Raw genomic sequence first — 57,671 nt, 5'->3', positions numbered from 1 at the left:
AATATTGTGAGGAGATGGGAAGATGCAGCAAGTTAAAAAGTATATTTTGGAACAAGTAGCTGGACAAAATCTGTCACAAAAAGATGCTAAAAACCTCCTATTAGAAATACACAATTCGGATAACAAGCAAAATAGTGATGTTGCAGTCATTGGAATTGCTTGTAATTTCGCAGATACAGACTCTCCAGAGGCTTACTGGAATCACTTAGAGAACGGGGAGTCCTGCATGGTGGAATACCCGGAAGAACGCAGGAAATATTTTTCTCCTCTAAGTGATAACGCCCATTATGCGGAGTTCCTTGGCCAGAAGCTGATGACAGAGGACGAGAAAAAAGAATCACAGAGTGTTAAAGCTGGCTATATCAAGGATATTGAAATGTTCGATGCGGGATTCTTCAATATTCCTCCACGCGAGGCGCGTTTTATGGACCCTGCGCAGCGGCTGTTCTTGCAAACTGCATGGAGTGCTGTTGAAGACGGAGGGTATGGCGGAGATCGCATTGTTGGCACGAATACGGGTGTCTATGTAGGAAGAGACTGCACCTCTGGAACGTTCTACCGCTTCTTGACAGAACCGGACCCTATGCATTTGACGGGGACATGGGAAGGCATATTGGCTAGCCGGATTAACTATTTGTTCAATCTGCGCGGACCAAGCATGGTGGTCGACACCGCCTGCTCTTCTGGTCTGGTGGCTATTCACACCGCCAGTCAAGCCTTGCGGAATCAGGAGTGCGATATGGCAATTGCCGGCGGAATTTCCGTGGGAACCTCTGCTCAAGGCAATACTGAAGACGGAAGTGATGACGTACTTAGTTCGGTGGCCTCCACGGATAACATCGTTAGAACCTTTGATAAGAAATCTACAGGTACAGTATTTGGTGAGGGTGTTGCAGCACTGCTGCTGAAGCCGCTACAAAAGGCTCTTGCGGATGGAGATCATATATATGCCGTAATTAAAGGCAGTGCAGCGAATAATGATGGTGCTTCCAACGGAATTACTTCTCCTAATCCAATCGCACAGGAGGAAGTAATCACCAAAGCTTGGGAACAGGCTGGAATCAACCCTGAAACCATTGGCTACATTGAAGCACATGGTACGGGAACCTTGCTTGGAGATCCGATTGAGATCAAGGGCCTGAGCAATGCGTTCCGTAAGAAGACGACTAAAAGTCAATTCTGCGGGATCGGTTCAGCCAAGACGAACATGGGACATCTGGTTGGTGCATCTGGTGTTGCCGGGATTCTGAAGGTGATCTTAAGTCTTAAGAACAAAAAGATACCAGCCAGCCTCCATTTCGAGGAGCCGAATCCACACATTCCATTCACGGATTCCCCACTGTATGTTGTAGATCGACTCACAACTTGGGAAAAGGGGGAACATCCTCGCAGAGGTGGTGTGAGCGGGTTCGGATTTAGCGGTACGAACTGCCATATCGTGCTGGAGGAGGCACCGGAAAGAATTGAATCGAGCAAGGAAGCAGCAGATGAGCAGCAAATGCTGACGTTATCCGGTAAAAGCAAAGAAGCGTTGGTGCGTATTGTCGATCGCTACAATAAATACTTAGCAGGTTCACCATCGGCCAGTCTAGCCCAAATCTGCTACACCTCTAATACTGGCCGCGGGCATTTCGATTACAGATTGTCTGTTGTTGCCCGAAACGTAGAGGAGCTTCGCAGCAAAATAGCCTGGGTACACCGTGAAGGCTTAGAATCGATCAAAGATCAGCCGGATATCTATTTTGGCAAACATAAGGTGGTCTCTGATAAGAAGAAGCTGAAGGATGAAGGTGAAATTTCCGAAAGCGAGAGACGGATTCTTACGGAGAAAGGGAAGCAAGCTACCCTATTTCTAACGAAAATCCATACGGAGGCTGAGATGGTTAATCCCTACCACCAGCTAGGAAAGCTCTACGTAGAAGGAGCTATGATCGACTGGTCTATCTTGTATCAAGGTCAGGCGATACAGAAGGTGAGTCTACCAGTATACCCTTTTGAACGCACTCCGTATTGGGGAGAGATTAAGGTCAGTAAGTTGAAGGCAGCAGCGGAACCTGTGAAAGAGGGGAATTATCCTTTGATTGACCGCTGTATTCTCAAGTCCTACAAGCAGGAGATTTATTCCGTCTCTCTAAACACAGAAAAGCACTGGGTGCTGAAGGACCACATGCTATTTGGTACCTGCATCGTACCAGGCACCGCTTACGTGGAAATTGCCAGAGAAATTGGAAAAAGATATTATCCGAACGGCGGTCTGGAATTGAAGGATATCATCTTCCTTTCCCCAGTTTCGGTAAGAGAAGAAGAGAACAAAGAAGTACAGTTTATCGTGCAGAAGGAACGGGATCATCTCCACCTGATCGTAGCGAGTGAAGCGAAGCAGGAGGAAGAAGCTGCTGGAACGTGGACCGCCCATATGGAGGTAGATATTTATCCGATGTCTGATGTCCAAGATGTATTTTATCCTCTGGAGCAATTACAAAATCAGAGCGGACGCCGTGAGTTGATTGTCGATAATGATGCATTAACGAACAAGAGTGGCAGAGTTACCTTCGGTCCAAGATGGCTGAATGTAGTGCAAGTCTACTTAGGAGAAAAGGATGTTGTTGCCGAGCTTAACATTCCTGAAGCCTTCATTTCGGATTTGGAGCAGTATGGATTACATCCCGGCATGCTCGACAATGCCGTTAATGCTGCTACACAAAGCTTCGGTGAGGGTATGTATCTTCCTCTCTCCTATAAGAACTTCAAGTTTTATAGATCAATGCCTGAACGCTTCTATACACATATCCGCAAAATGGAGAAAGAGTCCAAGAACAAAGAAACGATCAAATTTAATATTTCTTTGACAGATATGGACGGCAAAGTATTCGCAGAAATCGAAGAGTACACGATTAAGCGAATTCAAGTGAAACAATTTAAAGAATCGAACCAGCTTCATCATTACTACAAAACATCATGGGTAGCTGCTCCGATCATGGAAGAAGCTCCAGCTTTCGCTTCCCGAGAAAAGGTTCTCATTCTTAAACAAGATTCAGAATTTACGCGGTCACTAATGGCAGAAATGCATAATAAGGGCATGAGCATCGTTGAAGCGCAGTGGGGAGAGGCTTACGAGCAGATCGATGATAACCATATCATCATTGATGGTACGGAGTCTGGATATCGCCGGATGTTCGAAGATCTGGCTGGCAGTGGAACTCTTAAAATCATTCATACCTTGTCATTAGCTGGAGAACAACAAATCAATGAACTCTTTGAACTGAAGCAAGCCGTGAAGCAAGGGGTAGACAGCCTTTACCATTTGAGCCGAGCGTATGTTCAGAGCAAAGTAAAACAGGAATTTGAACTTATCATTCTTACAGATAATGCTCATGAAGTGAATGGGGAAGAACGTGTTATTCATCCGCATAATGCTGCATTGCTAGGCTTATCGAAGGTAGTGGCTCAGGAGTTCCCGGAACTTTCCTGCCGCAGTATCGAAATAGACCCGAACACTTCGGTTGAACGTGTTATTGCTGAGATTGGAACCACAGTTCCAAGCTTTCGGGTAGCTTATCGTGAGAACGAGCGATATACCGAGCAATTGGGCCATGTGGATTGGGATCAAGTCAAGTCGGAGCCGGTGGAGATTACGGCTGATGGTGTCTATGTGATCACTGGAGGTACTGGTGGAATCGGGTTGGCACTGGCACGCCATTTGGCCTCCAAACAGCCGGTTCGTTTAGGCTTAATTAACCGGTCACAGCTGCCAGATAAAGCAGACTGGGCAACTATTATCGAACAAGGCGAGCAACAGTCCCTTGTCGACAAATTATTGAAGATTCAAGAAATTGAGAAGCTGGGATCCGAAGTGCTGTGCTTCAGCGCAGATCTTAGTAACGAAGATGAGGTAATGGAAGCCTTAAGTACCTTGCGCCACAAGTTTGGAAGAATTAGTGGGGTATTTCATGGAGCAGGTGTAGCTGGTGACGGATTCCTAATTCGCAAAGAGAAGGGAAACTTTGATGAAGTTATTCATCCGAAGTTGTATGGAACGTGGCTGCTGGATCATTTGACAAGGGAAGATCACTTGGACTTCTTCATCAGCTTCTCTTCCATCGCTACCTTGTTCGGTTCAAGAGGCCAAGGCGATTACACAGCAGCCAACAGCTATCTGGATGCATTCTCCTCCCAGCGCCGCAGAGTGGCAGGCAAAACAGCCACAGTAAACTGGCCAGCTTGGAGTGAGGTCGGAATGGCAGTAGACTACAACATTTCTGAGGATGTAGTGCTCTTCCGCTCCGTGAATAATGAGCGAGCTTTTGAAGTGATCAGCCAGCTCCTAGAAACGGATCTATCCAATGTGATCCCTGGTGAAATCAATCTTACGCTACTCTCAGCGATCGAGCCGCAATTACCGATGAGTCTGTCTCGCTCTTTACGAAAAATGCTCAGCAAACATCAGCAGCATGCGGGGGCGGCAGGGGGTTCCGCAACACCACAACCTCTTGGAGAAATCACCTTTAGTGGGAAGGGTGAAGATGAATACACCGAGACTGAACGCACCATTGCCTATATCTATGCTCGCGGTCTAAACATGCCTGTGATCGACATCTATGAGAGCTTCAACGCGATGGGTGGTGACTCAATTATGGCCACCGAGCTGTTAAAGTACATCGATCGTGAATACCCGGATCTCGTTGATATTTCTGATATGTTTACCTATTCGAATGTAGCAGAGATGGCGGAATATATCGATACCAAACGAGGGGTAATCCAACCAGCAACCGCGGCTGAGAATAAGGATGCTGCAGAGGAAGAATATCTGGATCAATTACTTGGGCAGTTTGAGACCGGGGATGCAGATATGGCGAGTGTCCTTGAGTTTATCGCCGCAGATTTGGAGTAAGGAGGGGGAGCATGAGTGAGACAGAGGTTATCCATCGCAAAATCCTGGAGCTCCTTCAAAAAGGTGAACTAGATAGAGGTACAGCCTTAACTATGCTGAAAAAGCTGGCTCCAATTAACCGAGACATTGCGATTATCGGTCTGGCTTGTAAACTCCCGGGTGCTGACGATCCACAGCAATTCTGGAGCAACATGGAGAAGGGTATCTCCTCAGTTATTCCTTTCCCGAAAGGCAGAAAGCAGGACATGGATGTCTTCCTTCCAGAGCATCTACGTGGCAGTGATCCTTATTTTAGTGGTGGATATTTAGAGAATCTGGATCAATTTGATGCTGAATTCTTCCGGATTCCTCCGAAGAAAGCAGAGAGCATAGATCCCTATCAAAGACTGTTTCTAGAAACAGCCTATGAAGCGCTCGAAGAGGGGGGATATGGGGGAACAAAGCTCCATGGCAGTAAGACTGGTGTATATGTTGGCAATGATCATACCCATCGCATGTTGTTTTCTTATTTGGATGTCCAAAGAACGAGGGATGCAGATACGCTCTTAGGCTCATGGACAGGAATTCTGGCCAGTCGGATCTCGAATTACTTGAATCTTAACGGTCCTAGTCTAGTTGTGGATACCGGTTGTTCTTCTGGCATGGCAGCCGTACATACGGCTTGCCAAGCCCTTCGGAATAAAGAATGCACAATGGCCATTACGGGTGGAATTAATCTCTTTCTGTATCCTATCGTTCAGAACAGCATGCTAGAGACTAGCAAAGATACTACGCGAGTCTTTGACCGCAGTCCTGGAGGGGTAACCTGGGGAGAAGGAGTAGTAGTTCTCTTATTGAAGCCTCTGCAGAAGGCCGTACAGGATAGGGATCACATTCATGCCATTATAAAGGGTAGTGCACTCAGCAATAATGGAAGCACAAGTAAACTGGCGGAAATGAGCGCAGAGGGAATCCGAAACGCAATTACTGAGGCTTGGGAAGATGCCAAGATAGATCCTGAAACGATTACCTATTTAGAGGCACACGGACTCGCGACAAAGCTTGGCGATTCGATAGAGCTTAGCGGAATCACTTCTGCTTTCAGAACACGGACGGATAAGAAACAGTTCTGCGCGATAGGCTCTACGAAAGGAAACATTGGTCATCTGGTTGCCGGTTCTGGTGTGGCCTCCTTGCTCAAGGTGATCGGTGCACTTAAGCATAAGACGCTGCCTCCAAGCGGCGGCTTTCAAGAGCCAAATCCCTTTATCCCATTTGTTCAGTCTGCCGTTTATGTGAATGATCGAAGGGTAGCTTGGGAGGTTGAAGGCACTCCGAGAAGAGCGGGAATCAATTCCTATGGTTATAGCGGAACGAACTGTCATCTGATTGTGGAGGAAGCTTCCAGCGAGTATGGCACAAAAGAATTTGCGGCTGCCAAGATGAATTTACCAGAGAAGGAACAGCGGCTGGACACGCATATTTTCACACTTTCAGCTACTAACGAGACTTCGCTGATCCGATTGGTGAACGCGTACATCTCGTGGATTGAGGATCACCCTTCAAGTACTTTAGGAGACTTATGCCATACAGCCAATACAGGGAGAGGCCAGCATGAGTATCGTTTGGCTATTCCAGTTACGAGTCTAAAGGAATTGCTTATAAGGCTTCAGGAAATCATCAGCAGTGGCATAGGTCATCTACAGGATAAGAGAATATACACAGCAGGATCATCTGACACTGCGATCACCGAAAGCCAGAGGAGAAAGCAATCTGAGGCAGCAAGCTTGCTTCTCCAAGCAGCATTGCAGAATGAAAAGGCCCCCGAGGAACAGGCAGAAATTGCACGGGAGATCTGCCAATTATTCGTTAGCGGAGCCGTACTGGATTGGAAGCTATGGTATAAGGATTCTAGCTGGAACAAGCTGAGCGTGCCGGTGTATCCCTTTAACCGTACTCGCCACTGGGCTCAATAATCAATTATCTAAGAGGAGTGAGAGTTAATGATATTGGAACTAAATGGCATCGTAAAACGCTACCAGAATAAAGCGGCTGTAAATCAAGTGAGTCTGACGGTAAAAGAAGGCGAAATCTTCGGTCTGCTAGGCCCGAATGGTGCAGGGAAGACAACTTTGATTAGTACTATTTGTGGATTGAGTGAACCAGAGGAAGGTGAGATTCTTCTGTTTGGCAAAACGATGAAATCTGCAGGGACGGAAATCAAAAAGCAAATCGGTGTTGTTCCGCAGGATATTGCCGTAATCCAAGGGCTGACTGCCTACGAGAATGTAACGTTTTTCGGTAAGCTTTATGGATTGAAAGGAAAGCTTCTTAAGGAAAGAGTAGAAGAAGCATTAAATTTCACAGGATTATGGGACCGCAGAAAGGATAAGCCGGGCAAATATTCAGGAGGTATGCAGCGCCGATTAAATATCGCTTGCGCGATCGTACACCAGCCAAAGCTGATTATTATGGATGAACCCACGGTTGGCGTAGATCCCCAGTCCAGAAATCATATTCTCGAATCGATCTGCGAATTAAACCGGAGAGGCTCCACTATCATTTATACCTCCCATTACATGGAGGAGATTGAGGAGATTTGCAGCTCCATTGCCATTATGGATGAAGGTCGTTTAATCGCTTGCGGCACTAGTGAAGAACTAAAAGAACAAATCGCAAATGAGGAGAAGACTTTTATCGAAGTGGCTGCGACGAGTCAAATGTATGCAGACAGTCTGAAGAATATAGAAGGCGTAACAGACTGCTTGGTAGATGAGAACAGAATTACAGTCGTTTCGACAAAAGGCAGCAATAACTTGACCCGTATGATTGAACGGTTAACCAGCGCACACGCCGAGATTATTACCATAGGTGTTGAGCGGCCTAGTCTGGAAAGCGTCTTTCTTACTCTAACCGGAAGGACCCTTCGGGATTAGGTGGTACCTTATGAACATTTTATATATCGCGTATTACACGATCATCACGAACGTTAGGGATTACCGGACGTTTGTCAAAAGATTGTTTATGCCGCTGCTGATCACACTAATTCTAGGAACCGCGCTGCAAGGGGTTTTTGAGCCAACTAAGCTGGAGAAGACCTCCGTCGTATACTACAACGCGGATGCAGGGGATGTCTCCCGTAATTTCGATGAGTTTCTTAAGCTCGATGCGATTACCACATTGCTTAACGTCAAAGAGGTGAAGAGTGAAGAGGAAGGGATGACTAGTGTAAAAGATGGCGATGCTTCCGCATTCATCTATCTGAATCAGGATTACTCGAAGGCGATTATGGATAAGAAAAAGAGCGCTATCTCTATCTATAGCAATAACGTGAAGAACAGCCGGGTAACGATTGTACAGAACATTGTCGACAGCTTTATCATCGGTGCTAATACTACAGAGGCACTTGCTAAGCTGGATTCCAAAATGAATTATGATGCCAAGTCTGGAGGGATAGAAGAGGTTCCCGTTTCTGTTGGTGGTAAGACACCGGGATCTATGGACTATTATGCAGTAACCATGCTCATGCTTACCCTGATGGCAGGGGCATTATACGGTAGTGATGAGATGTCACAGGACTTCACAGGCGCGCTTGGACGTAGGCTTCGCAGTTCGCCGATGAGACCTATGCAGCATTTTGTGGGTAAGATCATCGGTTGTGTCACCCTATTGTTCGTTCAGGCTATGATCGTCTACTTCTTTACTAAAGTAGCATTTGATGCGAACTGGGGAGCAAATCCAGGAATGATTATGCTGGTGGTGCTGACACTAGCCGTGCTTTCAACCGCCTTGGGAGTTATGATCAGCATGCTATCTAAGGATCAGGCACGCTCCACATCTATTCTAAATATGCTAGTGCCGATCATGACTTTTATTGGTGGAGGATATGTCAAGCTAGACCTTGAGCAGCTCATGTATTTATCGCCTAATTATTTAGGGCAGACGATTATTTTCAATAATATTTATGGAGGTACAATAGGTTCGGCCTCATGCTTTATTGCCTTATGGACCATTATTGCGGTAATCTTTATCATTTCCGGATGGGGAGCTAGGAGGAAGTTAGCATGATTATATTCCAAAATAATCTCAAGCGGTTGTTCAAGAAGAAGGGTAAGCTTATCACCATGTTGGTTATACCTATTGTGTTCACAATGATTATTATCGGAGGTTCCGTACAGCAGAGTAAATATAAGGTTGGTATTGCCGACGAGGATAAGACGCCTTACACTCAAATGATTCAAGACAAATTATCGAAGGACAGTCGGTTGATTGTACTGAAGAAAGAGGATATACAGGATCAATTAATTAATAACAAGATTGATTACGCGATTCAAATCGATCAAGGGCTCACGGAAAAATTGATTCAAGGGCAGGACGCCAAGATTAAGACCTTTAGTGTGGAGGAATCCGATGCGACCCTCCCCATCAAAATGGATATTCAAAGTTTTACTAATGCTGCTGCAAATATAGGGAAATCCTCTGGAGGGAGCAGCGAGAGCTTTTATGAGGGATTAAAGCTCTATCAGAACGGAAGCTTCACTTCCGAACTAAAGGTCATCGAAGACAAGGGGCGGGACCTCAGTCAATCGTTGCGAGCCTTGGGATTTCTGGTCATGAGCATGGTGTTCTTGATTACAACTTCTACAACGATGATTATCGAAGATAAGACCTCGGGTGTATACAAGCGTCTCTTGTATTCACCCATGAAACAGAAGAGCTACATGCTTCAGAATATTCTGAGCTTCTTGGGCTTATCGGTCTTCCAGATTCTTATTGTGTTTTATGTCATGATCAAGGGCTTCAAGCTTGATATGGGAGCGCATCTCGTAACACTAATCCTTTTCTTTATGTTGTTCTCGCTAGTATGCATCTCCATGGGTGTACTAGTCAGCAGCTTCTCGTCAACAACCAGGCAGGCCAATGCATTAATCGGTTTGATTAATGTTCCAATCTGTATGCTGGGTGGATGCTTCTGGCCAAGAGAAATGATGCCTTCTGTGCTGAAAGGAATTAGTGAGTTTGTTCCGACGACCTGGATTCTTATTGCAGCGGAGAAAATTCTAAATGGAAAAGGTTTCTCCTCCCTTTATTTGGAGACAGGGGTATTGTTATTGTTCTTCCTGCTGCTCTTCTTGTTAAGCAGTATTCGTAAGCCTAGAATCGTATAAATAAGCTAATTGTATACGCTGGAAAAGGGCCGTGCTCTAACGTGAATGATGTTCACATTAGAGCACGGCCCTAATCTATTTTTTTCTCTATGAATCTATCTTAATGTATAATTCTATCATATTTTGTATATAATGCATGTGTTGCTTATTCAAAATATAATAGACAAGGGTAGGTGAGGAGATTGATCTCGGATAAGAAACAATCCCTGATATTTATTGCCATTGTATGGGCTATGGCGCTTGGCATGCTGCTGCTCCCGGATTCATTACAAGGCTTATACGGGTATACTCCATTTTTTGCGGTGTGTATCATGATGTTTCTCGTTGTAAGAGACGGATACAGTTCAGCAGGCTGGAGAAGGCTGGGCTTAAAATTTATAGGAGGACATGAGTACATATTGGCCTTGCTCATTCCCTTATTTTCACTGGGAGCGGGTTATATAGTCTATTGGAGTGGATGGAAATCAGGCTTGATTTCTCCGGATTCATGGATCGAGACGGGCGTTTACTTGGCTGTGTATATTGTGCTTGGCTCGCTCTCGGCCTTGGGAGAAGAAATCGGCTGGAGAGGCTGGCTCCTCCCACGTTTTCGGTGGATGGGTAGAGTGGGCTCCAGTATAACAATGGGCTTCATTTGGGCATTATGGCATTACCCGGCAATTCTTGGCCCTCGTGCTTATCATTCTTCAGGGAACCGTTATATTGTAGTAGGCTTGTTTACCCTATCTGTTGTTTTTGCAGGAATCGTTATAAATGAATTACGCCTGACCTCAGGCAGTATCTGGCCGGCTGTACTTTTACATGGAACTAATAATGCTGTAGACAGCGTGTTTCGTAATATTTCATCTACTTCGTCACCAATGCTGGAGTATATTGCGGGGGAGAGTGGGATAGTCCCGGTTATCATATACGGCGCTACGGCCATCTGGATACTTAATCACAACCGAAGAAAGAAGCGGCAAGCAGCTACATCCGATCTGATGATTTAACGAGCTTTGGATAGACGTAAAAGAATGGCGGGAGATTGCAATAAGGTTTTCGGTGTGAAGCAGCTGCTTCTATCATATGATAACGGTATAACACTGCTCATTGAAAAGGAAGTGAGTGTATGCCTAGTTTATCGGATGAGGAGGAGCTGGGTGAGTACCAAGGAGATCTGGAGGATCTATCTACCCGGGAATTATTAGTAGGCACCCGCATGAAGATGGTTTACTCGCTAGTATTACAAATGCTGGGGAAATCACTATTTATGAATCGTCAGAGTAATAGTCTCCCACAGGACTACTTGGAGGATCATCCTTCTAAGAAGGATGAGTTGAACGTCAGAGAACCCTAATCCACAGTAAGCGTCATATTTTTCCTAGTCTTCATTATAGGAAAGGTGGCGCTTTTTTTAATATAAGCATTCTTATACTGTGCACTATTATCTTCATGTCGTTTCTTGTATTTTGAAGTATAAGGAATAATATGGTTGAGGGTATATTATTTTCAAAATAATTGTTTTAAAATGGTAAAGTGGTTATTTTCTCAAGGGTGAGGGATCGAATGGAACAACTCAGGGAGAATGTTGAGGCTGAACTACGGGAATTACTCAAAAAATACTTTTTAGTAGGATACCTACATGAGACAGCTGTAGCTTATCTGGAAGTGAAGTTGAAAGAAACCTTATTGTTCAGCAAGTTATGTGTCATTCACTACCGGATGTTTGCTGGTGAACAGACAGATATTTATCGTGCAGCCGCATCCATTGAGTTAATGATACTCGGACTGGACATTATTGATGATTTGCAGGATCAGGATCAACCCTCCATCATATGGTGCCAGACGCCACCTGAGATCTCCTTAAACATAGCGATAGGCTTCCTTACACTGGCACATCAAGGTTTACTCGATTGTGACTTTCCGCAGGACAGGCTAATGAAGGCATCCGAAATTATGAATCGGCAGATGCTTACGGCCATCAATGGTCAGACCCTAGACCTTATGAATGAATCTAAGAACGAAGAAGAATACATAAGCATAATTGAACAAAAGTCTTCGGCACTGCTTATTTCTGCCTGTATGATAGGCGTTATTCTCGCTTGCGGGGATTGGAACGAAAAGGTAGCGGTTTATATCAATGAAGTAGGCATTGCTGCTCAAATGAAGAATGATCTTCGTGATTTGCTAAACTGGGAAGAGAAAAATGACTTTTTGCATCGCAAGAGAACAGTGCCTACCTTATATTTACTGAAAATGGCTGCTAATGAGGAACAGGATTGGTTGATTGATTATTTTAACGGTAAAGGCACAACAGAAGGGATATTAAGCCGTAGGCAGGAGATCGAGCAGATATGTAATGATTCTGGTACGTTGTTGTATTCGTCCGCTCGGATGCGTACACATTATTACAAATTTCTAGAACTCGTGGATCAGATGGAACTGGAAGCCCATTGGAAAGAGCTTTTACTTCTTCAGTTAAAATAATTACACAAGCTTTCTCACCGAGACCGCAAGTCCACGCAAGTGTAACCGCAATTAAAAACTGCGGTAAATATCAATCACATTGTCGTTTTACATCCCTATTTCTATTGATATATTGAGAGCAAGAAGAAAAAAGGGAGGAATTAACAATGTTGAAAGAATGGATCCAAGTTTTGTTAGAAGAGCCAATGAAGGTTAATGAGCTTCTGTCGGGAAAACTGCAACTTGCTGGTATGCCAGCTGCTGAGCAGCTAGCTTTAAAGGATACATTTCTTCGTAAGAATAGTAAGAGTGATGAATTCATAACGGATGCCTGGTTCTAAAACATTAAGATCAATTCGGGGGACCTCAAATGTCAGCTAAAATTCGTAATTACATCATAGCGGGATTGATTTGTTTGTTTTCTTTTCTTTTGATTCACTCTGTACAAGTAATATACTCTAATGTACTGCTCGGAGTGGGAATAGAGAAGAATACAGAGGGACAATATGTTATCTCTGAAATCAGCGCGTCTGAGGAAGGCTATAAACAGAATTTACGATTAGGAGATATCATAGTTCAGGTCAATGGTGTAGACGTCGAACTAGCGGATAAAGTGGTGCGGTATAATGTCCTGGCGCAGGTCCAATCAGTGGATATTATCCGCACCTCAAACGAAGGAAACTCCATTCATATGCATGTCAATATAAAGAATGAGTATTCACTTTATCACAAGTTTACACAGCTTGTAGTACCTGGAGTAACGTTACTTTTTCTAATGATATTAAGTCTCTTTTTGTATCGCAAAAGGGCAGGAGAACGTTCGGCTGAATTGTTAATTTTATTTTTTTTGATGGTGAGCGTAACTTACTTTGCGGGTTATGCCTCAAGCAGATCAGATCTCATCGGTAGGATCACTTTAAGTTGTATGCTGCCTTTAATTCCGGTGGTGTTTATCCACTTTCTCCAAGTTTATCTGAAGCGGTTTAATATCCAATTTATATCTACTTTTCTACTCAAGGTATACTATGGATTAGTCATTCTTCTAAGTATACTTACAACCTTTAGTTTAGTCATATATTCGTGGGATAGATCTTTATATTCCTTTATGCGTCTGTTTGTTATCGGGTTCTTTGTGGTTGGCATCCTATACAGCATATTTAAGCTGTTATCTCTATATATCAATAATCGGAAATCAGCATTTAAATCTATGTTCAAAATTATGCTTACCGGACACGTTCTTGCGTTTACACCGTTTGTTCTCTTCTCTGCTGTACCCATTGTTTTTGGGATTAGCTTGATTCCTTTCGAGGTCACCACGATCTTCTTATTTTTGATGCCGGTTACCTATTTTTATCTGCTAACTGCTAAACAACTATTTGATATTGATTTTGCTTTTAATCGTTTTAAATATTATCTGTTAATTGCCTTTCTTCCAGCACTAATGATTGTAGCTGTACTTGCGATCATACAGAGTAGGCAAGAATATGATTGGATCAAATGGGTTCAGATGTTCTTGGTGGTTTATTTATCGATTACGGCCTTCTTATTTTTCAAGGAGAAAATAGATTATTATTTCCGACCTAGGCTTTTTCGTGAACTTTATCATTATCAAGGCAGTCTGGAGAGATTCTCCAAGCAAATTTCCAAAGTGATGAAGCGATCTGATTTGGAGGCTGCACTTTACAAGGAAATCAATGAGATTCTACCGGTTAATCGGTCGGCTTTTTTTGAGATAGATGAGGATTTGAGTAATCTCGCACAAATCGTGGACAATTCGGAACAAGAGATCAATATACAATTTGTTTCGATATCTCCAGTTCTTAAAGTAGGCGAAGTAGTCCAGCTTCAGCAGGGGATAGCACTCGTAATCGGCCGTCACAAAAAGAAATTCCACCTTTTATGGATTGATCATAAGAAGAATCACACCAAGTTTAATACAGATGAACTAAATTGGTTAAATACCATTGCAAACTATGCAAGCATTGTCTATGAGAATTTATATCTGATAGAAGGTCTGATTGAAGACCTTGAAGCTGAAATGAAAAAAGATCAACATGCGGCACCATGGGTTCTTCGTCTGATCTTTAACCTATCTGAGAATGAACGAAGAAAGCTGGCGGCGGATTTACATGATTCTGCGCTTCAGGATCAACTCATTTGGCTTCGTAGACTTGAAACGCTAATCTCGGATCATGTTATTCCCAATGAAATCCTACCTGAGCTGCTTCAAATTAAAGAAGGTTTATTAGATGTTATCCATCAAATTCGTGAGACCTGCAATGAGCTACGCCCGCCACTACTAAGAGAGACTGGAATCGTCAAGGCACTAGAAATTTTGTTTGAATATGCTCAGTTACAGTCCAATTATATTATTACCTTTAAATCAAGCCCAATAGGGGCGCTAAGCGAAGATCTAGTGATTGCCCTTTATCGAATTGTACAGGAACTTCTGAGAAATGCCGGAAAGCACGCCAAGGCGAATCAGATTGAGATTGAGCTTGACCAGCAAGAGCAACTCTATTTCCGTTACAAGGATGATGGAGTAGGCATGAATATCTTAGATATTAAAGAATCTTTTCAGCATATGGGTCTGTCCGGAATTAAAGAGCGTGTAGCAAGCTTAGAAGGAGATTGCCTGTTTAACTCGGAGAAGGGTAAAGGGCTGGAGGTCATTATTTATTTACCGACAACAGCTTTTGCGGAAGGAAAGAACAGAGGAGGCGATGACGATGATACGTATCTTGTTGGTTGATGATCATCCTTCAGTAGGAGAAGGGACTAAAAATATGATTGAGCAGGATGCTGATATGGAGGTTACCTTTGTTTTGTCAGCAATAGAAGCTTTCGATATGCTGGAGAAGCAAGAATTTGACGTGATCTTATGCGATCTTAACATGCCTACGATCAGCGGACTTGAATTCACCAAAAGAGCTGTTCAGCTTGATCCTGAATCAAAAGTGGTGATTTATACCGGATATGAAATCAGTGCACATTATAACCTGTTGATGGAGTCAGGGGTTACAGGATTTATCTCTAAGACTGCATCCAGAGAACAATTATTAAATACGATACGCTGCGCTCTGAGGAATGAGGCTGTCATACCGGTTTCTTTACTCAAACAACTACGAAGAAATGATATTAAAATATCGGGCAATCGTGATAATCAGTTAATTGAAGAAGTGTCCATTAATCAAAGGGAACAGGAAATACTCCAGGAAGTAGCCAGTGGAAAAAGCAATAAGGACATAGCCAGCAAGCTCTTAATGTCACAAAGAACTGTGGAGTATAACCTGACGAGAATCTTTGAGAAGCTGAGTGTACATTCCAGATCCGAAGCAATTGTAGAGGGAAAGCGGCTCGGACTTGTTAGATCGGAGCAATTTTGATTTTTTGTGTGTCATTACTTGTAATCAAAGCTTCAGAGCCATTCAGATAAGCCTATTTACATTTCCCAAACATGAAGGAGAGCACTCATGATGATAGACATGGACAAAATATATTTGATCACAGATATCCCCGGTTATTCGCCGCAAATTAGTCGCCTTTTATCCATGATGAATTATGCAAGACATACCACATTAGCGGCAGTTAAAGACTTAAGTGTAGAGCAGCTTGACTATTTATTGGATTCGGAGAGCAACTCTATAGGAGCATTATTATTACATTACGCTGCTGTAGAGTATGCGTATCAAGTTGCGACATTTGAGGGAAGAGACTTATCCGAAGAAGAGTTAGCGACATGGGGGCCGGCACTGAACTTAGGGGATGAAGGCCGGGCGATGATTAAAGGACATGATCTTAGCTATTATTTAGACCGTTTAAATGAAGTAAGGGAAAAAACATATGAATGGTTCGCAACCGTCGATGATGACTGGTTATATACAGAAGAGGAATTCTGGCATAACAAACAGGCGAATTACTACTTCATGTGGTTTCATGTATTCGAAGATGAAATTAATCACAGAGGCCAAATTAGATTGATACGAAAAAGAGCGCTAGCTTAATGAAAGAAGGAGCATGATTGCTGTTCATACAGAATCATATTACGCGGGACAAGACAACCTCAGTTATTGAAGGTTGTTTTTTTATATGCAAATCATGAAAGTTTTCAGTTCATTATCAGTTCACATAAATTTGTTAGGATAGGCAACATCAAAGGAAGAAATAAAGAGCGTGACCCAGGAGAGGAAGAGATCGGAATGAACATATTAGAGGTTAAGAATGTTAAAAAATCATATACTTTGTATGGTAAGGAAAAGGTTCCAGTACTCCATGATGTGAATTTAAGCTTTGAGACAGGTGAATTTGTCTCCATTCTCGGTGAGTCTGGTTGCGGCAAGTCCACACTAATGAATATCATTGGTGGAATGGACTCTGATTATGAAGGCGATGTCCTTGTTCGCGGGAAGAACCTAAGCAAGATGACCGAAAAGGAAATGGATGACTATCGCAAAAACAACATCGGCTTCGTATTTCAAAACTTTAATCTGATTCCACACTTATCCGTCTTGGAAAATGTTACGGTTGCGATGCAGATGACGAATACAAGCGAGAAGGAACGTAATAAGCGTGCTATAGAGATTTTGACTGAGGTAGGATTAAAGGATCATCTGAAAAAACGTCCGAATCAACTGTCCGGTGGACAGAAGCAACGGGTATCCATTGCACGCGCATTGTCGAACAATCCAGATATTATACTGGCAGATGAACCTACGGGTGCGTTGGATAAGGATACAGGTGATCAAATCTTAGTTTTGTTGGACAGCATAGCGAAAAGAGGAATCCTGGTCATTACCGTGACCCACTCGCAGAAAGTAGCTGATTACGGTAGCCGTATCGTTAAGCTTGAAGAGGGATTGGTGAAAGACGATATTCATTTGAAGGAACGTTCCATGGCTACCTACGATGGGGGAGAGGGTTCGGCCCGAAACCTCAGCTTAATGGCTTCTTTCAAAATGGCTCTTCAAAATATGAAGCTTAATGCTAAACGTAATGTATTGGTTGCATTGGGAGGTTCGATAGGTATTTTAAGTGTGCTCTTGATGCTTTCCTTAGGAAATGGGATCACAAGCTATATTAATAATGAAATTAATTCAAGTATGGACCCTTTACTGGTGGATATTACTAAGCCAAATCCAGAAGCCAAGGACATGAAGGGCCCGGAAGCGATGATGTTACCCGGCGTTACGTTTACAAAGGCCGATGTTGAAACGATTCGTAACCTTCCAAATGTAGATCATGTAGAGACCATAACAACCATTACAGGCAAATCTACCACGGTTTTTGGGGAACAAACGAGTAGTCTTACACAATTAACCACCTTAAACGATACGTTTGATAAAGCGACGATTAAAACAGGGGCTTTACCGAAAGAAAATGAAGTATTATTACCAACGAAAATAGCGAGTCAATTAAGTGGAAATGACCAACCGAATGCTATGGTTGGGAAGTCTATTCATCTGTATATTAATGAAATGGATGCTCAACATAAACCGATAACGTTGGCAAAAGAAATCACGGTCTCTGGTGTTTATGAAGCCACTGATCCAAGAGCGCAAATGTCACCAACAGGATATATTCCAACACAGACACTGGAGCAAATGTATACTGATAAAGGGATTACCATTGGCCCGATTCAGGTTAATGCTTTTGCAACGGATATGAAATATGTGAATGATATTAATAAAGCGGCTGTTGATGCGGGCTTCTCGGGCTCCCAAACGGCAAAAATCATGGAGCGTATCACGACTTATGTGGATATGGCTACGATCGTTCTATCTGGTATTGCAGGGATTTCGCTCATCGTATCAGGGATTATGATATTGGTTGTACTTTACATTAGTGTAGTGGAACGGACTAAAGAAATTGGGATCCTTCGTGCGATTGGAGCAAGAAAGAAAGATATCAAGCGAATATTCTTTTCCGAATCCGCATTATTGGGTATATTTAGTGGTGTCTTCGCCATAATCTTTGCAGCTATCATTAGCTTTGGTTTAAATATACTTCTGGAAAATGCTTTTGGCGTAAAGCTTATTAACTTATCTGGATCTTATATCGTATTCGGATTAGTTGTAAGTACAGGGATTAGTATTGTCGCTGGTTTGATGCCTTCATCGAAAGCTGCCAAGCTCGATCCAATGGAATCTCTGCGATACGAATAAATATAATGTTGGAAAGGAAATTGATGTATGAGCACAATTCTAGTGGTTGATGATGATTACCATATCCGCAAGCTAATCCGATTATATCTCGAAAAAAATCAGTTTTCCGTAGTGGAAGCGGAAGATGGTCAAATAGCATTAGACATTCTAGCTCATACAAAAATTGACTTAGCGATTGTGGATGTGATGATGCCGAATATCGATGGTATTGAACTGACAGAAGATATTCGATCTTATATCGATATGCCAATCCTGATGGTCACAGCCAAGGGAGAGTCTAAAGATAAAGTCAGAGGATTTAATGCCGGGTCAGACGATTATTTAGTAAAGCCGTTTGATCCCATAGAGTTGATTCTTCGTGTCAAATCATTATTGAAGAGATATCATGTGACACCTTCGAATGTTATTCAATTAGGGGAAGTAACGATTGATCTAGGGAATTTAATAGTCTCTAATGCCGATCAAATGGTTGAATTGAAAAAGAAGGAATGTGAATTGTTATTTGCTTTGGCGGGTTCGCCAAAGCAAATTTTCACACGGACTCAGCTTATAGAAAATGTATGGGGAATGGACTATGAAGGTGATGATCGTACGGTTGATGTGCATATTAAACGTTTAAGGGAACGTCTTGAGCCTATTCCTCAGGTCATTATTTCTACGATAAGAGGACTTGGTTATCGACTGGAGCTAGCCTAGATGGTGAGAAAAAGCTTGCGTCTTCGAATCGTCGTTACGTTCATTGGTATTGTTTTAGTCAGTTTAATTATTTCCTTTTTTCTTTTTATGCAGTTTTCAGAAAAAAATAATACCCCAAACCATATGTTTATTAATATTGCTAAAGATATAGCAAAGGTGACAAATCTAATAGATGATCCGGAAAAAGTAAACGCATTTGCAGATCTGCTTAATCGATTTGGTATAGATATAGCAGTTGTTAATGAGCCAAGTGAAGCTGTTTTTTCTTTAGACAAGGAGAAAGTTGCTATCTTATTCAATTCCAACACAACCGATGCGGTCTTTCTATCGGGTAGGGGTGGAACTGCTATCGTAGGCATTCCTAAGATAGATGATGGAAAAGGTGCTTTCATTATTAAGATTGATTTTTCATCGACTGTAAGAGGCTTGAGAATTACGCTTCTGTTTACACTATTAGCTGTACTAATCATCGGAAGCTTGCTTATCTTGTTCATGTCCAGGTATATTGTGAAGCCTATTAAGAAGCTAACTGTTGCAGCAAAGGAAATGGCGTCAGGCAATTTATCTGTCCGATTGACTTATCGGAATAAAGATGAATTTGGTGAACTGATGGAGAGCTTTAATCGTATGGCAAGTGAGCTGCAGAAAATGGACTCAGTTCGTGATGATTTTGTCAGCAATGTTTCTCATGAAATGCAGTCACCACTTACATCGATTAGAGGATTTACAAGAGCGCTGCAAGACGGTGTCATTCCATTAGAAGAGCAAAAAGAGCATCTGGATATTATCTATGAGGAAACCTTACGCCTATCTAGGCTTAGTGATAATCTGCTCCGATTAGCCTCACTCGATTCGGAACACCATCCGGTTAATCCCACCACATTCCAATTAGACGAACAATTAAGAAGAACGATCGTATTAGCGGAACCACAGTGGGCACGGAAAGATATTATGATTGAATTGGATTTATTGCCTTGCGAGATCACGGTGGATAAAGATTTATTTGATCAGGTCTGGCAGAACTTAATAAATAATGCTATAAAATATACGGGGCAAGACGGTACCATTCATGTTGAAATTGAGATGAACGCGCAATTTGTGAAGGTATATATTAAAGATTCTGGTAAAGGCATTCCTGAGGAAGCACTTCCGCTTATCTTTGATCGATTTTATATGGTGGAGAAAGCGCGTAGCAGCGCGCTTAAAGGGAATGGACTTGGACTTTCCATTGTGATGAAGATTCTGAAAATACATGATTGTAATATTGATGTGGAGAGTAAAGTTGGAGAAGGAACCCAGTTTGTTGTAACGATTCCTAGAACCTGAACCACATGAATAGTTAATGGGTTAAAGCTAAAGGTAAACTTTGAGGGGGATGATGATGCAAGATCTAAATCCTATCTATTTACGCGAATTGAAGCATACGGACTGGAAAGATGTTCATGCGTATTGTTCGCAGGATCGTGTGTGCCGTTTTCAAGCCTGGGGTCCAAATACTGCTGATCAAACTCGTTCATTTGTGAGCCAGGCACTGGATGACTCTCAAAAAGTTCCCAGAACTCGATTCGCGCAAGCCATAGCAGCAGCTGGACTAATGTTGAAGTTTGGTTTTGAAGATCTGCATCTACATCGAATATACGCGACCTGTGACCCTCGAAATAGTGGATCATCCAAGGTGCTCACCAAGATTGGCATGACCTATGAAGGCAGATTAAGAGATGCTTTACTCATAAAAGATGGCTGGCGAGATTCTTTAGTGTTTAGTGTATTGGAGCAAGAATGGGATAAGGAAGTGCGCTAAAATAAAGTCTTGCTTCTAAATGTCTAGTTTATTACAATATAAGTATTCGCTTATATAAGTGTTGGAAGGAGGAGAAGTAGGGATGCAGTCACTGACGGATATTGCAGATGATTTGAAGCTCTTAGGAGATAAGACGCGACTGGCCATGCTTTCACTTTTGAAAGAACGGGAATGGTGCGTGTGTGAATTCCTTGATATTTTTGATATATCCCAGCCGGCGATTAGTCAGCATCTACGGAAATTAAAGAATCGAGGGATCGTGAAAGAAAGCAAACGAGGGCAGTGGGTGCATTATTCATTAAATGTAGAGGATAAACCGCATCTTAGGGCTGTTCTTCAACAAATGCCCAGCTCAGCAGCGATATTGGCTAGTTTGAATAAAGAAGTTAAAGCACCGTGCTGTGACTAAAATATAGTTGTAGTTTTTTAGACTGTATATAACTATATAGTTATATGGTGATATAGGATTTATTCGTAGATTATAGGAGTGTTGAGAAATTGGTCATTCTAGCCATACTTATTTTTATGGTAACTTTAATTTTTGTAATCTGGCAGCCTCGAAATTTATCGATTGGATGGTCAGCCTGCGGCGGAGCGATCATAGCTTTACTAGCTGGAGTAGTTAGCTTTAATGATGTTCTGGATGTAACACAGATGGTGTGGAATGCGACGTTGGCGTTTGTTGCAATCATCTTAATTTCCTTAATTTTAGACAGTATTGGATTTTTTGAATGGGCTGCGTTACATATGGCGCGAGCAGCACGGGGGAACGGAACACGAATGTTTGTCTATGTCATCGTTCTTGGTGCGTTGGTTTCTGCCTTTTTTGCAAATGATGGAGCGGCGCTAATACTTACCCCTATTGTACTTGCTATGGTTAGAGCGCTAAATTTTGATGAGAAAAAAGTATTTCCATTCATTATTGCTAGCGGCTTTATTGCGGACACCACCTCATTGCCGCTTGTGGTTAGCAATCTTGTGAATATCGTATCGGCTGACTTTTTTGGAATTACCTTTATGGAGTATGCGGGGAAAATGATTGTACCTACGCTATTCTCATTGATAGCGAGTATCGTGGTGCTTTATTTCTTTTTTCGCAAAAGTATTCCGAAGCGATTTAATGATTCCGAGCTAAAAGATCCGCAAGAGGCTATCAAAGATAAGAAGATGTTTCGTCTATCATGGATTGTGCTGGCTATTCTTTTAATAGGGTATTTCGTTAGTGGATTCTTGAAGATTCCGGTATCAGTGGTTGTGGGAATCATTGCAATTTTGTTCATGCTCCTAGCGAGAAGAAGTCCTTCCGTCAAGGTGAAAGAAGTGCTTACAGGAGCACCTTGGGCGATTGTGTTCTTCTCCATTGGAATGTATGTCGTGGTATATGGACTTCGGAATGCGGGTCTAACTGATCTACTCGCTAAGGCGATAGGAATGATTGCTGATCAGGGGCTATTCGCTGCAACTATGGGTATGGGGTTCATTGCTGCATTGATCTCATCATTGATGAATAATCTGCCTACTGTAATGATTGATGCACTCGCAATTGATGCAACGCATACAACTGGAGTTATTAAAGAGGCATTAATATATGCGAATGTTATAGGTTCAGACTTAGGGCCTAAAATCACCCCGATTGGCTCACTAGCAACGCTGCTGTGGCTCCATGTGCTTTCGGCCAAAGGTGTGAAGATATCCTGGGGAACGTATTTTAAAACGGGCATTATATTAACTATCCCAACGTTGTTTATTACACTTTTAGGTCTTTATCTGTGGTTGTTGATTACTTAATTTGAAAAGGGGAAGATCAGGATGAACAAGAAAACGATTTATTTTTTATGTACAGGAAACTCTTGCCGGAGTCAGATGGCTGAGGGCTGGGCGAAGCAATATTTAGGGGGAGAATGGAACGTGTACAGCGCTGGAATTGAAGCCCATGGTCTAAATCCAAAAGCTGTACAAGCTATGAGCGAAGTAGGCATAGATATCACTGGACAGACCTCGGATATGATTGATTCTAATCTGCTGAATAATGCGGATCTAGTCATTACGTTATGTGGGGACGCTGCGGATAAATGTCCAATGACGCCTCCGAAGGTCAAACGGGAACACTGGGGCTTCGATGATCCGGCAAAAGCGCAAGGGACCGATGAAGAGAAGTGGGCAGTGTTCCAGCGTGTGCGTGACCAGATTGAGGAAAGAATCAAACGATTTGCGGAGACCGGCGAATAGTTACCAGGTGAAGCATCCTATTCATTTAAAAATATAAGAAAGTATAAGTTTCACATTACACCTTATCCTTATATTTCTAGCAAAAACGCTTACCGTCCTTTAGGGACGCCGGAGGCGTTTTTGCTTGGCTTAGGATATTTCACAACGGGCCATTTCACTTTCCTTAAGGCGTTCATTACCTCTGGTCCAACGTTCAGGTTACTTTGAACCAATTCATGGGGAGTGAGAGCCATCCATTGATTCAGAGAAACGTCGGCAAAACGATCGCTTTTGAACATTTCAAGGAACCATAAGGAGTCGTCGCCTGTATTTTGAATATAATGTCCAAACGCAAAGGGAACATATCCTACATCGCCCGCTCTGTAGTTGAAGGTACGTGCTACACCATTTCCAGCGAATACGGTCATGCGTCCTTTTCCGGTAAGATAATACTGCCATTCATCGTTATTTGGATGCCAGTGCAGCTCTCTCATCCCTCCGGGTTCAATTTCTACCAATGCGGCAGCTACGGTTTTGGAGATGGGAAAGTTACTGGAATCGACTATTCTGACGCTCCCGCCGGGAGTTTTCAGCGGAGGTTGAGCCAATAAAGAATGTTTAAAGGTTTGTGGGATCTCTCCGTATGGAGATTCTATCCTTTGACTTTGCAATGAACCCGGAACCTGATCCTGATAAATATAGACCTGTTCGTTAGGAATGGAGTCAAATGCAGCGGCAGGCACCCCAAAGTTAGCCGAAAGCACTTCTTTCGGAGTATGGGCAAACCAATCGGAAATGGACAAGGTGTTTAGATCAGAGAAACTTCCATCGTCGAATACAAGCAGAAACTCGCAGCCTTCTTCAAGACCTTGTATAGAGTGGGGAATACCTGGCGGAAAATACCATAGATCACCTGGCCCCACATCTGCTATGAAGTTTCGACCATTTTGATCTACGGCAGTAATTCGAGCTCGACCTAGCAGCATATAAGACCATTCCGCTTGCTGATGCCAATGGAGTTCACGAACTCCACCGGGGGTTAGGCTCATGTTGACGCCAGCTAGTGTAGTGGCGATGGGGAGGTCTCTGACCGTCACCTCTCTTGACCAGCCACCATGATTAAGCTGCATATGTGCATCGGAGAAAGAGAATTTTAGATTGGGGACGAGACCGGCATCGGTCACGGGAGGGACAAACATGTCGGGATTCTCCAAATCCCGCATTATATCACGTGGTCCTTTATCTAATCCCCCTGCGCCATCGCTTCGAATGGGCTGAGGGATATTTGTCTTTCTTGGCGAATCCTGTCCATCTGCAGTCATCCATCGCACTCCTTTCTTGATTCTAAATAACTTAATGAAAATATATGCGGAATCCTGTCTTATATGATGAATAACAAAAGTGGAACAAGTTGACATGCGCAAGGTGATCATTGATTATTACTAATAGAGGCTTTGTTCTAAACGGAGTAGAGAGGGAGAGGAGTTTGAGATGAATCACATTAAGGAGTCCTTACAACGATTAGGGAGAATAAGAGCTTATGTCATAGGTCTATTGGTAATTATGTTCGCCGCGGGTTCCGCGGTTACACCTACATCGGTGTCGGCGGCTGTACAGTTAGGGACTCAGGTAATGCCATTGTCATATGGTGGGTATTACGTCCTTTTTCCAGGTAAACTCGCTCCTTATTTTAAATCAGGTAAATTAATGGTGCCGATTCGGGCTTTCTCGAGTGCGATTGGTGCAGACTTGCTCTATGACGCATTAACGAACAGCGTTACCGTTTCACTACTGGATCGCTCTGTAGGGAAGATTAAAGCAGGGCAGCTAGAGGCAGAATTTAATGGGGAGACAGAAGATTCATTAGGGATCGCCCCAGAGATCAAGGATGGAATCCTGTTTGTTCCAGCATCCCCTATTCTAGAGGGGTTAAAGACATTTCGCTGGGAAACTCAGTTCAATAACGTGAATAAATTAACCCTTGGCATTGGCGCCAGAAAAGGGGAGGAATGGGCAAAGCCTGAGGCGGATCGAGCGCTTGCCCCTTACCCAGTGGAAACAACAGCACATCCATATCCGTTATATCCGTTTAAGCTAACACAGACTCAATCTGGGAAAGAATACAGACTAACCTTAGGTGTGCAAAACACCTCTGGTTTTGTCATCCCTAAAGGGAATGCGGAACTGGAGCTGGTGAGTGTGGACAGTAAAGGGAACTCTTACTACCAAACGTTAAAAGGACCTGACTCTTTAACCTCCAAGGCGGCATTATTATCATTTTCCGTTTCCATTCCTACAGAGGCTGAATACGTCATTTTCAGATCACGTACATTGAGAGCGGAATAAGTATCATAGGTGTTCTAACAAGATATACAGAGAGCAGGTTAAGAAATAGATGACAGGTAACGAAGGGCAGCACTATCGCTTCAGTGAAGCACCCATTTGGGAATTGCAGCGGGCTTATTATGAAGAACAGGGATTAAAGGCTTGGAATAATGATCAGGTTCCGCAGTATATTACTAGTAATCCTATGATTGCGACAGCATATGCGGAAATGATCTTCGGATTCCTGCAAGATCGGGCTGGACAAGGACATCTCTCTGAAACAGTCACTATACTGGAATTGGGAGCGGGAGCGGGTCGATTAGCGTTCCATATCCTTAAGGAGTTATGCGAGATCATAGATTATGCGGGGACTCCACTTCCTCCTTTTCGTTATGTGATGAGTGATTTACCCGTTAAAAATATAACCAGCTGGCAGCAGCACCCAAGCTTACTTCCATTCGTAGAGCAGGGTATACTGGATTTCGCACGATTTGATGCTGTACAGGATACTGAACTGTATTTAGTGCACGCTAAGCTCAGCATCAAACCTGGCGATTTACAGCAGCCGCTGCTGCTTGTGGCGAATTATTTTTTTGACAGTATCCCGCAGGAATTAATTTATGTGGATGAAGGTAAAATATTTGAATGTGAGGTGTCGATTAAGTATTCAGAGGCTGCAGATTCGGACAACCCCTCTGATGTACTCGGTACAATCATCCCACAGTATCATTATGTTCGAGCGGCTAAGTACGAAGTGGAAACCTACCCCTATCACGATGTTATAAAGCTCTATCAGCAGAAGCTGGAGGATTCCCATATTCTGTTTCCTGTGGTGGGGCTTACTTGTCTGGAGCGGCTAGCTAAGTTGTCTACAGAAGGGTTCGTACTCCTTACAGCGGATAAGGGAGATCACCGAATAGAGAATTGGGAATTTGCGGAACCACCTTTGCTGATTCATCACGGTAGCTTCTCCTTAACGGCGAATTATCATGCAATTCAATATATGTTGGAGCAAAAAGGAGCACACTCCTTATTTACCACTCATCATTACAAAAACTTAAATATCGGATGCATTCTTATGCTGGACGCGCCGATGAGCTATACAAACACTCGGTTAGGTTACAAGCGGTTTATAGAGCGTTTTGGCCCGGATGATTTCTTCAGTATGAAGGAATGGATGGATCAGCAATTAGATACAATGGGTCTCCAGCAGATTTTGGCTTTTTGGCGCTTAGGTGGGTATGATGCAGAATGGTTTATCCATAGTGCTGAACAGATTTCGGAGCTGCTGCCGGATGCCAGCGATGAAGAAATGCTGGATCTTCAGCAGGGGATACGATTAATGTGGACAGGCTACTATCCGATGGAACAGAGCTATGACCTATCATTGGATGCTGGGTTACTGCTGTATGAAATGGATAAGTTCGAGGAGGCGTTAGCCTACTTAGAGCGGTCTATGCATGCCAATACGGAAGAACCATTAGCCTCGGTGCTTTATAGTATGGCGATTTGTAACTATGAGCTTGGAGCTGAAGGGGCTGCACTGGATTACGCGCGTAGAGCTTTGGTTGTAGAGCCGGATAATGAAGTAGTGTTGGAACTGATAACGGCTCTGAGCGAGGATTAAATCGTAAGCAGACAGAAGTACAGCACCATTTACACAGGACCATCTATTTGGTATCCTATACAAAATAATTAAACGCGATGACGAGAAGAGTAAATAAAATCATTCTTTCACAGAGAGCCCTGGATGATGAGAACAGGGTAAGGGAGATTTTATCGAAACAAGCCTCTGAGCGGTATATCGGAACCGATCGACGGGGATGGTATGACGGGAGCTCCTGTTATAGAGCTAGAGTATAAGCACTGCGTAAGCTGCATTGCCGTACTTGATGAGATTAATATGGCGACATATTAATGAACCTGGGGTGGTACCGCGAGAATTTCGTCCCCAAGACCATAAGTCTTGGAGGTGAGGTTCTTTTTATTTAAATATAAGAAAGTATAAGTTTCACATTATACTTTATCCTTATATTTCTCGCATAAACGCTTACCGTCCTTATAGGACGCCGAAGGCGTTTATGCTTGTGCAGAATAATCAGGCGGATATCACTTATAAACAGGAGGTAATACCAATGAACAAGGAACCGGAAGGATTAGCAGAGAGTTACATCGACAGATTGATTCAAGAAGAGCTGGAAGCTGGGACTTACAGTAGAGATATTTGCACGAGATTCCCACCAGAGCCTAACGGGTATCTGCATATTGGCAGTGCGTATGCCATTCACACGAACTATACGACTGCGAAAAAGTATGGCGGGAAGTTCCATTTGCGCTTTGATGACACCAATCCTTTAAAAGAGGATCTGGAGTATGTAAATGCTATTCGCGAAGATATGCTATGGATGGGCTACCCGCCAGACCATACTTTCTACGGATCAGACTATTCGGAAATAATATACAATAGCGCGGTAAAGTTAATCCAAAAAGGAAAAGCCTACGTCTGCGATTTATCACCTGAAGAGGTGTCAGCATATAGAGGAACGCTTACGGAGCCGGGAAAGAACAGCCCTTATCGGGAGCGTTCTGTGGAAGAGAATTTGAAGTTATTCACAGAGATGAGGAATGGAGCCTATCCGACGGGAGCCAGAGTATTACGGGCCAAAATAGATATGAGCTCACCTAATATCAACTTGCGTGATCCAGTGATTTACAGAATCATTCATGCGGAGCATTATAGAACAGGCAACGATTGGTGCATCTATCCGATGTATGATTTTGCCCATCCTATACAAGATGCGATCGAAGGGATTACGCATTCCCTATGTTCCATTGAGTTTAAGGATCATCGACCACTGTATGAGTGGGTACTGAATGAACTGGATACCCCTGAGGCTCCAAAGCAAAGGGAGTTCGGACGGGTAAATATCACCGGCGTCGTTACTAGCAAACGGTATATTAGACAACTGGTTACAGGACATTATGTGGATGGATGGGATGATCCAAGACTTCCAACGCTTCGTGGACTGCGGAGAAGAGGTTTTACGCCGGAGAGTATTCGGAATTTTGTGAAGGAAATTGGATTTGTTAGGAATAGCACCATTGTAGATATTGCCATGTTAGAGCATTCGCTTAGACAAGATTTGAAGGCGAAGGCAACTAGCGTGATGGCTGTTCTAAAGCCTCTAAAGGTGGTTATTACTAACTACCCTGAGAATCAAAGCGAATGGCTGAAGATTGAGAATAACAGTGAGGATAAGACGCTTGGGGAAAGGGAAGTTCCTTTTTCACGGACGCTTTATATTGAACAAGAGGATTTCATGGAGGAGCCACCCAAAGGTTATCACAGGCTGACTATAGGGAATGAGGTTAGGTTAAAGGGCGCCTACTTCATTAAGTGCAATGAGGTGCTCAAGGACGAAGCAACTGGAGAAGTTATAGAGCTTCGCTGCACCTATGATCCGAGAACGAAGAGTGGAAGTGGATTTAATGAACGGAAGGTTAAAGCGACCATCCACTGGGTATCGGCAGAGCACGCGATCAAGGCGGAAGTTCATCTATATGAGCGGTTGCTAAAAGATAACGACGGTCCTAAAGAAGAGGATGAGCGCTGGGACGCGTATCTTAATCCAGATTCCTTAACCATTCTGAAGGATTGTATGTTGGAGCCTTCCATGGCGAGTGCAGTTCCAGAAGATAAATTTCAATTCATCCGGCATGGATTCTTCTGTGTGGATAAGAAATATACCACAGCAGATAAGCTGGTACTGAACCGAATTGTGCCGCTGAAGGATACATGGAAGAAAAATTCCTAATTCACAGCACATCCTTTCTCCACAACTTTTCTTTATGATATAGAGGTCATAATGAAATTGTAGGGGGTAATGTTATGAATTGGTCTTGGTTAATCACATTGATCTGTCCTTTGATGATGTTATTTATGATGTTCGGACTGGGTGGGAAACATGGACACGGGCACGGGCATGGGTCGAGAAAGCAAGCGTCGCCTGATTATCAGGAGCTTCAGAAAGAATTGAATGAGCTGAAAATGCAGAATGAACAAATGAGAAGAGATATTCAAAGTCTCACATCATAAGCATTTCGGAGTAATTGGCTTAAGCTGGGCGAAGATCGGGTAATTTCTGATCATCGTCCAGCTTTTTTTGTTCTTGGTCGTAGGTGGACAAGCATATGAAAATTTCTTATGAAACATATTTACATTTTTCAGAAATGAGCATATACTTTAAATATAAGTTGCACAGAGGAAACTTTCGTGTATATAGACAACTTTTTTCGGGCAAGAGGAGGAATTGATATGTTGGAACAAACTTTAATAGAAAAACCACATATAGAACAACCGCATATGAGACAACATAAAAACTCCATTTCGGCGCAAGCCGTACTTAATGGGGAGACCAAAGGAATTAAAAGATTACTTCCTTTCTTAGGTCCAGCGTTTATCGCTGCGGTTGCTTATCTGGATCCAGGTAATTTTGCCACCAACATTACGGCAGGTTCAAAATACGGCTATCTTTTATTATGGGTGATTGTAGCCTCGAATTTAATGGCCGTTCTTATTCAGGCGTTATCTGCCAAGCTTGGTATTGCTACAGGAAAGAATCTGCCGGAGATCGCTCATGATCGTTTTCCGAAGAGTGTATCGATCTTCTTATGGATTCAAAGTGAACTGGTGATTATAGCTACGGATCTGGCGGAGTTTATCGGGGCAGCATTGGGGCTTTATCTATTATTTGATATTCCCATGCTGCCGGCAGCACTCATTACTGCGGTCGGTTCATTTGCTATTCTAGAGCTTCAGCGCCGGGGTTACCGTTCCCTTGAGGCCGGAATTGCTGCAATGATTCTTATAGTTGTATTAGCCTTTGCTTTTCAAGTAATTGTAGCTAAACCGGATATGGGTGCTGTTGCTGTAGGCATGTTTACACCTAAGTTTGAAGGGGTGGACAGCATCCTTTTGGCCGCAGGAATTCTAGGCGCAACCGTGATGCCACATGCCATTTATCTACATTCATCACTTACACAGAACCGAATTGTAGGCGTAAATGAAGCGGAGAAGAAACAGATCTTTAAACTGGAATTCATAGATATTATTATTGCGATGATTATTGCAGGGGCAGTGAATCTGGCGATGGTTATTGTCTCAGCCGCATTATTTTTCAAAAATGGTATCGTGGTTGAAGATTTGGATGTTGCGTTTCAGCAATTTAGTCATTTAGCTGGACCCGTAACGGCGATCTCGTTTGGTTTAGGACTACTCATCGCAGGACTATCGAGCTCTTCTGTAGGAACTATGGCTGGTGATGTAGTGATGCAAGGCTTCATCAACAAAAGAATTAACCTGTACTTACGCCGTGCGATTACGATTATTCCACCTTTGGCGATCATCGGTTTTGGTGTGAATCCAACGAAAGCGCTCGTGATCAGTCAGGTGATCTTGTCCTTTGGGATTGCCTTTGCTCTGGTACCGCTGGTTATGTTTACAAGCAATCGTCAGATAATGGGCGGGTTAGTGAATCGTAAGATGACAGCTGCGCTCGGCTGGCTTATCTCTGGTCTTGTTGTATCGTTAAATTTATTTTTGGTATATCAAATATTTGGATAAGGCAGGACATCTTTATTTGGTGAGTGAAAAAAGGTATACTTGAGCATGTTTATAATTCACGCCAGAGTAAGGAGATCGACAATGTCCATGCAAGAAATATCCGGTTATAAGTCTATAGCCCTTGATATTGCACAAAGAATTGTAAGCGGGGAATTTCCCGTACAGAGTAAGCTATCCGGGCGTTCTCTATTGGCAGGGCAATATCATGTTTCTCCCGAGACGATTCGTAAGGCTATGGGATTATTGAAGGATGAGAATATAGTGTTTGTTTCGCAGGGAAAAGAGATTATTGTCATCTCTGATCAAAAGGCGTATGAGTATATTACCAGGAATAACTATCTGAAATCAGCTTATTCGTTGAAACAGGACCTAGAGCAATTGTTGCTTGAAAAAAAGAAGCTCGACGGTAAGTTCGAAAGGGTACTAACTGGAATTATCGAAGCATCAGACCGGATGAAGAATTTAAAGCCGTACCATCCGGAAGAAATCACAATCCATGAAGAATCACATGTGGTTGGCAAAACCATTGGAGCATTACAATTTTGGCAGAATACAGGTGCTACGATTATAGCGCTTCGCCGAGGTGCTAATATAACGATCTCCCCAGGTCCTCATGTCATACTCAGAGAACATGATGTACTTGTAGCAGTTGGTGATGAGAAAATGTACCAAAGAACGGAACAATTTATCAATAAAAATTCAGAGAATCATTTATAAAAATAGATTGAAAAAGGCTATCCAGCAGGGTTTATCACTGGATAGCTTTTTTTATAATTATGTTATTACAATTATTTACAAACAACCTATAACTAGTACATAGGTTGTCAGTTTGGGAGTTGTTTGTTATAGTTTAACTTACAGAGTCGCCGGAGAGATGATCTGACGATAGAGATAAGAAGGAGAGACCCTATGCTGAAATTTGAAAAAGTAGGTAAGAAATACCCGAATGGTTATGAAGCAGTTAAGAATATTAGCTTTGAAATTGAAGCTGGAGAAATACTAGTATTGATCGGTCCGAGCGGTTGCGGAAAGACAACAACGATGAAAATGATAAATCGTCTTGTTCCGCATACTTCAGGCCATATTTATATCAACGGCAAAGATATCACCAAGGAGAACCCCGTAACCCTCCGCAAGAACATTGGTTATGTTATTCAACAAGCTGGTTTGTTCCCGCACTACACCATAGAAGACAATGTAGGTCTGATTCCTGACCTAAAGGGGTGGGATGTGAATAAGAGAAAAGAACGGGTGCTCGAAATGCTCCGTCTAGTCGGACTTGATCCGGCCCTATATGCCAAACGTTATCCGAAACAATTATCAGGTGGGCAGCAGCAGCGTGTAGGTGTAGCCCGTGCATTGGCAGCTGATCCCGAGATTATATTGATGGATGAACCGTTTGGTGCTTTGGACCCTATTACCCGTGAGCAGCTGCAGGATGAACTGCTACGCATGCAACAAGAAGTGAAGAAGACAATAGTATTTGTAACACATGATATGGATGAAGCACTGAAGCTTGGAGATAAAATCGCTATTCTTAAAGATGGTGAAGTCGTTCAACTAGATACACCGTATGAGCTGCTCAGCCGGCCTGCTAATGATTTCGTAGAGTCATTTATCGGCAAAAACCGTATTTACCAAAACCCTGAGTATATCCCCGTAACAGAAGTCATGCGTGACAATCCATCCACATCACTTCCAAGCCGCACGCTGGGTAAAGCTCTTACCTTTATGCGTCAACGCAAAATGGATACACTACTGGTTGGAAACGAGAAAGGTAAGCTACTTGGCATAGTCTCCGCTTATGATGTTACCGCCAAAATGGAACAAAGCCTTACTATCGAAGAAATTATGACACCACCTGGGGTGGTGCTGCAGGATACAGCGACAGCGAGAGACGCATTATCATTAATTACGGAAGCTCCTTACGGCATTATTCCGATTGTAACCGCTGAGGGGAACATTGCCGGGATTGTTACAAGAGGCAGTCTTCTGACGGCGTTTGCTGCACAATGGGGAGGCACGAAAGAGGAGGATGTGTCTGTATGAGAGATCAATCGTTATGGCAACAACTCATCTATCAATTAGATATACGTAGGGAAGATTTGATTCATTCTATGGGAGTGCATATGCAACTGGTGCTCTTGTCCATGTTATTTGCAATTATTGTTGGCATTGCGCTTGGAATCATGATTACACGGGTTAAACCTATGAAAGGGATTACGCTTGGTGCCGCTGGAATTCTTCAGACGATACCTAGCCTGGCGATGCTCGGATTTATGATTCCTCTATTTGGCATAGGGATGAAGACGGCGGTTGTAGCTTTATTTCTATATTCACTGCTGCCAATTATCCGCAACACCTACACGGGAATTACTGATGTGGATCAGTCTATAGTGGAAGCAGCCCGGGGAATGGGTATGAAGAGCTGGCAGATTCTATTTAGGGTTCAACTCCCTTTAGCTTTAAGTGTAATTATGGCGGGGATCCGTACTGCTGCAGTTATTAATGTTGGGACAGCAACCTTGGCAGCCTTTATCGGTGCTGGCGGATTGGGTGAATTTATTTTCTTAGGTATTCAACGGAATATCGAAGCACTAACCTTACTTGGTGCTATTCCGGCCGCGATTCTTGCACTCGTGCTGGATTATCTGCTTGGATTGCTTGAACGGTTAACGACTCCAAAGGGATTGAAAGTATAACTAAAACTCTGGTCTCGATAGAATATAAAAAGGGGAGATTATATATGAAAATTCCAAAATTAATGACAGGCGTTTTAACTACAGTATTAATAGGGGCGTTACTTACTGGATGTGGTGGCGGGAATAATAAAGCTGCTGCCGGTAACGGTGGAGAAATTACGATTGGCTCCAAAAACTTCACGGAAAATGTTCTACTCGCTCATATGATGGCTGATCTAATAGAAGATAAAACCGATATTAAAGTGAAGCGCCAGATGAACTTGGGAGGCTCTAATGTAGCTTGGAGTGCACTTGAGAATAATAACATCCAGCTATATCCGGATTACACCGGTACCATTGTAGCCAATTACTATCAGGAGGAGACTGGAAACTCTGAGGAGTCGTTGATAAAAACCAGAGAGCTGCTCGAAAAAGATGGATTGGCCTTTCTGGATCCATTCGGCATAAATAATACCTATACTTTAGCTGTTAGTCGTGAAACGGCTGAGAAGTACAATCTAAAGACTTTCAGTGATTTGGCGAAAGTATCTGGAGAAATGGTTCTTGGCGTAGAGTTCGAGTTCTTGGATCGTGAGGACGGATACCCTGGTATCCAAAAACTTTATGGTATGGATTTCAAGCAGAGCAAAGGAATGGACCATGGTATCATGTATCGTTCGATCGACGATGGGGAAACCGATGTAACCAATGCCTATGCGACGGATGCTCAAATTAAAGTACATGATCTGGTGATTTTGCAAGATGATAAAGAGTTCTTCCCACCGTATGATGCAGGACCGATTATTCGTCAGGATACGCTAGATAAATACCCTGAATTGGAAGGTATCCTGAATCAACTGAGCGGACAAATCAGTGACGAAGAAATGCAGCAATTGAACGCAGAAGTTGATGTGGATGCGCTCAAGGAAGAGGATGTAGCTCGTAATTTCCTGATCAAGAAGGGATTAATAGAAGGCTAAATATGAAATACAAACTAAAGCAGGCTAGGGAATTTCCTAGCCTGCTTCTTTGCTGATTATTTATAGGAATGGCTAGTTTTTGAAATAGTCTGCCAATCCTTCCGCGATAGCCTTGGCTGCTTTTTTCTGATAGGAGGCTTTGCGGACAATTGATTCATCTATAGGATTGGTAAGGAATCCGAGTTCAACTAAGGTAGCTGGAATTCGATTCTCCCTCAGAATATGATAATCGCCAAAGGACAACCCGTTGCTCTTAAGACCAATACCTTGTCCCAGCCGGGTTTCAATTGCTCGTGCCAGCTTCAGATCATCGGATTCGGAGTAAAAGAAGGTCAGTGTCCCGGACACTTTTTTCGGTGAAGAATTATAATGAATGCTTACAAATGCATCTGCACGCAGAGCCTCACTCATCTGAACACGCCGAGCGAGTGTAGGCTTCTGATCCTCCCGGGTACGAGTCATTTCTACCCGTGCACCTTTAGCTACAAGGGCATCGCGAACATAGATTGCAGTTTGCAGATTCAAATCCTTTTCCATGGTGTTATATGTAGTGCCGAGCATTCCCGGATCACTGCCGCCATGACCGGGATCTACGACGATTAATTTTCCTCGTAAATTTCCTGTGCGCGAAATGTTGCTTGTAGTGCTTGTGCTTCTTGGCGTGGTTCCAGATTGGATATATTGCGCTGCTACCCAACCGATGTCACCGCTGGCTGTTCGAATTCGTGCCCAATCGTTCTGACGAAGGAGGAGGGTAGCTGTATCCTTAGCTTTTAAAGAACCGAGCACCTTATATTGTGTGCCTGGACCGCTTCGTACGCGTAGTGAATCTGCCGTAACTGTAACCTTAGTGGTACTACTCAAGGCGCTGGTTGAGGTGGAAGAAGTAGTGCTAGGTTTGGAAGCTACCGATGATCCAGAAGCGTCAGATGGCTTGGAGTTATTGTTCACCTTTTTAAGGTAATAGCCGGCTACCCAGCCAGAGGTGTTCCCCGTCTTAACCTTCAACCACCCGTGCTGTTCATCGGTCACAGTTACTTTTGCTCCGTTCTTAATAGATCCTACAACGGTTGCATTCTTTGCCGGCTCACTGCGTACATTTAAAGAGTTCGCGTATACCTGAGCGGTATAACTAACGGCTGCCGTTTTAGCTTCAGCAGGCTGTGACGCTGTTATACCCATAAGGCTTGCTGCAAGCAATGTGACACCTATCATTTTTTTCATAGTATCCTCGCTTTTTCAAAGTAGTCGTAATTTTTTACCCACTTTACGAGGTTTAGAATAATATTTTTTGAGATATTTATGAGAACTTGGCCTCTTTTCCGATGGTCTAAAGACTTGTATAATTATTACATATCGGGAAGGATGAAGGAGCACTGCCGTGACTAAACCAAAGCTATTCATTGGATCTTCCAGGGAATCCATACGTTATGCAAGAGCGATTCATGAGCAGCTGAAGAGGGATGCTGAAGTACATCCTTGGTATGCCAATGCCTTTCGAGCGAATGAATACACGATGGAGGCACTGGAGAGAAATTTGGATGAGAGCGATTTTGCCGTATTTGTGTTTTCGCCAGATGATGTCGCCAAAATACGCGGTAAATTTTATTATGTGACTCGTGATAATACGGGGTTTGAAATGGGATTGTTTTGGGCCAGATTACGGCGTAATCGCGTCTTTTGCTTAGTGCCAGATCAGGTAACTGCCCGTGACGATTTAATCCCTGGACAGAATGTTGAAGAATATCATCTGTTGTCCGATTTGTCGGGAATTACAGCTTTAGAGTATGAGATGCACCATGATAATCCTACGGCTGCTGTGGATGTGAGCTGTGGTAAGATTATTGATAGTGTCCAGGGGTTTGGGAAATTCCGTGACCCGGTGAAAGATTTAGAGCAGCTAAAGATGGAATTAAGGCGCAAAGAAAGTATCCTTCATTTTTTTTGGCAATATAATAGTAATGTGACCATCTCTGAGGATGGAGAGAAGTATCACGCACTAAGTGAGGCGATTCGCAATTCTTTCTTACCTCCGAAGCATTGTCGTGTGATCGGTGCTGCGATCTGGCAGGCTCAAGAGAAGGAACAGCTTGTTCAGGTGGGAGGGAATGTCGGACGTGGGCACTCCTATTCCTTGACTGTAACGAAAGGGAATGAGAAGCAGCCTAGTGTGGTAGATGCATTTTTATCGAGCAAATGGACTTTTTTTCAACGCACGGAAGTTGCGGAGGTATATATCCTATGCTATCCTCTAGGTAAGAAGTATGTTCTTTCCGTACACTTTTCAGGGAGTGATGGATTATCTGCGGATGATCTTAAGGCGGTAGTTGCGAATAATCAGGATTTATTCCGTACCATCAATCATTTAGTAGGGGAGGATTCAGCATGAAGCGAATAAAGGGTATTAACAACTTATCGGGTGCTGTTCTCCGCTCTGCAAGTGGTGGAAGCAGGAGTGCAGAAGATAATAAGAATACCACAAGCAAAACAGGGTCGAGCCATTCCGCTCAGCAACCAGCTTCAGCTCAAATTTATACTGCGCCTTCTTTAGATGGTGGAGACGATGAATATAAGAAGCTTATTAGCGGGAAGGTAGACAACAATAAACCATCCTTTGCGTGATGAGCATAAGTGCTGTCTCATAAGTAGTGAATCTACTTAGGGGGCAGCTTCTTTTTTTGAGAGTAATTAGGGAAAAGCTCCCTGAAAATAGCTGATAATTACTCTAAATGAGTAAAAACAGGGAATTCCTGCCTAAAAATCGGGGGGATATCTATATTTACCGCCGAATCAGGTTAATTATAGGGAGGTATTCCCTAATTATTAGTCTATTGAGTAGAAATCTCCGATTTTCAGGGAGATATTCCCTAATTCTTGAGCAGAGCTTCCGGTTCACTTCTTACAGCAAGACACAATGTTGCAACAGCACAAAAAGCACTTCTCCACGAGCGGGAGAAGTGCTTTTTTATTAACTGGTACAGCCTCCAGTTCTATCGGCTATTCTTCTTGGCAATTTCGCGTCGTACGACAGGGGCGACCTCAGTTGCCAATAGTTCAATAGCTTTGGCTACCTTGGCGTAAGGAAGGCCGCCGATGTCGAGCTGAGTCATAAAGCGGCTATGGCCGAACAGCTCATGCTGATAGAGGATTTTTTCAATAATTTGCTGCGGGCTACCTACAGCCATCGTGTTATCAGCAGATACATATTGCCCGAAGTCGTCACGAGATACATTGTATTCTTGACCAGGTTTTGGGCTGATGGAATTACGATAACTATAGTAGTATGGGTAATATTCATCGAGCGCTTGCTGTGAAGTTTCGGCAATGTAGCCGTGGCTAGTAATCGCAATCTTTAAAGATTCAGGGGCATGACCCGCCTGAATTCCAGCGCGTCGATAAGTTGCAGCAAGCTCTTGGAAAGGTTCTGGACTACCGCTAAGAATGGCGATGGCCATTCCAGTTCCGAGTACGCCAGCTTTTTCCGCGCTTTCAGGAGAACCACCTACACCAATCCATACAGGAAGGCTTTGCTGAAGAGGGCGTGGTGCAATCTCAGATTCCTTCAAGGATGAGCGAAAGAAACCCTCCCAGTTCATAATTTCATGCTTATTAAGCTCGAGAAGCAGATTAATATTCTCGGCGAATAGTCGGTGATAGTCTTCAAGTTCGTACCCAAAGAGCGGAAAAGATTCCACAAAAGCGCCACGTCCAGCAATAATCTCTGCACGGCCATCTGACAGTAAATCAAGTGTGGCGAAATCCTCGAATACGCGCACGGGATCAATGGTGCTTAATACAGTAGTGGCGCTCGTCAACTTGATTCTGCGGGTAACCTGGGAGATGGCTGCCAGCACGACTGGAACCGAAGAAATCGCAAAATCAAGGCGATGATGCTCACCTACACCGAATACATCAAGCCCCGCCTCATCCGCCAGCTTGGCCGCAGCTACAACTTCGTCGAGTCGTTGTTTCGGGCTGATCTTATCCCCGGTATGACAATCAGCTACAATGTCTCCTAAGGTGTAGATACCGAATTCAAAATCGGATGCTGGTGCTGTGGTTACCTCGTTACTCATGATTACAAACCCCTTGTTATTCATATATTTGATAAAGCTTGTTCGTTTATAGAAGAATGTGATTATTATAACACAATAACTTACAAATTGTAAGTTTATGAGTAAATGTTTTGATTTCTGCTCTTGCGGATGTCAAAATAAGGGATAATAATCCATGTTCTTACATCCTGTTCGTAATTAGTATTATATTTTATTTTGAGAATCTATCCAATTGAAGCATTTATATGAGGAGGCGTGTAGTGGTGAGAGGAACATTATTGAAGTCATATCTTCGTACTGCGATTATTGGTGTAGGGGTATTGCTTATGGTAAACCCGGTACAAGCTGCTGCGGTTGATTCGCACAATTCCTTTATAGGCTCGAATTTAGATGACTATTATGTAAATTTGTCTGCTGCGAAGGTTGAGTGGTCCACTACGATGGATTTGCCAACGCTAGGAGATATACCGACGGACTACATTATGGGCAAGGGCGTTGTTGCAGTCGGTGCGGGTAAAGCTTTTATCCTACAAAAGGGTCAGCTTTTAGCCATTAACGCTCAGACTGGAAAAGTAATGTGGAAATATGGCTCCAAATTAAAGACACCGTTACTTTACCAAGATGGTGTGGCCTATGTGACCTCAGAAGCAGGCACAATCTATGCAGTCAACGCGGCTACTGGAAAAAATAAATGGAGTTCATCGGTAAACAGTAAAGGCATCAGCCAATTAGTTATTGATAAAGATCAGCTTTTTGCTGCCAATGGTGATATTCAAGCCTACAATCTGAAGGATGGAAAATTGCAGTGGCGTGATAATTTCGGTGAAAAGCTGTATGAACCGTTCATGGTTGAGGGAAACCTGATATTAGCTCAAAACTCAGAATCCGGAGCGTATACGTATGATATTCTACATGCCTTTGATCGAACAACGGGTAAAGAGCTTTGGAATAACAGAGATTATTATTTTCCGATTACTGAGATTAATGGAACGCTTAAAACACAACGGAAGGCTACCTTATTCGACGCTCTTCCTCTTACTACACTCGACAGTTTGGATGTTAAGACAGGTAAAGTAGTGAAGACGGTAGTTTATAACCCTGCTAATATTGACCCAAATGATCCTGAAGCACCAAAGGGGGGCATTGCTTGGAGTGACGGTGACAGAATTTTTATAACAGGACAAAAAGGTGTCTACAGCTATCCAGTCAATGCTGATCCTGCTACCGTAACACGCGATAATTATTCTTACGAATCCATCGGAGCTAAGTTATCCTACGCCGCTGGGCCTTACGATGGAAGAATTCTTTTTAGTAAAGAACAGAGTATTTATGGTGTTAAAATGACCAATAAATCAGTGATTCAGTATACTGGAATCAGCAATCCGATTGCCCGCTTTGATCTGCTCGGACATGGTATGTATGTGGCCCAGACTGACGGCAAATTAATCGCGATAGATTTGATTTCCGCAAAACCGGTTGTGCAGCTCAAAACATCAGGTAGAGTGTTCGGTCCAACCTTGTTGGAAAGCGGTATGATTATTGTGCAGAGCAAAGGTATTTTGACCGCTTTCAAGGAGCCTCAGGTTTTAAAAATGAAATAATTGACTCCATAAAAAACGGCTCTCCGATAAATACTCGGCAGAGTCGTTTTTTATTGAATAATCCACAATTCCAGTGCGAAAAATATAAATCTAATTTATGATAAATAGGTTATATAATGAGTAGGTTACACATTAACGAAATTAAAGAGAAGGACCGGGGGATATCATGGAACAGCAAGCGATTTGGGCGATAGGTATTTTTCTACTGATTTATGGACTGATTATTTCTGAGAAAATTCACCGTACAATCTTAGCGATGTTAGGCGCAATTGTTATGGTAGCGATGGGTATTGTGGATCAGGAGACGGCACTGCATCACATTGATTTTAATACCATCGGATTACTTGTAGGCATGATGATGATTGTAGGGATTACTGCAGAGACAGGCCTTTTTAAATATGCGGCAGTGAAATCAGCAAAGCTGGCGAAGGGGAAACCGAGAAGAATCCTGATTGCTTTGTTTGTTGTTACTGCTGTGGCTTCTGCTTTCTTGGATAATGTTACAACAGTGCTACTTATGGTGCCTGTTACCTTCAGTATTACAAGGCAACTGCGTATAAATCCGCTGCCTTTTTTGATGTCACAAATTATTGCATCGAATGTCGGTGGGACGGCAACATTGATCGGAGATCCACCGAATATTATGATCGGCAGTGCTGTGAAAGAGCTGACGTTTATGTCCTTTATCAGCAATCTAACACCTGTGATTATCATCATTATGTTAGCCTATATCCCGCTTTTACTACTGATGTTTGGTAAGCAAATTAAATCTACTCCGGAATTGCAGCAAAGTATCATGAACATGGACGAGAAGGCAATGATTACGGATCATAAGCTGCTGCGAAAATGCCTTACAGTACTTGGATTTACGATAATAGGCTTCTTTTTACATCAGGCGCTACATTTGGAGTCCGCTACGGTTGCCTTAGCTGGGGCTTTTTTACTGCTCTTATTAACTGGAGGAGAACACATGCTGGAAAAAGCTTTTCACAGCGTGGAGTGGATTACGATCTTCTTTTTTATCGGACTGTTTGTTTTGGTATCAGGACTCGTCGAGACAGGTGTCATCGCGGAGCTGGCTGCCAAAGCGATTGATTTAACGGGTGGGGATGTGTTCATGAGCTCGATGATGATCTTATGGGTCAGTGCAATTGCTTCTGCGTTTCTTGATAATATTCCTTTTGTAGCAACGATGATTCCTTTGATACAGGAGATGGGACAGATGGGGATCACCAATCTGGAGCCCCTCTGGTGGAGTCTAGCCTTGGGTGCCTGCTTGGGTGGCAATGGTACATTGATCGGTGCCAGTGCTAATCTGATCGTTGCTGGTCTAGCTGGAAAAGAGGGCTATCCGATTACATTCATGAAGTATTTGAAGGTGGGTTTCCCTTTAATGCTGCTGTCCATTGTGATCTCAAGCATATATTTATATTTAAGGTATCTGATGTAAACAAGTGTGTCTGAAAAAAGTTTTATTGTTGACAGCTTTTCAAATGGATGATATTTTAAATATTATAATTCCAATTGATTTACTTTGAATAAAAATTACCGACTGTTCCTACAGAGGTATTGCGAATATAAAAGCGCAATACCTCTGTTTTTTTGTATACAGAATTTAAGGAGGGGTCACGATGGGAGAAGCGTTGCTGTCGATTTCAAATCTAAATAAACGTTTTGAGTCTACCGGAGGTCATGTTCAGGCACTGTATAATGTTGATCTTCATGTGCAAGAGGGTGAATTCATTACGGTCATCGGGCCCAGCGGCTGTGGCAAAAGCACGCTGCTGCGCATCGTGGCCGGTTTGGACAGTGGATATACGGGGAGCGTTACCTTAGGAGGGACGGAGATTGGGGGTCCCGGAATCGATAAGGGATTTATTTTTCAAGAGCATCGTCTATTTCCATGGCTCACAGTAGAGAAGAATATTGCTTCCGATTTGCCGCTAGGCAACAAAGAAATTAGACACAAGGTCGATGAGTTAATTGATCTCGTCAAGTTAAATGGGTTTGAGAAATCCTATCCCCGGGAGTTATCGGGAGGGATGGCCCAGCGGGTGGCGATAGCCCGTGCGCTACTACGAAATCCCAAAATCCTGCTGCTGGATGAACCGTTTGGTGCACTGGATGCGTTCACTAGAGCGCATATGCAGACGGTGTTACTGGACATTTGGCGGGCCAACAAAACAACCATGATTTTTGTAACGCATGATATTGATGAGGCTGTATTTCTAGGTAATCGGGTAGTGATACTAGAACCTCGCCCCGGAAAAATACGTAAGATAGTCCCGGTTGATTTGCCGTATCCACGTAAAAAAACAACGTCTTCCTTTCAAGAGCTACGCCTGAAGGTGCTGAATTATTTTGAAAAAGTCGATGAGCTTGAGCTTATTGACGGGGCAGGAATATAAATATGTCGACCATACCAATGGAGACCTCCGGAAGTGTTCAATATTCGAGGGTCTCTTTTTGTTATTTAAAGAGATTGTAAAGCTAAAAAAGGTGGGTGCAGAGCATGACAAACCGGGCTATAGCCGTAAGAACTTCCGGACGCCCCGGAAAGGTAACAACATTGGGACTGGGCCTTCTGCTGCCGGGCACTGTGCTGATTCTGTGGCAAACCCTTGGACACTATGGAATGATCTCAGAGATGCTGTTCCCGACGCCGTATACCATTGCTGAATCATTTGTAACCTTGGCTGCTTCAGGGGATTTATGGCCGAACTTTAGGATCAGCTTGGTCAGAGCCCTTTCCGGATTCCTGCTCGGTGGTGGACTTGGTCTGCTATTAGGCATTCTCGTAGGTCTGTTCCGCAGATCAGAGAAATTGCTAGATCCATCCCTGCAAATGATTCGCATGATACCAAGCTTGGCGGTAGTGCCGCTATTCATTTTATGGTTCGGGATCGGTGAGGAGTCTAAAGTGCTGTTGATTGCTAAAGGAGCATTTTTTCCGCTTTATATTAATACGTTCATGGGTATTCGCGGCGTGGATAACAAGCTGTTCGAGGTATCTCGAGTGCTTGGATTCAGCCGGTTAAAACAGGTTGTAAGACTAGTACTTCCAGCGGCATTGCCGAATATTATTCTCGGAGTGCGCCTTTCCTTGGGGCTCTCTTGGTTAGGTCTGGTAGTCGCAGAGCTGATTGCTTCCACTTCAGGCATTGGGTATATGATGTCGGACGCGCGGCAATTTGCGGATACACCTGTGGTGTTCGTGGGAATTATTATTTTTGCCATTGCAGGACTGGTGAGTGATTCTATTGTTCGCTACATTGAACGCCGGCTGCTGAGATGGCAGGACAGCTATCGCGGATAAACAGAAAACGCGCAAGAAACGAAAGGGGGATGAGCCATGAGCGATGGAGCAGAAGCTATTTTGAATAACACTACAAGAGCAAGAGAATCGCAAGATAGCAGTGATATTGCCCCTTTATCGACTAAGACATTGGAGAAATCCGCGGTACCTATAGCATGGAAATCTCTACTGTCAGATTGGGGAACGGGCGCTATCATTCCGGTGGTGACAATAGTACTTTGGCAGCTGGCAGGAAGCACCGGTCTGATCTCCGCGCAGTTTCTGCCGACTCCATTGTCGATCGCCAGAGCTTTTATAGGCCTATTGTTGACTGGAGAATTAACTCATCACCTAGGTGTCAGTATGGGAAGGGCGGGACTTGGATTTCTTATCGGAGGCGTTCTAGGCCTTTTATTCGGAGTACTGACTGGCTTGTTTCGCAGTGTGGAATATGTGCTCGATCCTAGTGTACAGGTCCTTAGGCTTGTTCCTAATCTAGCTATAGCACCGCTGATTATTTTGTGGTTCGGCTTTGGGGAGATGTCCAAAGTAGTGATCATTCTGACAGGGTCATTCTTTCCACTCTATATTAATACGTTTATGGGCATCCGCAATGTGGACAATAAGCTGTTTGAGGTGTCCCGGGTGTTAGGCTTTAGCTCTTACCAGAGGCTGCGCAGGCTGATATTGCCGGCAGCATTACCCGGGATTTTGTTAGGATTGCGGCTATCATTGGCTGTAGCATGGATCGGTCTTGTTGTGGCTGAACTCATTGGATCACAATCCGGCATTGGATTCCTGATCAATGAGGCGAAGCAGAACTCTAATACAGAGGTTGTGTTTGTAGGCATTATTATCTTTGCTATTGTCGGCAAGCTAATCGATTCTTTGTTCCGAATCATTGAACGCAAGTGCCTGTTCTGGCGTGATAGTTACGAAGGGTAAATCATTTGAGGAGGTCTTGAGCTATGAGTGGATCGATACAAAAAGGATCGTTGAATTTGGTGGCGGATGTGCTTGTTATAGGTGGAGGACCGGCAGGAACATGGGCAGCCCTTACGGCCACAGCGAAGGGTGCGAAAGTTGTCCTCGCAGATAAAGGTTACTGCGGTTCGAGCGGTGCAACGGCCCCCTCAGGAACAGGAGTCTGGTATGTGAAGCCGGATGAGAAGCTCCGGGAGGAGGCCAAAGCAAGTCGTTATACATTGGGCGGTCAGTTGGCTGAATCCCGCTGGATGGACCGAGTGCTAGACCGTACCTATGACAATATGAACAAACTTGGCGTTTCAGGATATCCCTTCCCTGTAGATGAGCAGGGTAACCAGTATCGTAAGAGTCTTCAGGGACCGGAATATATGAAATTAATGCGTAAGCTGGTGAAAAAGGCGGGCGTTAAAATTCTAGATCATAGTCCAGCCATGGAGCTCCTAGCGGATGAGCATGGCGTGGCTGGAGCGGCTGGAGTCCATACGCAGAGTGGCGACACCTGGACTGTTCAGGCAGGAGCGGTTGTCATTGCAACTGGTGGGTGTGCTTTTCTAAGTAAGGCTCTCGGCTGTAACGTGTTGACCGGAGATGGCTATTTATTTGCAGCTGAGGCTGGGGCGAACTTGTCCGGCATGGAATTCTCCAATGCCTATGCTATCTGCCCAACGTTCTCCTCTGTAACCAAGACAGCATATTACAACTATGCCAGCTTTTATTATGAGGATGGAAGCATTGTGGAAGGGGCGGGTTCCAAGAAAGGGCGTTCAGTTATCGCTCGGAATCTGCTAGCAGGCAATCAGGTATACGCCAAACTGGATGGAGCACCAGAAGATTTAAGACCTCTTCTGCGGGTGGCGCAGACGAACTTTTTTCTACCCTTTGATCGACAAGGGATCGATCCTTTCAAGGATGCTTTTCCGGTTACGCTTCGTCTCGAAGGAACGGTTCGTGGGACGGGTGGTATTCATATCACAGACGAAAGCTGTGGCACAGGTGTTCCCGGACTTTATGCGGCAGGAGATGCAGCTACTCGTGAGCTAATTTGCGGGGGATTTACTGGTGGTGGCAGCCATAATGCGGCTTGGGCTATGTCATCCGGCAGTTTTGCAGGAGAAGGGGCTGCTGTCTATGCGCAGAGCCTTGGCTCAAATGTAGCGTACCGTAATCCAGTCGGCTTATCATCTTCCCCACTGGTTCATCAAGAAGTGAAGCCAGGAGTATCAGCTCATACGTCAGAGGTTGTATCTGCTGTGCAGGCTGAAGTGAAGCCGTATGACATTAATTTATTCCGTACGGATAAAGGGCTGACCTCTTCATTAGGTCGTCTGGATGAATTGTGGAAAATACAGCGTAACCGAGAGATTCAACGTACAACTGAAGGGGTTAAAGCGCGTGAAGCAGAAGCCATGACCGCAACCGCCCGCTGGATGTACAATTCCGCGCTTGCCCGTAAGGAGTCGAGGGGCATGCATAAGCGTGAAGATTTTAAGGGAACGGATCAAGAACAGCATCATCGCTTGATTAGCGGTGGATTGGATCAGGTATGGGTGAAGACAGAAGCCGTGGCCAAGGAGGGTGTTCTATCGTGATTGAGGTGATCAGCGCTGCCAGATGTGTAGAGTGCAACCAATGTATATCGGTCTGCCCGACCAATGTCTTTGAACGGGTAGAGGATGGCATTCCTGTTATTGCCCGGCAGAGTGATTGCCAGACTTGCTTTATGTGTGAGCTGTATTGTCCTGTGGATGCTCTCTACGTTGCGCCAGATTCAGAGAAAGTGATTGGGGTGACAGAGGCAGGGCTAGAGGAGCAGGGATTACTTGGTGGTTATCGTGAAAAGGTAGGCTGGGGCAAAGGCAGACAACCGGTAGCAAGTCATGACTTTATGTACAAATTGGCGTCGAGGGCAGGGTTCTGACCTTGATTAAGTAAGATAAATAACATAAATCTAGGGGGAGAAAGAAATGAAACCAGCGTACAGAGAGATTCAAGGGAAACGTTCAAAAAGGATACGATTTGCACTTTTAACTACGATTATGATGGTTATGCTGGTTCTTCAGGCTTGCGGAAATAACGCTGGAGGAAATGGAGTATCTGCATCCGGCGGCTCTAGTACAGAGAAATCTGGAGGCAAAGCCGGAAGTAACGTTCCAGCGGTACTGAACTTTGCTTTTATAGGCTCTAATAAGCTGAATGTGCCAGGTGGTGCGGAGGGCTGGGGCTTTTATAAAGGGATCATTCAAGAAGAGTTGAAGAAATACGGCATTACAGAAGTGAAGCTTACGGGCTTTCCAAACGGTCCTGATCAGACAGAATCCTTAATTAGTGGTCGATTAGATATCGGCAGCCTTGGGGATACACCTGCTATTATTGCTTATGCTTCTGGCGCCAAGACACGTCTGATTTCACAATCCTCAGCCAACACTATCGGTTATCTAATCGGTAAGAAGGATGGACCAAAGACGGTGAAGGATCTGCAAGGGAAGACTATTGCCATTCAAAAAGGCTCTTTCATGCACCGCTATGTGGTTGGATTACTTCAGGAGGAAGGCGTAACTGACTATAAACTCGTCCATATGCTCATTCCGGATGCTACCGCAGCTTTGGCCCGTGGAGATGTAGATGCTACGACTAATTTGGGTGTACCTGCGCTGAAGTTAATTGACCAAGGTTACACTCACTTAGACGATGCCTCGAAGCATCCGAACTTGCTCGGCACTAGTGCAACTGTCGTGTCCGAGGACTATTTGGCGAAATTCCCTGACTTTCCGAAGGCGTGGAACGAAGCCCGTGAGAAAGCCTTGGCGGATTTGAAACAACACGAGGATGAATATTATCAATTTCTGGCCGAAATCGGAGATACAACGCCAGAGCTGGCGAAGCAAGTAAATCCAATCAGTGATATCAAAGATACCGCGTTCACTGACGAAGGAACCAAGCTACTGGAGGGTACCAAGAACTTCCTTGTTGAAGAAAAATTAGCGAAAAAAGACTTCAATATTAGCGATTGGCAGCTGAAATAACAATTGCTTGGAAAGCGCAAATGCTTGGGAGGAAAAGATATGTCGCAGCTTAAGAAGGAAATGACAGTGGATGTGCTCGTGCTTGGCGGAGGACCCGCAGGAGCTTGGGCGGCATGGAGTGCAGCATCGCAAGGTGCAAAAGTAGTCCTGGCCGATAAGGGCTACTTGGGCACAAGCGGCGCCACTGCTCCGGGCGGTACAACGCTGCTCGTTATCCCTCCAATTGCCGAGCTGCGTGAGCAGGCGGTTCAATCCAGACTAAAATCTGGTGGATATCTGTCGGAGAACGCTTGGGTTCACCGAGTGCTGGATCAGGTAGAGCAGAATCTGGCTCTAGTCGAGCAGTGGGGTTATCCTTTTTCGAAGGATGATGAAGGTAACTCACTGCGTACACATTTGCATGGACCAGAGTACATGCGGATTATGCGAAGAGTTGTCCGCAAAGCGGGGGTCACGATCCTTGATCAGTCGCCAGCGCTAGAGCTTCTTCATGATGAACATGGGGTTGGCGGGGCGCGTGGGATCAACCGTCTGACAGGGGAGTCTTGGGAAGTGAAGGCAAATGCCGTTGTGATGGCAACCGGAGGCTGTGCTTTTCTCAGCAAAGGTCTTGGCTGCAACGTACTGACAGGCGAAGGGCTGTTGATGTCCGCTGAGGTGGGAGCCGATTTGTCAGGCATGGAATTCAGCCGCCAATACGCTCCGAGCTTTGCAGATGGAACTGTAACACGTGGCCGTATGCTAGCTTGGGCAACGCTTTATGACGCGGACGGTCATCCGCTGCATAAAGGAGATCGGACTTTTGGCAGCATTCCTGAAATGATGCTCAAGGGGCCGGTTTATGCTTCGCTCGATCTGGCAGATACAGCGGAGAAACAGGATTTTCTGCGAAAAGCGCATCCGATTTTCTTTATGCCGCTGGAGCGGGCGGGAATTGATGCGTTTAAGCAGAAATTCCCGCTCACCCTGCGCTATGAGGGCACGATGCGCGGCACTGGGGGTCTGCGCTTGGGCGGCACGGACTGCCGGACGACCGTGCCCGGACTCTATGCGGCCGGAGATGCCGCATCTCGCGAGAAAGTGACCGGCGCCATCTCCGGCGGCGGGGCTTATAACGCTTCCTGGGCCATATGCAGCGGAAGCTGGGCAGGCCAGGGAGCCGCGCAGCATGCGCTGTCCTGCCGAGGACAGGCGAACAGCCGCAACCTGACCGCAGCGGGACGCTACGGTTTGGCGGCTGGCACCGACACCTCGGAAACGCTGGAGGTGAAGCCGCTAGTCGCGGCGATCCAGCGTGAAATCTTACCGCTGCAGATTAATTATTTCCGCAGCGAACCGGGCATTTCTTCAGCCTTGAAGCGGCTGAATGCCTTGATGCCCTTGTTGAACGGGCGCGTTCCCGCCACCGTACAGGGCATCGTGCAAGCACGCGAAGCCGCGGCTATGCTCGCGGTCGGCAGATGGATGTACACTGCCGCGCTGGCCCGGAAGGAGACGCGCGGCCTGCAAAAGCTCGCGGAATATCCGGAGCTTGATCCGCGTCAAACCCACCGGCTGATTGTATCCGGTATAGAGCAAATAAGCATCGGTACCGAGGCTGTGCCCCATGCTCATGAACTGAATCTACTAAAGGAGGGGCAGGCGATATGATCGAACTAATCAGCGTGGAACGCTGCGTGGGTTGTAAACTGTGCACGAAAGTATGTCCGACAAACGTATTCGAAATGCAGGGGAAGATTCCGGTTATTGCACGTCAGGAAGATTGCCAGACTTGTTTTATGTGTGAAGCTTATTGCCCTGTAGATGCACTTTATGTAGCACCGCAGGCAGATCAGCTGATCGGTGTAAATGAGGAGGCGCTAATCCAGACAGGGTTGCTAGGGAGCTGGCGGGCTGAGATCGGCTGGGGACCGGGCGCTAATGGCTCAATGGCTGAAAGGGATACCACCCCTTATTTTGAAGTGTTTACCGAGCAGTATCGTACGTGAAAAAGCCGCCCAGAGTTGGAGTCTGGGCGGCTTATTATTGTATAGAAATTCAATCTATATAGGTCTTTGTCCCGGGATTTCCACCGCGAAGAGTGGTTTCAATCAAGAAATTTGGGGACAACAGCGGCCGGAAGTCCAATTATTCACCGCAGTGATTACTGTGCTTTAAGTTGATATCATTAGTTCGGTATATATCTAAAAAATTCTATAGCAGTGCTTCGATCGCTGGCTCAATATCCAGCGGATCAACAGTAGATTCGAATCTTGTAATTACATTGCCTTCGCGATCAATTAGAAATTTAGTAAAGTTCCATTTGATTTCGTCATCTTTCAGTGCTTCCGGATCTTTGCTCTCAAGCATGCTTTGAAGCAGCTTTCCTGAAGAATGGTTCATGTCGAAGCCTTCAAATCCAGCCTGCTCAGTAAGGTGAGTGAAGAGGGGATGTTTATTTTCGCCCTTTACTTCAACCTTCTCAAAGAGAGGGAACGTAACGCCGTAATTGATTTGGCAAAATACATTCACTTCTTCATTGCTGCCAGGTTCCTGCTCCCCAAACTGATTGGAAGGGAAACCGAGAATTTGGAAGCCGCGATCTTCGTATCGCTCATAGAGCTTTTGCAGGTCGGAGTATTGGTGGGTAAACCCACACTTACTTGCTGTATTCACAATCAAAAGTACTTTACCTTTATATTCCTCTAGTTCGATCTCTTTTCCTCGAATACTGCGTGCTGTATATGGATAAATGCTCATGCTGCTACATCCCTTCAGTTATGTATTGTCAACGCTAAAGCTGCCAGTGAATAAGAACAGGAAATATTTCCAATGATTTAATTGTAAACAATCAAAATATAGCTGTCAACTTCATACATAGAGAGGGATTGGAACCTTTAAAGCAGTGGCAGAATAGTATGGGTATGGGTTATTTCATACTTCAAAGCCTATTCAAGCGAGTTGTTATAAGAATAATTGTATCTCATATGATTTTATTGCGTTAAAGCTACTCAGCGTTCCATTATTATCTTGCATCGGAAACATTTTTTGATTAAGATAGCAGAAACCAGCGCATAAGACTCGCTGACATAAATAAGACTATGACGAAGAGAGTAAGCATTATAGCGGATCTTAACAGGGAAGGCGTGCCGGAGACTGAGAGCACCCTCATGAGACGATTAATGCCGAAGTTCACTTCCGAGTCGGCCCCTGAAGTAGTTTGTCACAGGTCGTGACAGGTATGAGTAGGGAGGCCCGCGCCCCGCGTTACCGGGTTTAAGATAGAGTTAATCTTTAGTCGAGGGAATCCGATTGTCTATTCTTTTGTGCTAGTATTCAGATTAATTCTAAATAAGGGTGGTACCACGGCTCCTCGTCCCTTGCGACGGGGGGCCTTTTTGCGTTTCAAATTATAAATAACAAGAGGGAGTGGAAGGGTAATGAGTAACGTGGAATTGGATATGCTTAGAGGTCGTCTGGATGAAATTAATGGGCAATTGCTGGAGCTGATCTCCGAGCGGGCTAAAATTGTGCAGGAGATTGGAGTAGTTAAAGAAAAGCAAGGTGTGCCTAAATTCGATCCAGAACGTGAAAAGAAAATGCTGGATCAGCTCGTAGCGAGCAACAAAGGACCTTTCACTAACGGAACCATCCGCAGCCTCTTCAAACAAATTTTTTCAGCATCTCTGGACTTACAATCCGATGAACATAAAAAAACTTTACTAGTAGCGCGTAAGAGTCACAAAGAAGACACTGTGATTGTTCTGCCGGGAGATGTTACTGTTGGCGGTCCTTCTTCACTGATGGTAGCTGGTCCTTGCTCTGTGGAAAGTGAACTACAGACCCGTACCGTAGCTGCAGCACTGCAAAAAGCTGGTGTACGTGTTATGCGTGGAGGTGCCTTCAAGCCGCGGACTTCTCCTTATGATTTCCAAGGTCTAGGTATGGACGGCCTAAGAATATTACGTGAAGCAGCAAATGATTATGGTCTGCTGACCATCAGTGAAATTGTAGATCCAAGACATATTGAAGAATCCTTAGATTATGTAGATATCATCCAGATCGGTGCACGGAACATGCATAATTTCGAGCTGCTAAAAGCGGTCGGAGAAGTCAATAAGCCTGTGCTGCTGAAACGCGGATTGGCTGCTACGCTCGATGAATTCATACATGCAGCCGAATACATCATGTCTCGTGGTAATACACAAATCATGTTGATTGAACGCGGAATTCGTACGTATGAAAAAGCGACCCGCAACACGCTCGATATCTCAGCAGTGCCTATTCTTAAGCAGGAATGCCATCTGCCAGTATTGGTTGATGTTACTCACTCCACAGGACGCAAAGATATTCTTATCCCTTGTGCAAAAGCTGCACTCGCAGCCGGAGCCGATGGTATTATGGTCGAGGTGCATCCTGATCCTGCAACTGCGTTGTCCGATGCCGCGCAGCAGCTGAATATTGATGAGTTCAACAACTTCTTTAATGAAGTGAAAGCTTCCGGACTATACCGGTAATCTAGAAATATAGAATTTGAATGATATTTCAAGGATTGGCTAGGAAATGAGTTGAATAAGCGCTTACAAGTCTATCTAATCTTTTTGTGAAGGTGAAGGCGGGTCGAGTACAATAAGGAACATTAGCGTTGCACCGGCCCCGGGTCTTTTTGAAAAAGGCCTATATACCTTATGAGTCACAGGAGGAAATTAGATTTTGAAGCAGCTTACCTTAAATAATGGGTGGTTTTCTAACACTCGAACCGATATTTTATCGGGGATGACCGTAGCCGTTGCACTGATTCCTGAAGCGATCGCTTTTTCGATCTTGGCGGGAGTAAGTCCGATGGTTGGTTTATATGCCTCTTTCTGTATTGCAATTGTAACCGCACTTGCCGGAGGCAGACCCGGAATGATCTCGGCGGCTACAGGGGCTATGGCCCTATTAGTCGGAGGTCTCGTACTAGAGCATGGAATAGAGTATCTGTTCGCGGCAACTGTACTGGCTGGTGTGTTTCAGATATTGATGGGGATGCTAAAGCTGGGCCGATTCATCACTTTTTTGCCACAGCCGGTCATGACGGGGTTTGTCAACGCGCTGGCGATACTGATTTTCATGGCGCAGCTTACCCATTTTAAGGGACAAGGCTGGGTGATGTATGGACTGGTAGCTCTGACATTGCTTATTATCTATACGGTTCCTCGGTTTACCAAAGCCGTACCCTCAGCGCTTGTAGCGATTGTTATCGTTTCTATTCTTAGCATCGCTCTTCATCTGGACGTAAGAACCGTAGGGGATATGGGGAATATTACAGCAACTTTGCCACTATTCCATTTACCGCAGATCCCGTTCACGCTGGATACTCTGATTATTATTTTGCCATATTCACTCTCGCTGGCCGTAGTTGGGTTATTGGAATCACTGATGACTGCCACCTTAATAGACGATATTACGGGCACAGGTAGTGATAAGAACAGAGAGGCGAAGGGACAGGGGCTGGCGAATGTAGTCACTGGTTTTTTCGGAGGGATGGCAGGTTGTGCGATGATTGGCCAGTCAATGGTTAACATGAAGTCAGGAGGACGCACGCGTCTGTCCACGTTTGTATCAGGGATCTTTTTATTGTTCCTAATTATCGTACTTGGCGATGTGGTGAAGCAGATTCCGATGGGCGCGCTCGTTGGCGTAATGATAATGGTCTGTATCAGCACCTTTGAATGGGGCTCACTTAAATCTCTAACCCGTGTTCCGCTTAGCGATGCGCTGGTTATGATTGTGACGGTGGTCACCGTGGTGGCTACAGACAATCTTTCTATTGGCGTTTTGTTTGGGGTTCTGCTAAGTGCTTTAACGTTTGCTTGGAAAATAGCTTCGATCCGCCTAACAGTTCAGGAAGCTGCCTCTTCCAAAACATATGCGGTTACCGGCCAGCTGTTCTTCGGCACGACAAGCCACTTCATTCATGAATTCGCCTACGATAGCGATCCTGATCATATTATTATCGATTTTTCACACTCCCATGTGTGGGACCAATCCGCAGTTCATGCCATAGCGAAGACGATGAGCAAATACGCCGAGCGTGGCAAAAAAGTCACCATTACCGGACTTAATGATCAGAGCTCACAGCTGGTTCAGCGAGTGGGGTTATCCATATGAAAAAAAAGATTGCGCTATATGCGCAATCTTTTTTTTTATAGCAGATATTAACTGTAAGAGAAGACGAGCAGGGTTTTACTTTTGGTGTAAACTGATATAAAGTATAAAGTGGATAATGTTTATCCGCTTTATACACAGGTGGTATAGTCTGCAGTTTGTATTAAGCAATTTACGTAGATCGAGGTGCTGTACATGCATATGAAAACAGGGGTAGAACAGTCAGTGTATGCACTGGTTCTGCTTAACATGCTGCCGGACAAGGCGGTGCTGTCTGGAGAAGCGATTAGCCAGCAGCTCGGAGCATCGGCGACCTATTTTCAGAAACTGTTAAGAAAGCTGGTAACCGCAGACATCATCACGTCTGTTCCCGGCATTAAAGGTGGCTTTAAATTAAAGAAGAGACCTGAAGATATTCGTGTATATGACGTTTACCTTGCGGTGGAAGGGCAGCAGTCGCTGTATTCATCCAATGGTATTCTGGTAGACATGTTGGATTTAGAGAAAGAAGATAGCTGCTGCCTGTTAACCAATCTGATGGAAGAAGCGGAATCCTCTTGGAAAGCTGTATTAAAGCGGGAGACTATTGCTTCGTTGTCGGAGGAAATGCTTGGTGAACGCTTTAAAGATAAAATAGCAGCCTTAGAGGAATGGATCAGCAATAAAATGGTCATCTAACCAAAGAAGGGATGTATTCGCATGAGATTAAGCGTATTGGATCAGGCACCCGTGACAAGTGGTAACACAGCGGAAGGTGCTCTGAATAAAGCAGAAGAACTAGCTATTTTAGCAGATGAGTTGGGATATAGCAGAATGTGGATGGCAGAGCACCATGGCGGAAATACATTTGCTAGCTCAGCTCCGGAAGTAACGGCAGCCCGTTTAGCCGCTAAGACCAACTGTATTCGAATCGGCACCGGCGGTGTTATGATGATGCATTATTCTCCACTTAAGCTGGCGGAAGTATTTAAAACGTTAAGTTCTTTTTCCCCGGGGAGAATTGATTTCGGTGTGGGACGAGCTCCTGGTGGCGATACAAGTGCCATGTACGCTCTGTCAGAAGGCCGCGAGTTAATGCTGCATAACATGTATGATAAGCTTGGCATTACTATGCAGCTGCTTAGTGATCAGATTCCGGAAAATGAGTTGTATGCCAAAAATCTTGCCGCTCCAACGAAGGTGGCGCTCCCTGAAGTGTGGTTGTTAGGCTCGAGCGGCAACAGTGCGCGAAAAGCAGCACAGATGGGAGTCGGATACTCCTTTGCGCAATTTTTTAATGGTGCGATGAGTAATGAGATCTTGGATCAATATCGGAATAACTACCAGCCTTCTATCTTCATGGACAAACCTGAGATTAGTGTATCCTATATGGTGACCACAGCAGAAACGAAGGAAGAAGCTGAGTATGAGGCATTACCGCAGGATATTTTTCGGTTGATGATGAGCAAGGGCAGAATTACTCAGGTGCTGACACCAGAAGAAGCTCAGAACATATCGTTATCGGAAATTGACCGGATGTCAATCAAGGAAAGCCGTAAGATTCATTTGGTTGGTGCGGTTAAAGACATCGCCGTACGCTTGCAAGAAGAACAAGCTCAATATGGTTTCCAGGAAGCGATGATATGCAGCATTCCGCATTCGCAGGAGAAACGTCTAGAGGTTTACCGACTACTGGCGTGTGAACTGCTAGGTTCTTGATTCTTTCCTCTCAAACCCGCATTTGATGCGGGTTTTTTGTATGCCCAATGCATGCCCTCAAAAGACAATAAATTAACCCTCCTGCCCCCTAAAAGTAACATTTGAAATTCTAACTTCATCTATGATTAATGAAAGATTTGATTTTAAAAAGAGGATAGGAAGTGAATAAGAGATGTTTCCTTTATATAAATCCGTTACGCTGACAGCTTTGCTTCTAATGAATCTGCTGGCAGGTTGCCAACATCAGGTTGACACATCCTCCCTTCAATCGGCTAACGACTACCACACATCAAGACCGAAGCCAACAGACACCGCTGCAAATCTCATTAAGCTAGAGTGGAAGCTGGTGGATACAATCCCCGTAGTCTCTCAACTAAGTGCTCCACCTACAGGCGCTACTTTGATTACAGAGAAGAAGCTGGATAATTTCGGAGGAGTCAAAGTGGGTGTGTATACGATGGCTAGTGACGAAGACTACGTGTATGCCAAAATTTCTACTTCCAAAGGACAATACAGTCTAGGGGCGATAGGAACTTATAATTATCGTCAGCCGGAGGATATCAAGGTAGAAGTGGTGCGGATTTTTAGCGAAAAGGTGCTGAAAATCACCGGTGGACTAGGAGCAAATAATTCTCTCACTAACTATTATCTAATCGACGAGAGTGGTAACCCCTCGGGATTGCTGCAGATAGATACTGGACATTCCAAAGAGCTGGATGTTGATGGGGATGGATCTATTGAGGGTGTAGCCGCGCATGGAAATCCGATGAGTGCCTACATTTACCGCTGGAATGTTGATCACGCTGAGGTAACTTACGTTAATGATGCTTTGAAGGCGGACTCCGTGGTGCTAACGGATGAAGGAATATATGAAGCTTTTAATATCGGGGACAAGCAGAGCAAAAGATTCCGATTGACCCTAGAAGGACTGATACCAGAGCGGTAACGCCATGACCACTGCTGCTGAAATATTTCCTGCGACCAATTCCCTCAAACCTCCGTATAGACGATTAAGCTTAAATGATTATCCATAATCTAGGAGGGGTACTGGATGAATATGCAAATGAATCCGAAATTGAAACAGCTGCGACCGGGGAGAATAGTTAGCGGTGTTGCAGCGGTGCTCATTGTATTGTTGATTGGCGCGAACTCTTTTGTATCTGTGGAATATGGGCATGTAGGTTTGTACAAAACCTTTGGTAAATTAAATGACAATACGTTGTCACCTGGTATTCATTTTAAAGTTCCGTTTATTCAGACGGTGATTCAAGTCAATACGCAGGTAACGAAAGCGGAGACCGATACTTCAGCCTCTTCAAAGGATCTTCAGCCCGTATCCACACATGTAGCGGTGAACTATTCCGTAAATAAGGCTTCCGCCTTTAATCTGATGAACAATATCGGAGGTAATTTTGATAATGTAATTATCAATCCGGCTATTCAAGAAATCGTTAAAGAAGTGACAGCCAAATATCCAGCAGAGGATTTGATTACACGTCGTGATGTAGTGTCGAGTGAGATCAGTGAGCACTTAACCGCTAGGCTGGCAAAATATGATCTGATCGTCAACGATATTAACATCGTTAACTTTAAATTCTCTGAGGCGTTTAACCAGTCGATTGAAGCGAAGCAGGTCGCCCAGCAGCAGGCGCTGAAGGCCGAAAATGATCTCCGGCGGATTGAGATTGAAGCGAAGCAAAAGATCGCCCAGGCGCAAGCCGAAGCCGAATCTTTAAGACTTAAGAAGCAAGAGGTTACACCTGAGCTGGTGCAGCTGAAGCAAATAGAGGTTCAGGAGAAAGCGCTGGAAAAATGGAACGGCGTACTGCCATCTGTAACAGGGGGAGCCACTCCATTTGTGGATGTTCAATCCCTGACTAAATAATTCATTATTAGATTTCTGATTTATTTCACAAATTGCTAAC

At 44.2% G+C, this 57,671-nt stretch carries 51 protein-coding genes and 1 other annotated feature (1 of these 52 running past the window's edge); of the genes, 47 read left to right on the top strand and 4 right to left on the bottom strand.

All coding sequences use genetic code 11. The annotated features are described in order from the left end of the window. The 20 genes from ACWNM1_RS10250 to arsC all read left to right on the top strand — a co-directional run. Window positions 1-2, top strand: partial view of an SDR family NAD(P)-dependent oxidoreductase gene (locus ACWNM1_RS10250; RefSeq protein ID WP_449600895.1) — a 2-nt sliver only. 4,771 nt of this gene lie to the left of the window's left edge; a 2-nt sliver of its 4,773-nt coding sequence is all that appears in the window; its start codon lies beyond the left edge, outside the window; its stop codon straddles the left edge of the window (only 2 of its three bases are visible, at window positions 1-2). A 20-nt stretch (window positions 3-22) separates the two neighbouring features. Next, on the top strand, window positions 23-4,891 hold the full coding sequence (locus ACWNM1_RS10245; protein WP_449600894.1) for an SDR family NAD(P)-dependent oxidoreductase: 4,869 nt from the start codon (window positions 23-25) through the stop codon (window positions 4,889-4,891). Between the two features lie 11 nt (window positions 4,892-4,902). Continuing rightward, window positions 4,903-6,846, top strand: coding sequence for a beta-ketoacyl synthase N-terminal-like domain-containing protein (locus ACWNM1_RS10240; RefSeq protein ID WP_449600893.1), 1,944 nt, complete (start codon window positions 4,903-4,905; stop codon window positions 6,844-6,846). Between the two features lie 27 nt (window positions 6,847-6,873). Continuing rightward, on the top strand, window positions 6,874-7,806 hold the full coding sequence (locus tag ACWNM1_RS10235) for an ABC transporter ATP-binding protein (protein WP_449600892.1): 933 nt from the start codon (window positions 6,874-6,876) through the stop codon (window positions 7,804-7,806). A 10-nt stretch (window positions 7,807-7,816) separates the two neighbouring features. Further along, complete coding sequence (locus ACWNM1_RS10230; RefSeq protein ID WP_449600891.1) at window positions 7,817-8,938, top strand: ABC transporter permease; 1,122 nt, start codon at window positions 7,817-7,819, stop codon at window positions 8,936-8,938. Then, window positions 8,935-10,038 carry an ABC transporter permease gene (locus tag ACWNM1_RS10225; protein ID WP_449600890.1) on the top strand — a complete coding sequence of 368 codons (1,104 nt, stop codon included), beginning with the start codon at window positions 8,935-8,937 and terminating at the stop codon, window positions 10,036-10,038. Before ACWNM1_RS10230 ends, ACWNM1_RS10225 begins: the two co-directional genes overlap by 4 nt. A 182-nt stretch (window positions 10,039-10,220) precedes the next feature. Next, window positions 10,221-11,027, top strand: a complete 807-nt coding sequence (locus ACWNM1_RS10220) for a CPBP family glutamic-type intramembrane protease (RefSeq protein WP_449600889.1) — start codon at window positions 10,221-10,223, stop codon at window positions 11,025-11,027. 119 nt (window positions 11,028-11,146) lie between these two features. Further along, window positions 11,147-11,374 carry a hypothetical protein gene (locus ACWNM1_RS10215; RefSeq protein ID WP_449600888.1) on the top strand — a complete coding sequence of 76 codons (228 nt, stop codon included), beginning with the start codon at window positions 11,147-11,149 and terminating at the stop codon, window positions 11,372-11,374. 209 nt (window positions 11,375-11,583) lie between these two features. Beyond that, window positions 11,584-12,504, top strand: a complete 921-nt coding sequence (locus tag ACWNM1_RS10210) for a polyprenyl synthetase family protein (protein WP_449600887.1) — start codon at window positions 11,584-11,586, stop codon at window positions 12,502-12,504. Between the two features lie 146 nt (window positions 12,505-12,650). Next, on the top strand, window positions 12,651-12,824 hold the full coding sequence (gene comX, locus ACWNM1_RS10205) for a competence pheromone ComX (RefSeq protein ID WP_156113188.1): 174 nt from the start codon (window positions 12,651-12,653) through the stop codon (window positions 12,822-12,824). A gap of 29 nt (window positions 12,825-12,853) precedes the next feature. Beyond that, complete coding sequence (locus ACWNM1_RS10200) at window positions 12,854-15,235, top strand: ATP-binding protein (protein WP_449600886.1); 2,382 nt, start codon at window positions 12,854-12,856, stop codon at window positions 15,233-15,235. Continuing rightward, complete coding sequence (locus tag ACWNM1_RS10195; protein ID WP_042191982.1) at window positions 15,213-15,869, top strand: response regulator transcription factor; 657 nt, start codon at window positions 15,213-15,215, stop codon at window positions 15,867-15,869. Before ACWNM1_RS10200 ends, ACWNM1_RS10195 begins: the two co-directional genes overlap by 23 nt. 90 nt (window positions 15,870-15,959) lie before the next feature. After that, a complete protein-coding gene (locus ACWNM1_RS10190) occupies window positions 15,960-16,487 on the top strand; it encodes a DinB family protein (RefSeq protein WP_149644850.1) in 528 nt (175 codons plus the stop codon). Between the two features lie 195 nt (window positions 16,488-16,682). Continuing rightward, a complete protein-coding gene (locus ACWNM1_RS10185; RefSeq protein WP_449600885.1) occupies window positions 16,683-18,644 on the top strand; it encodes an ABC transporter ATP-binding protein/permease in 1,962 nt (653 codons plus the stop codon). Between the two features lie 27 nt (window positions 18,645-18,671). Further along, window positions 18,672-19,340 (top strand): response regulator transcription factor, encoded by a 669-nt coding sequence (locus ACWNM1_RS10180; protein WP_449600884.1) that lies wholly within the window; start codon window positions 18,672-18,674, stop codon window positions 19,338-19,340. Further along, the gene (locus tag ACWNM1_RS10175; RefSeq protein ID WP_449600883.1) at window positions 19,341-20,666 is read left to right on the top strand and encodes a sensor histidine kinase; all 1,326 of its coding nucleotides are present in this window, start codon (window positions 19,341-19,343) and stop codon (window positions 20,664-20,666) included. A gap of 49 nt (window positions 20,667-20,715) precedes the next feature. Next, complete coding sequence (locus ACWNM1_RS10170; RefSeq protein WP_449600882.1) at window positions 20,716-21,141, top strand: GNAT family N-acetyltransferase; 426 nt, start codon at window positions 20,716-20,718, stop codon at window positions 21,139-21,141. 82 nt (window positions 21,142-21,223) lie between these two features. Then, on the top strand, window positions 21,224-21,550 hold the full coding sequence (locus tag ACWNM1_RS10165; protein WP_341051596.1) for an ArsR/SmtB family transcription factor: 327 nt from the start codon (window positions 21,224-21,226) through the stop codon (window positions 21,548-21,550). Window positions 21,551-21,639: 89 nt separating this feature from the next. Then, the gene (locus ACWNM1_RS10160) at window positions 21,640-22,929 is read left to right on the top strand and encodes an arsenic transporter (protein WP_339243534.1); all 1,290 of its coding nucleotides are present in this window, start codon (window positions 21,640-21,642) and stop codon (window positions 22,927-22,929) included. A gap of 21 nt (window positions 22,930-22,950) precedes the next feature. Continuing rightward, the gene (arsC, locus tag ACWNM1_RS10155; protein WP_341051597.1) at window positions 22,951-23,370 is read left to right on the top strand and encodes an arsenate reductase (thioredoxin); all 420 of its coding nucleotides are present in this window, start codon (window positions 22,951-22,953) and stop codon (window positions 23,368-23,370) included. Between the two features lie 89 nt (window positions 23,371-23,459). Here the strand turns inward: arsC and ACWNM1_RS10150 are convergent, their stop codons facing one another. Continuing rightward, window positions 23,460-24,671, bottom strand: a complete 1,212-nt coding sequence (locus tag ACWNM1_RS10150; protein ID WP_449600881.1) for an oxalate decarboxylase family bicupin — start codon at window positions 24,669-24,671, stop codon at window positions 23,460-23,462. Between the two features lie 169 nt (window positions 24,672-24,840). On the opposite strand from ACWNM1_RS10150, the gene ACWNM1_RS10145 reads away from it, so the two are divergent. The 9 genes from ACWNM1_RS10145 (at window position 24,841) to ACWNM1_RS10105 (ending at window position 34,958) form a co-directional block, all read left to right on the top strand. After that, window positions 24,841-25,695: a copper amine oxidase N-terminal domain-containing protein gene (locus tag ACWNM1_RS10145; RefSeq protein ID WP_339798715.1), complete on the top strand. Its 855-nt coding sequence runs from the start codon at window positions 24,841-24,843 to the stop codon at window positions 25,693-25,695. 49 nt (window positions 25,696-25,744) lie between these two features. Next, window positions 25,745-27,301, top strand: a complete 1,557-nt coding sequence (locus tag ACWNM1_RS10140) for a tetratricopeptide repeat protein (protein ID WP_449600880.1) — start codon at window positions 25,745-25,747, stop codon at window positions 27,299-27,301. A 68-nt stretch (window positions 27,302-27,369) separates the two neighbouring features. Then, window positions 27,370-27,630 (top strand) — a binding site (T-box leader). 179 nt (window positions 27,631-27,809) lie between these two features. After that, window positions 27,810-29,489 (top strand): glutamine--tRNA ligase/YqeY domain fusion protein, encoded by a 1,680-nt coding sequence (locus tag ACWNM1_RS10135; protein ID WP_449600879.1) that lies wholly within the window; start codon window positions 27,810-27,812, stop codon window positions 29,487-29,489. Between the two features lie 56 nt (window positions 29,490-29,545). After that, a complete protein-coding gene (locus ACWNM1_RS10130) occupies window positions 29,546-29,770 on the top strand; it encodes a DUF2933 domain-containing protein (protein WP_449600911.1) in 225 nt (74 codons plus the stop codon). A 267-nt stretch (window positions 29,771-30,037) separates the two neighbouring features. Continuing rightward, entirely contained in the window at window positions 30,038-31,297 is a 1,260-nt protein-coding gene (locus ACWNM1_RS10125) for an Nramp family divalent metal transporter (protein ID WP_042194556.1), read from the top strand. 81 nt (window positions 31,298-31,378) lie between these two features. After that, a complete protein-coding gene (locus ACWNM1_RS10120; protein WP_280787943.1) occupies window positions 31,379-32,014 on the top strand; it encodes a TrkA C-terminal domain-containing protein in 636 nt (211 codons plus the stop codon). A gap of 192 nt (window positions 32,015-32,206) precedes the next feature. Further along, the gene (locus ACWNM1_RS10115; RefSeq protein WP_449600878.1) at window positions 32,207-33,346 is read left to right on the top strand and encodes an ABC transporter ATP-binding protein; all 1,140 of its coding nucleotides are present in this window, start codon (window positions 32,207-32,209) and stop codon (window positions 33,344-33,346) included. Then, window positions 33,343-33,999: an ABC transporter permease gene (locus ACWNM1_RS10110; RefSeq protein ID WP_449600877.1), complete on the top strand. Its 657-nt coding sequence runs from the start codon at window positions 33,343-33,345 to the stop codon at window positions 33,997-33,999. Before ACWNM1_RS10115 ends, ACWNM1_RS10110 begins: the two co-directional genes overlap by 4 nt. Before the next feature lie 44 nt (window positions 34,000-34,043). After that, window positions 34,044-34,958: a glycine betaine ABC transporter substrate-binding protein gene (locus tag ACWNM1_RS10105; RefSeq protein WP_449600876.1), complete on the top strand. Its 915-nt coding sequence runs from the start codon at window positions 34,044-34,046 to the stop codon at window positions 34,956-34,958. Window positions 34,959-35,030: 72 nt separating this feature from the next. Here ACWNM1_RS10105 and ACWNM1_RS10100 read toward each other — a convergent pair whose 3' ends face one another. Beyond that, window positions 35,031-36,182: an N-acetylmuramoyl-L-alanine amidase gene (locus ACWNM1_RS10100; protein WP_449600875.1), complete on the bottom strand. Its 1,152-nt coding sequence runs from the start codon at window positions 36,180-36,182 to the stop codon at window positions 35,031-35,033. A gap of 157 nt (window positions 36,183-36,339) precedes the next feature. On the opposite strand from ACWNM1_RS10100, the gene ACWNM1_RS10095 reads away from it, so the two are divergent. Then, a complete protein-coding gene (locus ACWNM1_RS10095) occupies window positions 36,340-37,347 on the top strand; it encodes a TIR domain-containing protein (RefSeq protein ID WP_042191948.1) in 1,008 nt (335 codons plus the stop codon). Continuing rightward, on the top strand, window positions 37,344-37,580 hold the full coding sequence (locus tag ACWNM1_RS10090) for a hypothetical protein (RefSeq protein WP_076285512.1): 237 nt from the start codon (window positions 37,344-37,346) through the stop codon (window positions 37,578-37,580). Before ACWNM1_RS10095 ends, ACWNM1_RS10090 begins: the two co-directional genes overlap by 4 nt. A gap of 368 nt (window positions 37,581-37,948) precedes the next feature. On the opposite strand, the gene ACWNM1_RS10085 is transcribed toward ACWNM1_RS10090, so the two are convergent. After that, window positions 37,949-39,034, bottom strand: a complete 1,086-nt coding sequence (locus tag ACWNM1_RS10085; protein ID WP_449600874.1) for an LLM class flavin-dependent oxidoreductase — start codon at window positions 39,032-39,034, stop codon at window positions 37,949-37,951. A gap of 242 nt (window positions 39,035-39,276) precedes the next feature. Here ACWNM1_RS10085 and ACWNM1_RS10080 point away from each other — a divergent pair, with 242 nt between their 5' ends. From ACWNM1_RS10080 to ACWNM1_RS10035, 10 genes are all read left to right on the top strand, one after another. Continuing rightward, on the top strand, window positions 39,277-40,614 hold the full coding sequence (locus ACWNM1_RS10080) for a PQQ-binding-like beta-propeller repeat protein (RefSeq protein ID WP_449600873.1): 1,338 nt from the start codon (window positions 39,277-39,279) through the stop codon (window positions 40,612-40,614). Window positions 40,615-40,780: 166 nt separating this feature from the next. After that, window positions 40,781-42,064, top strand: a complete 1,284-nt coding sequence (locus ACWNM1_RS10075) for an SLC13 family permease (RefSeq protein ID WP_449600872.1) — start codon at window positions 40,781-40,783, stop codon at window positions 42,062-42,064. 181 nt (window positions 42,065-42,245) lie between these two features. Then, on the top strand, window positions 42,246-43,022 hold the full coding sequence (locus tag ACWNM1_RS10070; protein WP_449600871.1) for an ABC transporter ATP-binding protein: 777 nt from the start codon (window positions 42,246-42,248) through the stop codon (window positions 43,020-43,022). Window positions 43,023-43,126: 104 nt separating this feature from the next. Next, the gene (locus ACWNM1_RS10065) at window positions 43,127-43,930 is read left to right on the top strand and encodes an ABC transporter permease (protein ID WP_149644867.1); all 804 of its coding nucleotides are present in this window, start codon (window positions 43,127-43,129) and stop codon (window positions 43,928-43,930) included. A gap of 36 nt (window positions 43,931-43,966) precedes the next feature. Continuing rightward, window positions 43,967-44,854: an ABC transporter permease gene (locus ACWNM1_RS10060; protein ID WP_449600870.1), complete on the top strand. Its 888-nt coding sequence runs from the start codon at window positions 43,967-43,969 to the stop codon at window positions 44,852-44,854. A gap of 23 nt (window positions 44,855-44,877) precedes the next feature. After that, on the top strand, window positions 44,878-46,485 hold the full coding sequence (locus tag ACWNM1_RS10055) for an FAD-dependent oxidoreductase (protein WP_449600869.1): 1,608 nt from the start codon (window positions 44,878-44,880) through the stop codon (window positions 46,483-46,485). Beyond that, window positions 46,482-46,814 (top strand): 4Fe-4S binding protein, encoded by a 333-nt coding sequence (locus ACWNM1_RS10050; RefSeq protein ID WP_449600868.1) that lies wholly within the window; start codon window positions 46,482-46,484, stop codon window positions 46,812-46,814. The genes ACWNM1_RS10055 and ACWNM1_RS10050 overlap by 4 nt, the downstream gene beginning before the upstream one ends. 46 nt (window positions 46,815-46,860) lie before the next feature. After that, complete coding sequence (locus ACWNM1_RS10045; protein WP_449600867.1) at window positions 46,861-47,919, top strand: ABC transporter substrate-binding protein; 1,059 nt, start codon at window positions 46,861-46,863, stop codon at window positions 47,917-47,919. 39 nt (window positions 47,920-47,958) lie between these two features. Further along, window positions 47,959-49,569, top strand: a complete 1,611-nt coding sequence (locus ACWNM1_RS10040; RefSeq protein ID WP_449600866.1) for an FAD-binding protein — start codon at window positions 47,959-47,961, stop codon at window positions 49,567-49,569. After that, entirely contained in the window at window positions 49,566-49,907 is a 342-nt protein-coding gene (locus tag ACWNM1_RS10035; RefSeq protein WP_076285502.1) for a 4Fe-4S binding protein, read from the top strand. Before ACWNM1_RS10040 ends, ACWNM1_RS10035 begins: the two co-directional genes overlap by 4 nt. 205 nt (window positions 49,908-50,112) lie before the next feature. On the opposite strand, the gene ACWNM1_RS10030 is transcribed toward ACWNM1_RS10035, so the two are convergent. Then, a complete protein-coding gene (locus ACWNM1_RS10030; RefSeq protein WP_341051621.1) occupies window positions 50,113-50,658 on the bottom strand; it encodes a glutathione peroxidase in 546 nt (181 codons plus the stop codon). Window positions 50,659-51,338: 680 nt separating this feature from the next. Here ACWNM1_RS10030 and ACWNM1_RS10025 point away from each other — a divergent pair. The 6 genes from ACWNM1_RS10025 (at window position 51,339) to ACWNM1_RS10000 (ending at window position 57,631) form a co-directional block, all read left to right on the top strand. Further along, complete coding sequence (locus ACWNM1_RS10025; RefSeq protein ID WP_449600865.1) at window positions 51,339-52,415, top strand: bifunctional 3-deoxy-7-phosphoheptulonate synthase/chorismate mutase; 1,077 nt, start codon at window positions 51,339-51,341, stop codon at window positions 52,413-52,415. A 193-nt stretch (window positions 52,416-52,608) separates the two neighbouring features. Beyond that, the gene (locus tag ACWNM1_RS10020) at window positions 52,609-54,051 is read left to right on the top strand and encodes a SulP family inorganic anion transporter (RefSeq protein ID WP_449600910.1); all 1,443 of its coding nucleotides are present in this window, start codon (window positions 52,609-52,611) and stop codon (window positions 54,049-54,051) included. A gap of 192 nt (window positions 54,052-54,243) precedes the next feature. Beyond that, on the top strand, window positions 54,244-54,726 hold the full coding sequence (locus ACWNM1_RS10015; protein WP_234538811.1) for an Rrf2 family transcriptional regulator: 483 nt from the start codon (window positions 54,244-54,246) through the stop codon (window positions 54,724-54,726). Window positions 54,727-54,747: 21 nt separating this feature from the next. Then, window positions 54,748-55,746 carry an LLM class flavin-dependent oxidoreductase gene (locus ACWNM1_RS10010; protein ID WP_449600864.1) on the top strand — a complete coding sequence of 333 codons (999 nt, stop codon included), beginning with the start codon at window positions 54,748-54,750 and terminating at the stop codon, window positions 55,744-55,746. A 172-nt stretch (window positions 55,747-55,918) separates the two neighbouring features. Continuing rightward, on the top strand, window positions 55,919-56,692 hold the full coding sequence (locus ACWNM1_RS10005) for a hypothetical protein (RefSeq protein ID WP_449600863.1): 774 nt from the start codon (window positions 55,919-55,921) through the stop codon (window positions 56,690-56,692). Between the two features lie 105 nt (window positions 56,693-56,797). After that, window positions 56,798-57,631, top strand: a complete 834-nt coding sequence (locus ACWNM1_RS10000; RefSeq protein WP_449600862.1) for a prohibitin family protein — start codon at window positions 56,798-56,800, stop codon at window positions 57,629-57,631. Window positions 57,632-57,671 lie beyond the last annotated feature (40 nt).

The sequence above is a fragment of the Paenibacillus sp. Marseille-Q9583 genome, assembly GCF_976954365.1.
This window is presented reverse-complemented; position numbering and strand designations above follow the sequence as displayed.

Excerpts from the sequence above, each read along its gene's own strand:
- ACWNM1_RS10245 (WP_449600894.1), top strand. The coding sequence starts at position 23 with ATGCAGCAAGTTAAAAAGTATATTTTGGAACAAGTAGCTGGACAAAAT.
- ACWNM1_RS10240 (WP_449600893.1), top strand. The coding sequence starts at position 4,903 with ATGAGTGAGACAGAGGTTATCCATCGCAAAATCCTGGAGCTCCTTCAA.
- ACWNM1_RS10235 (WP_449600892.1), top strand. The coding sequence starts at position 6,874 with ATGATATTGGAACTAAATGGCATCGTAAAACGCTACCAGAATAAAGCG.
- ACWNM1_RS10230 (WP_449600891.1), top strand. The coding sequence starts at position 7,817 with ATGAACATTTTATATATCGCGTATTACACGATCATCACGAACGTTAGG.
- ACWNM1_RS10225 (WP_449600890.1), top strand. The coding sequence starts at position 8,935 with ATGATTATATTCCAAAATAATCTCAAGCGGTTGTTCAAGAAGAAGGGT.
- ACWNM1_RS10215 (WP_449600888.1), top strand. The coding sequence starts at position 11,147 with ATGCCTAGTTTATCGGATGAGGAGGAGCTGGGTGAGTACCAAGGAGAT.
- ACWNM1_RS10210 (WP_449600887.1), top strand. The coding sequence starts at position 11,584 with ATGGAACAACTCAGGGAGAATGTTGAGGCTGAACTACGGGAATTACTC.
- comX (WP_156113188.1), top strand. The coding sequence starts at position 12,651 with ATGTTGAAAGAATGGATCCAAGTTTTGTTAGAAGAGCCAATGAAGGTT.
- ACWNM1_RS10200 (WP_449600886.1), top strand. The coding sequence starts at position 12,854 with ATGTCAGCTAAAATTCGTAATTACATCATAGCGGGATTGATTTGTTTG.
- ACWNM1_RS10195 (WP_042191982.1), top strand. The coding sequence starts at position 15,213 with ATGATACGTATCTTGTTGGTTGATGATCATCCTTCAGTAGGAGAAGGG.
- ACWNM1_RS10190 (WP_149644850.1), top strand. The coding sequence starts at position 15,960 with ATGATAGACATGGACAAAATATATTTGATCACAGATATCCCCGGTTAT.
- ACWNM1_RS10185 (WP_449600885.1), top strand. The coding sequence starts at position 16,683 with ATGAACATATTAGAGGTTAAGAATGTTAAAAAATCATATACTTTGTAT.
- ACWNM1_RS10180 (WP_449600884.1), top strand. The coding sequence starts at position 18,672 with ATGAGCACAATTCTAGTGGTTGATGATGATTACCATATCCGCAAGCTA.
- ACWNM1_RS10175 (WP_449600883.1), top strand. The coding sequence starts at position 19,341 with ATGGTGAGAAAAAGCTTGCGTCTTCGAATCGTCGTTACGTTCATTGGT.
- ACWNM1_RS10170 (WP_449600882.1), top strand. The coding sequence starts at position 20,716 with ATGATGATGCAAGATCTAAATCCTATCTATTTACGCGAATTGAAGCAT.
- ACWNM1_RS10165 (WP_341051596.1), top strand. The coding sequence starts at position 21,224 with ATGCAGTCACTGACGGATATTGCAGATGATTTGAAGCTCTTAGGAGAT.
- arsC (WP_341051597.1), top strand. The coding sequence starts at position 22,951 with ATGAACAAGAAAACGATTTATTTTTTATGTACAGGAAACTCTTGCCGG.
- ACWNM1_RS10150 (WP_449600881.1), bottom strand. The coding sequence starts at position 24,671 with ATGACTGCAGATGGACAGGATTCGCCAAGAAAGACAAATATCCCTCAG.
- ACWNM1_RS10145 (WP_339798715.1), top strand. The coding sequence starts at position 24,841 with ATGAATCACATTAAGGAGTCCTTACAACGATTAGGGAGAATAAGAGCT.
- ACWNM1_RS10140 (WP_449600880.1), top strand. The coding sequence starts at position 25,745 with ATGACAGGTAACGAAGGGCAGCACTATCGCTTCAGTGAAGCACCCATT.
- ACWNM1_RS10135 (WP_449600879.1), top strand. The coding sequence starts at position 27,810 with ATGAACAAGGAACCGGAAGGATTAGCAGAGAGTTACATCGACAGATTG.
- ACWNM1_RS10125 (WP_042194556.1), top strand. The coding sequence starts at position 30,038 with ATGAGACAACATAAAAACTCCATTTCGGCGCAAGCCGTACTTAATGGG.
- ACWNM1_RS10120 (WP_280787943.1), top strand. The coding sequence starts at position 31,379 with ATGTCCATGCAAGAAATATCCGGTTATAAGTCTATAGCCCTTGATATT.
- ACWNM1_RS10115 (WP_449600878.1), top strand. The coding sequence starts at position 32,207 with ATGCTGAAATTTGAAAAAGTAGGTAAGAAATACCCGAATGGTTATGAA.
- ACWNM1_RS10110 (WP_449600877.1), top strand. The coding sequence starts at position 33,343 with ATGAGAGATCAATCGTTATGGCAACAACTCATCTATCAATTAGATATA.
- ACWNM1_RS10105 (WP_449600876.1), top strand. The coding sequence starts at position 34,044 with ATGAAAATTCCAAAATTAATGACAGGCGTTTTAACTACAGTATTAATA.
- ACWNM1_RS10100 (WP_449600875.1), bottom strand. The coding sequence starts at position 36,182 with ATGAAAAAAATGATAGGTGTCACATTGCTTGCAGCAAGCCTTATGGGT.
- ACWNM1_RS10090 (WP_076285512.1), top strand. The coding sequence starts at position 37,344 with ATGAAGCGAATAAAGGGTATTAACAACTTATCGGGTGCTGTTCTCCGC.
- ACWNM1_RS10085 (WP_449600874.1), bottom strand. The coding sequence starts at position 39,034 with ATGAGTAACGAGGTAACCACAGCACCAGCATCCGATTTTGAATTCGGT.
- ACWNM1_RS10075 (WP_449600872.1), top strand. The coding sequence starts at position 40,781 with ATGGAACAGCAAGCGATTTGGGCGATAGGTATTTTTCTACTGATTTAT.
- ACWNM1_RS10070 (WP_449600871.1), top strand. The coding sequence starts at position 42,246 with ATGGGAGAAGCGTTGCTGTCGATTTCAAATCTAAATAAACGTTTTGAG.
- ACWNM1_RS10065 (WP_149644867.1), top strand. The coding sequence starts at position 43,127 with ATGACAAACCGGGCTATAGCCGTAAGAACTTCCGGACGCCCCGGAAAG.
- ACWNM1_RS10060 (WP_449600870.1), top strand. The coding sequence starts at position 43,967 with ATGAGCGATGGAGCAGAAGCTATTTTGAATAACACTACAAGAGCAAGA.
- ACWNM1_RS10055 (WP_449600869.1), top strand. The coding sequence starts at position 44,878 with ATGAGTGGATCGATACAAAAAGGATCGTTGAATTTGGTGGCGGATGTG.
- ACWNM1_RS10045 (WP_449600867.1), top strand. The coding sequence starts at position 46,861 with ATGAAACCAGCGTACAGAGAGATTCAAGGGAAACGTTCAAAAAGGATA.
- ACWNM1_RS10040 (WP_449600866.1), top strand. The coding sequence starts at position 47,959 with ATGTCGCAGCTTAAGAAGGAAATGACAGTGGATGTGCTCGTGCTTGGC.
- ACWNM1_RS10035 (WP_076285502.1), top strand. The coding sequence starts at position 49,566 with ATGATCGAACTAATCAGCGTGGAACGCTGCGTGGGTTGTAAACTGTGC.
- ACWNM1_RS10030 (WP_341051621.1), bottom strand. The coding sequence starts at position 50,658 with ATGAGCATTTATCCATATACAGCACGCAGTATTCGAGGAAAAGAGATC.
- ACWNM1_RS10025 (WP_449600865.1), top strand. The coding sequence starts at position 51,339 with ATGAGTAACGTGGAATTGGATATGCTTAGAGGTCGTCTGGATGAAATT.
- ACWNM1_RS10015 (WP_234538811.1), top strand. The coding sequence starts at position 54,244 with ATGCATATGAAAACAGGGGTAGAACAGTCAGTGTATGCACTGGTTCTG.
- ACWNM1_RS10010 (WP_449600864.1), top strand. The coding sequence starts at position 54,748 with ATGAGATTAAGCGTATTGGATCAGGCACCCGTGACAAGTGGTAACACA.
- ACWNM1_RS10005 (WP_449600863.1), top strand. The coding sequence starts at position 55,919 with ATGTTTCCTTTATATAAATCCGTTACGCTGACAGCTTTGCTTCTAATG.
- ACWNM1_RS10000 (WP_449600862.1), top strand. The coding sequence starts at position 56,798 with ATGAATATGCAAATGAATCCGAAATTGAAACAGCTGCGACCGGGGAGA.